The following is a 57,671-nucleotide window of genomic DNA, read 5'->3' on the forward strand; positions in this document are numbered from 1 at the left end:
AATCCTTGCAAATATCCGTTCCGATTCTCTTCAATTGAAAAATCTGTAAAAGGTTCATGTTTATATGGCTGTACCATTATTAATTCCTCCCTTTTTATTCTAAATACAAACATATCTCTCAAATGAAATAGATTTAGTGCAATCGTTTTAAAAAAACAAAATTACCTTACTGGTACAATCAATTGATCTAGTTTTTCCTTCAATTCCTCTTTTACTACAGTTGACGCGTCTAATAAAGGAACAGATACAGAACCTACAGGTATCCCAATCATATTCAAAGCTGCTTTTAATGGACCCGGATTGCCCTCAACGTAAAGTGCCTTCATTAAAGGGAAAAACTCTTTATGTAAAGCAACAGCTTGATCATATTCTTTCTTCTTTACCAGATCATAAATTTTGACCCACACATCTGGTATTAGGTTTGAACTTGCTGTAATCGCACCCGGTGCACCCGTTATAAAGGAAGAAACTGCTCGAAAGTCTTCTCCACAAAGGACAGAGATTTTATCCCCTACAGATTGAATTAATTCAATGATATCTCCCATATTATCTGAACAGACTTTCATTGCCACTATATTAGGAACTCTCTTAACTATTTTTTCTACTACATCATTCGTCATATGAATACCTGTTTTATAAGGAATGTTATATAGAATAATTGGCATGTCTAAGGCCTGATTTACAGATTCATAATACTCAACAAGGCCTTCTTTCGTTGGATTCACATAAAATGGTGTAACTACCATTACTGAATCCGCACCAGCTTGTTTTGCATATTTACCTAACTCTATATTGTCTCCTACCCCTGGAGAAAGTAAACCAACAACAACTGGTACTTTTCCGTTAACTTCATTAATTGCAACATCTATCGCTATTTTTCGTTGATCCATACTTAATGCTGTGTATTCACCAGTACCCCCTAATACAAGTAAAGAATGAATATCATTTTTCAATTGATCTTGAATAAGATTAACAAAAGTTTCTTTATCCACTAAGCCATTCTCATCCATGGGCGTGACTAATGCTGTCATAATTCCTTCATATTTCATTTTATTTAACTCCTTTTAAAATAGATTTTCGAGCTCGTGCGTTACCTAACACTTGGTTATTTACTAAATTTTTTGATATTTCACCCGATAGAACCTTACAGACTTCTTTAGATATTGATTCAGAACATCTGTCCTTGGCTTCTAAAGTGTCTCCACCAAAATGTGGTGACAATATAACATTGTCTAATTTAAACAATGGATTATCACGATTTGGAGGTTCTTCCTCTAATACATCTAATGCAGCTCCTCCAATTTTCTTCGAAACTAATGCGTCTAACAGTGCCTCTTCATTAATTAAAGAGCCTCTACCCAAGTTAATAATGAATGCTGTATTTCTCATTAATTCAAATTGTTTTGATGAAAACATATGATAAGTACTTTTGGTAAGAGGTGCATGTAATGATATAAAGTCACACTTCGGAAGATACTCTTCTAACTTTTCCACCTTTAAAACTCCATGTAGTTTCATCTCTGATTCTGATAAAAATGGATCAAATCCGAAAACATTCAAATTAAATGCTTTTGCTTTTTTAGTTAATTCTTGACCAATCTTCCCCATTCCAACGATAAGAAGATTTTTTGCATTTATCTCCATTGGATAAAACATATCTCTATAATTCCATTCACCGTTTCTCACTTTCTTGTCAATTAAGGGTAAATTCCTACTTAGTGCAAGGATTGACATGATAGAATGCTCTGCTACAGACGTATAATTACTAAAAGGAGCATTCAATACCATTACACCGTTTTCTGTCGCACTAGCAACATCAATATTATCTAACCCCACTCCATGCATCCCTATTACTTCTAAAGTAGGACAATTGTCTAAAATCCTTTTAGTGACTTTTTCTGTCCTAACTATAAGTGCATGGACATTAAATTTATTTATATATTCTATAATAGTTTCCTCTGAACCGTTAGGAGCCAACACTACATTATAATTGGTAGTTAAATATTCAACCCCGATTGGCCTTATAGTCGGTTCAATTAACAGAATAGTTTTAGTCATAATACTCCTCCTTACTCATAATACTTAGCATACTAAGCTGAATCAAAAAAATCTATTCCCATAATGGAAGCCTTCGTTTTTTCACATAATTAATTTGTTAAAAAAAGAAAGGCAACCATTAACATTATAAAACTTTGGATAAAAATGCTTTTGTTCTCTCATGAGTTGGGTTTGCAAATAATTCTCGTGGACTACCCTCTTCTACAATCCTTCCACCATCTATATATATTACACGATCTGCTACCTCACGAGCAAAGCCCATTTCATGTGTGACAATAACCATGGTCATTCCCTCTTTTGCTAACTGTTTCATTACCCTTAAAACCTCTCCAACCATTTCTGGATCTAACGCTGAAGTAGGTTCGTCAAATAACATAACATGAGGTTCCATAGCCAATGCTCTTGCAATAGCCACACGCTGCTGTTGTCCACCAGATAAATTACTTGGATAAGCATCTGCCTTTTCTGACAATCCTACCTTTTCTAATAGTTCCAATGCCTGTGTTTCCGCTTCTTTTTTTGACTTCTTTTTTAACTTAATTGGAGCCAAAGTGATGTTTTCAATTACTTTTTTTTGTGGGAATAAATTAAATTGTTGAAAAACCATCCCCATTTGTTGCCTAAGCTTATTAATATTTGTACTTTTATCTATTATATTTTTTTCTTCTATAAGAATATCACCACTTGTAGGTTCTTCTAATAAATTTAGACATCTCAAAAAGGTACTTTTCCCTGAACCTGAAGAGCCAATAATGCAAACCACTTCCTGAGGTGCAATAGAAGTACTAATATCTTTCAAGACTTCTATATCACCATAAGACTTTGTAAGATTCTTCACCATTATCATGATATTACGAACCTCCGCTCCAATCTAGTTGAAATTAGAGATACAGTATATATAGTTATAAAATACATTAATGCTACCATGGTTAATATTTCAAATGATTTAAAATTCATTGCATAGATAGATTGTCCAACCATTGTTAGTTCTGCTATACCTATAACTGATAACATAGAAGTATCCTTAATTGCATGAGTTAATTGATTAACAAATGAAGGAATCATTCGACGAACTGCCTGAGGTAAAACGATGTAAGCCATTGTTTGAGAATAGGTGAACCCTAATGATCTCCCTGCCTCCATTTGCCCTTTGCTAATAGATTCAATACCTCCTCGGAAAATTTCAGTATTATATGCCCCAATGTTTAAACTAATTGCTATTAAACCTGCTGTAAAAGCAGAAAGATGGATATCTAATACTGAAGGAGCTCCGAAATAAATGAATAATATTTGTATCAATATCGGCGTTCCCCTTATGATATTTACATAAATTGCTGCAGGGTAACGTAAAATTGTATACTTGGACATTCTCATAAAACAGGCAATCAATCCTATAACAAGAGATATAATAATTGATACAACAGATATTAATACTGTCATATACAGCCCTTGTAACAGGTACGGAAATGCGTCCTTTATAACATCTAGTGTAGTCCCCATGTAAACACCCCTTTTCTCTCGAAGTTTACTGTAATTAAAGAGTCATACATTCAATTCACAGTGTGATCATTTACCAAACCACTCTATATATATCTTTTCATATTCTCCATTCTCCTTAATAGTCTTCAATCCTGAATTAATTTTTCCTAATAACTCTATATTCCCTTTTTTTACTGCAAATGCGTGTTCATCAACGGTTAGATGTTCCCCTACTATTTTGAACTTAGTATCTTTTCCATCAAGTGTTAAACGGTAATCAACAGTTGGTGAGTTGAGAATGAGAGCATCGGAATTCCCATTCTCAACATCCAAATAAAGAGCATCAGTTTCCTTTAATGGCTTTGCTTCACCTCCATATTTCCCTGCCAATTCCTTTGCTTTCTCAAGCGTTGTAGAACCCTGTGTAGCAACAATTCTCTTTCCTTTTAAATCTTCTAATGATTGAATAGTAGAATCCACAGGAACTACTAATACTAGCCCTGATTCTAAAAATACTTCTGAAAAATCCACAACTTCTTTGCGTTCCTCACGAATTAATAAAGATGAAGCGATATCCACTTGGTTAGATTGTATTCCAGGGATAAATCCATCAAATTTCATTTCTTTAAATTCAGTATCTATATTTTCTTCTTTTCCAATAGCTTGTAAAATATCATACTCAAATCCAGTAAGTTGTCCGTTTTGTTTAAAGATCAAAGGCGGATAATTATTTAAAGCCGCAATACTAACATTTGTTGACCCACCGTTTTCCCCATTTCCACTAGTTTGACTTCCACATCCTACAAGGAAAAAAAATAAAACTCCTAATAAACCAGATAACATTACTAACCTATTCAAATTGAAGTCCCCTTTCTATTGCTGTAAAAAAATTATATAATCGAATTTATCAGAGTTTAATTTTTCTGATAAAAAAGAATAATTAAATAATAAATGATAACGTTATCATTTGTCAACAACTTATAATACTAAGTATTACTTTAAAACACAAAAAAGTAATGTCTAATTAGATGAAATAGTAGATTTCATCTAATTAGACATTACTTAGCTAACTTATTTAATATTGGTAATGAGAATGATACTTCCATGTTTTTGTGTTTATATGAAATATATTTAACTCTATTGGAACCTTATTTTGAGTGTAAGAAATCCTTGTCCCCTTTAATACTGCAGAAGAATCAGGAATCTGTAAAGCTCCTGCTATATAAGGATCTGCTTTTACCGCTTCAATTTCATCTTCAACACCTGTTATATCAACATTTGCTTTTTCCTTAAGCAATTGTTGAACAGATGAAAAAGTAAGATCTTCTTGATAAACTTCGATAGGGACAATAGAGCGAATGTAATGTTCTAAGTAGAACATTGGTTGATTATTTAAATACCTTATTCTCTTTAAATAAATGAGTTCATCACTTTCATCAACTTCAAGGATGCTAGAAAAATGAGCACTTTTCATTATTCTAGATTCAATTGTCCTCACTGATATTTTTTCCCAATCATTAGAATAATGATTTCGAAAACCAGACATACTTGTCCATGATTCTTTAGGCTGACGATTAGATACAAATGAACCCTTCCCCTGCACCCTATAAATAATCCGATCATTTTCTAGTTGCTTTAGAGCCTGTCTAACTGGTGTTCGACTTACATTAAACATTTTTTCTAACTCAACCTCAGAAGGCAAAACTTCACCTACATGAAATATACCTTCGTCAATCTTCTGTTTAATGGTGTTATATATAATTTGATAGGCTGGAATTGTTTGGATAGTCCTTCTTCCTCTCTTTTCCTTTTTTTATTATAATAACTTAAAATAATACTATGTCAACAACTCATAATACTAAGTATATTTACGTTACTAAATTTTTATATCATTACCTCTTAAATATTCATTAATATACTAGAAAACTAAAAAAAATCCTTTTATTGAGTTGTACTCTCAAAAAGGAAATATATAATCCGCATTCGACTCCTTAGAGTTCACTGTCAATATACCAGCTGTGATCCCCTTATCGGTAGCATCTTCAAAGGGCCTCTTTGCTTATCTTAAAATATCTTCTCTATGTAGGTTTATAGACTTTCACATCAAAACCAGACATAAAAGTTGTCCCGGTACCAATACAAGTAGCAGCAATCAAAATGCTTTATTTTCACAGTAACTCCTCAATCGATCTAAAACTATCAATTGCTTTATTTTGCATTGAATTTGATAATTTGTATTCCCTCTTATTTTCAAACTAAATTTATTAATATTTTTGATCGACTTGAGAAATCCTCATACTTTGGAATAGGAGTAGAATAGCTGATCCAGAGCTATTAATGGATGATTATAAGCCTTCAACACATCTTGTATAAAAGGTCCATATTCCTTAGCAACAATTTCTACATTCCACTCAATATTACTCTTCAATGCACTTTGTGTTTTAAGATCAATAATCACCTTAATAAAATCCAGATACTCAAAATTATACGGCTTAGTATGAAAGCCATCCTCTTTATCCGTTACAAAAACCTTTAACTCAACTTTCGTATACTCCTAATTTTTCCCCAAAGACTTTGTTTCCGTAGAATTCAAATAAGTAGAGCAATAATTTTCCCTTTTGCCCCCTTTCTTTTGCTTCCTTTAAACGGATTTTGCAATAACTGTAATCCACTAAAATTCTAAAATAATGACTAACACATTACTTTAATGACATTACTAACTCACTTGACAATTACAAGGTCTTGACTAGGAACTCCCTAAAAAAAGCGGTTGAATAATTAGAAATCCGCGTTATAATACTTGTATACAAGTATACTCAATAAGATAAGAAGGTGAATGGATGGCAGAATCAACGGAATTTCTGTATCCCGCAAAATGGCTTTCAAAAGCATCTGCTGGAGATCGTGTAATATCCGAGCTCAGAATGCAAATTATTTCTGGCAAGATTGAAAGCGGTACCATTATTTCAGAAAATAAAATAGCTTCAGATTTTGCTGTAAGTCGTTCACCTGTTCGTGAAGCGTTGAAAATACTTGCATCCGAAAATATGATTCAACCTAAAAGAATGGGTGCAGTTGTTATTGGTTTAACAGAAAAAAAAATAGAAGAAATTTATGATGTACGCATACTAATAGAAACATTTGTATATGAACGGCTTGTCCGTACGGACGTTGATGAGCTGGTAAAAGAACTAAGTAAAATCCTTGAAATCATGAAAGTCACTATAAAATATCGCGATGCAGATGAGTTTTCCAATCAAGATCTCTTATTCCATGAAACCATTATCGGTGCGATTGATCATTCATACATCCTAATGATTTGGAATAATTTAAAACCTGTTATGGAAAGCTTAATCCTGCTATCGATGCGCGAACGGTTCCAGGAAAACTACGATGACTTTACACGGATTGTGAAAAATCATGAGCTATATATAGAAGCAATAAAAACAAAAGATAGAGCGCTCATGATTCAATCCTTGCATCAAAACTTCGATGATGTACAAGGTAAGGTAGAAGACATGTGGGTTTCACAACAAATGCTTTCCAAAGGAGTAGAGCAAGAAAATGACTAACTATATGTTAGGTGTCGATATTGGCACAACAAGTACGAAAGCTGTTTTATTTAGTGAAAGCGGGAAGGTGATCCAGCAGGAAAATATCGGATACCCTCTTCATACACCAGATATGTCAACAGCGGAACAAGATCCTGATGAAATTTTTCAGGCTGTTTTAAAATCCATTAGAAATATTATGAAGCAGCATTCTCAAAAAAAACTATCGTTTATTTCATTTAGCAGTGCCATGCATAGTCTCATTGCCATTGATGAAAATGATCAGCCTCTGACGCCATGCATCACCTGGGCAGATAACCGAAGCGAGGCATGGGCACATAAAATAAAAAATAAATTGAATGGGCATGAAGTGTACAAACGAACAGGAACACCCATTCATCCAATGTCACCATTAAGCAAAATGGCTTGGATCACAAATGATCGTCCGGAAATCGCCGCTAAGGCTAAAAAGTACATTGGAATCAAAGAATATATCTTTAAAAAGTTCTTTGATCAATATGTGGTTGATTATTCCCTGGCATCAGCCATGGGCATGATGAATCTCAAAAACTTGGATTGGGATGAAGAAGCATTAAAAATTGCCGGTGTTACACGTGAGCAATTATCTGAACTCGTACCAACCACCAAGATTTTCAAAAACTGTCGCCTGGATTTAGCGAATAAAATTGGAATTGATCCGCAAACTCCCTTTGTTATAGGTGCAAGTGATGGCGTGCTTTCTAACCTAGGCGTGAATGCAATTAGAAAAGGCGAAATTGCAGTCACAATCGGAACAAGCGGTGCCATCCGAACCATTATAGACCAGCCAAAAACAGACGAAAAAGGCCGAATCTTTTGCTATGCATTAACTGAAAAGCATTGGGTAATTGGCGGTCCAGTTAATAATGGTGGAATGGTACTTCGCTGGATTAGGGATGAATTTGCCTCTTCTGAAGTAGAAACAGCGAAAAGACTTGGGATTGATCCATACGAAGTATTAACCAAAATTGCAGAACGAGTAAGACCAGGAGCAGATGGATTGTTGTTCCATCCGTACTTGGCTGGTGAACGTGCGCCACTATGGAATCCAGACGTGCGCGGCTCATTCTTCGGTTTAACGCTGTCTCATAAGAAAGAACATATGATTCGAGCAGCGTTGGAAGGCGTCATTTACAATTTATACACTGTATTTTTAGCATTAATGGAATGCATGGAAGGGCCAGTGACCCGAATCCAAGCAACAGGCGGCTTTGCAAGATCAGATGTTTGGCGACAAATGATGTCAGATATATTCGATTCTGAGGTGGTGGTTCCTGAGAGCTATGAAAGTTCGTGTCTAGGCGCATGTATTTTAGGATTATATGCTACAGGGAAAATTGAATCATTCGAAGTTGCTTCCGAAATGATTGGCAGTACTTACAAACACATACCTAATGAAGACGCAGCTAAAGAGTACAGGCAATTGCTGCCGATTTTTATAAACCTATCAAGAATTTTAGAAGATGAGTATTCACGGATTGCAAATTACCAAAGAAGCTTATTAAATACGAATCAATAATATTGGGGGGATTATCATGCCGTTAGTTATTGTAGCAATTGGAATTTTAGCATTACTTGTATTGATCATGGGTTTAAAACTAAATACCTTTATTTCATTAATCATTGTTTCATTCGGTGTTGCGCTCGCACTGGGCATGCCGATGACGGATATCGTTAAAACGATTGAAGGCGGACTGGGCGGAACATTGGGGCATATCGCCTTAATTTTTGGTCTTGGAGCGATGCTGGGTAAATTAATCGCCGATGCCGGTGGTGCTCAACGAATTGCCATGACGCTCGTAAACAAATTTGGAGAAAAAAATATCCAATGGGCCGTTGTTGTTTCTTCCTTTATCATTGGGATTGCTCTATTTTTCGAAGTAGGATTAGTACTATTAATTCCAATCGTCTTTGCTATATCTAGGGAACTTAAAGTTTCTATTTTATATCTCGGGATTCCGATGGCTGCCGCTTTATCTGTCACACACGGATTCTTGCCTCCTCACCCGGGGCCAACGGTCATTGCCGGTGAATATGGGGCAAACATTGGTGAAGTATTGCTTTACGGCTTTATTGTCGCCATTCCAACCGTTATCATAGCTGGACCGATATTTACTAAAATCGCAAAAAAAATTGTTCCAAATTCATTCACAAAAACAGGAAACATCGCATCTTTAGGAGACCAAAAACAATTTAAACTAGAAGACACGCCTGGCTTTGGCATTAGTGTATTTACAGCAATGCTGCCTGTCATTCTCATGTCTATCGCTACAATTATTACCTTGCTTCAAGACACACTTGGATTCGCAGATAATCAGGCGCTTTCTATCATCCGTTTCGTTGGAGACGCCTCTATTGCTATCCTGATTGCCCTGCTTGTTGCCATTTATACTATGGGATTGGGCAGAAATATACCAATTAAAACAGTCATGCAATCATGTACAACTGCGATCACGCAAATTGGTATGATGCTGTTAATCATTGGAGGCGGCGGTGCCTTCAAGCAAGTATTAATTGATGGCGGTGTCGGCGACTATGTGGCCGAGCTATTCCAAGGCACTACACTATCGCCGATTATACTTGCTTGGACGATCGCAGCAATCTTACGTATATCACTGGGCTCTGCCACAGTAGCAGCTTTGACTACAGCCGGTCTAGTTATACCGCTCTTAGGTCAAACAGACGTAAACCTTGCATTAGTCGTGCTTGCCACTGGCGCTGGAAGCTTAATCGCCTCCCACGTCAACGATGCTGGATTCTGGATGTTTAAAGAGTATTTTGGTTTAAGTATGAAAGAAACCTTTGCAACCTGGACATTGCTTGAGACGATTATTTCTGTCGCAGGATTGGGCTTTGTGCTATTATTAAGCTTGTTTGTATAATATGAGAAATCCCCCCCTTTCAATCGATTTCAAAGGGGGGGATTTGACTACTTGAAGCTTTCTCAGAATGGCTTCACTCTTTTATTCATGCTTTTCATATATTTGCACTTAATAGCTTTGCATAGCAGTCCGATAGATAAACATTTACTTGATTAAGATAAAATTCACCTTGATCGCATATTAACTTGCCATCAATTGCAGCAATTTCATCTAATCGCTGCGTACCTCTGCGGCTCTCTTTAGTAACATAGATCCTATACAATTCTTGGTCTACAGTCACTCTCAATGTATTTCCTTTAAATCGCAAATAAAAGAAATTAAATATCTCATTTTTATATTCAAGATCTTCATATTTCGCTTTCAAATCCAATTCCAAATGATAAAAGTAAATCGAGCTGTAACGCAAATCCTCAAAGCACTTCAAAATCAACTCTTTATCTTTATCCGCCACACTTTGCCTCATTTTTTCTGCTATATCTTCTCTATTCACACTTGATCACTCCCCCATTTAATATCAAATCCGTTGATAATCATGGCAGTTGTTCTCTAAGCTGCTCCACCCACACCATCTGTTCGCATCAGTTATGATGTCCTACATGTATGAGATTCTTGTACTTTATAATCTAAAAATAGAACGTTAATATCAGAACCCAGTATCTCTGTTAAAGCAAAGGCCATTCTTAATGTTGGACTCGATACGCCATTCTCCCAATTGCTGATGGTAGACTTATTGCATTTAAGGATGTTCGAGAGCTCAACTTGAGTATACCCTTTATTTTTTCTCGCCCTAATCAGATTATCATTCTTTATAGTAATCCCTCCCATCAATCCAAGTTATTTGTATTTTAATTTTAAATCCAAGTTTCTTGAATGTCAATCCATATTGTATGAATATTTTGGATAACATTTCAATCAAAATCGAATTAAGGTACAATATATTTGTACTTTCAAACTATAGAAAGAGTGATTCTGAATGATATCACAAAGACTGAAGGAAATTCGCAAACAGCGCGGTTTGACCCAAGATGCCTTAGCGCAAAAAGTAAATACGAAAAAAACAACCATTTCCAACTATGAAACAGGCTATAGCACACCATCTAATGAAATGCTGGTTGACCTGGCAAAGGTTTTAAATACATCAGTTGATTATTTATTAGGCATATCAAACACCGAGAATCACAGCAGTATCACCAACATCAATCTTACAGCTGAAGAGATTAAAGTATTCGAAGAGTTCAAGAAGTATCCGATGCTATTCAACGACATCAAGTCCAATCCTGAGAAAAAGATAAAGGAACTCATTAAACTGGAGAAAGCGAAAAAGCTTTTGCTGGATGAGGATGACGATTAATCCTTCGCTCAATTGAAAAAAGGAGTCTCTTTTCTAAGGACTCCTCGTTGAACAGAAGCAATTTAAACAAAGACTGCTTCATGAACTTTCCTCATATTATTCGCCCTTCATCACCCACACTGAAAATGCCTTTTCTCTGCCAACATTTACATACCGATGCGGCGTTGTACTTTGGAAGTGGATGCTATCTCCTTCACCAAGAAAGATTTCTTCCTCACCCAAAACAATTTTCATCTCCCCCTGAATCACATAGCCAAACTCCACACCAGTATGGCTGACAAGCTCCATTTCACTTTGTTCTCCAGGGAGAATTTCTACCAGAAGAATTTGATCGTCCCCCAGGTGGCTCGGGATGAGTTCATGATAAAGAACTTTGTCGTTTGAAAGCTGGAGAAGACGGTGTTCACCCTTCCTAATGACAATTTGGTCTTCTTTTGCACCCTCAAAAAAGTAATTGATTGGCGTGTTCAGGGCAGCGCAGATTTTCCAAAAGTTGCTGACAGTAGGGTCCACAAGACCCCTTTCAATTTGTGAAAGGAGGCCTTGGCTCAGTCCTGTTTTTTCTGATAAAGCTGATAGCGTTAATCCTTGTTTTTTGCGTATTTCGCGGACCTTGTATTCTCTTATCATCTCTTCAGGCTCCCTTTAATAATGGCATGCAACCATATGGTCTTTTCCTCTTAGTTCAAGTTCAGGACCTACTAAGCACTTCTCCGTCCGCTTAGGACATTTTTCGTAGAAGATGCAGCTGTTTTCAGTCTTGGACTGAGCCGTTTCGGCAAAGCCTTTCATCTTTTGTTCATTTTCTTCGATCAAGCTTGGCAAGGATGATAATAGAATTTCTGTATAAGGGTGCTGTGGATTATTGAACAGTTCTTCCGTTTCGCCCATTTCAACAATATTGCCTTTATAGAGCACTGCGACTTTGCTGCACATATATTTAATGACAGACATATTATGCGAGATAAATAGATAGGTTAACCCCCGCTCTTCTTTTATTTCTTTTAATAGATTCAGCACTTGCGCCTGAACAGAAACATCAAGTGCCGAGGTTGGTTCATCCAATATAATGAATGAAGGTTCTGTTATCAATGCTCGTGCAATCGCAATCCGCTGACGCTGGCCTCCGCTGAACTCATGAGGATAGCGATCAAGATACTCTTCTTTCAGCCCCACTCTTTTTATCAGCTTGATCAGATGATCATAGGAGCCTTTTTGCTTTCTTTCATTTTTGCTAAGAGCATAGAGTGGCTCTAAGATAATTTCTTTAATGGTCATTCTTGGGTCTAATGAAGATTGCGGATCCTGAAAAACGGTTTGCAATTCTCCCGGCTTTCTCCGAACATACTTGCTTTTCTTCCACAATGGATTTCCTTCGTAGAGGATTTCTCCTCCTGTTGGATGCTCCAGGCCAATTAATAGTTTGCCAAACGTACTTTTTCCTGAACCCGATTCTCCAACGAGACCTAAGACATCGCCTTCCAAGATTGAGAGGGTCGTATCGTTGAGAGCCTTAATCGTTACCTTTCCTTTTTGATAATACTTCTGCACCTGATCCATTTCGATGATCATTGTCATATCATCCATCCCTTTCCAGCCAGCAAGCGACATCGTGTTGATTTTGCCAATGAGTTAAATGCGGTTGCTTCATTTTACAAACTTCCATAACATGCTGACAGCGAGAGGCAAACGCACATCCTGCTGGCCGTTCCATTAAATTCGGCACCTCGCCGTGGATGGCCTTCAATGGTTCATTTGCGTCTTTTCCATCCGGTAACGCCTCAATTAAGGCCTTCGTGTATGGGTGCTGAGGCGCGTATAAGACTTCCTTCGTCACACCTGATTCAATGACCTCGCCTGCATACATGACAATCGTTCGATCGCAAACCTCTGAAACAACCCCTAAATCATGGGTGATGAACAGAATTGATGTTCCTTTTTTCTCATTTAATTCTTTCATAAGCTGCAATATTTCATGCTGAATCGTTACATCCAGGGCAGTAGTTGGTTCATCCGCAATCAGCAAATCTGGCGGTGCAGCCATTGCTAGTGCAATCACAATCCGCTGACGCATGCCTCCGCTTAACTCAAAAGGATATTGCTTGGCAACATACTCCGGGTTGTGAATATGTACGTCTTTTAAAGCATTGATCATTAATTGTTTTGCTTCTTTTTTAGATACCACCCTATGTCTGCGGATGACTTCTGATAATTGTTCCCCAACCTTCATGGTTGGATGAAGGGCAGTCATAGGCTCTTGGAAAACCATCGCAATTTTTTTGCCTCTAATCGTTTGTATTTCTTTTTTTGATAACGTTAATAGATTCTCACCTCGATAGGAAATTTCTCCATCGATAATGTCGGCATTCTTTTCTAACAGATTTAAAATAGATAGAGCGGTTATCGACTTTCCTGAGCCAGATTCTCCAACAATGCCCACTACTTCCTTTTCATCAACTGTCAAATTAATATTTTTTAATGCTTCAATTGTTCCTCTAAAGGTTTGAAAATTCACGTGCAAATTTTTTATTTCTAACATGTTGGGTTCGCTCCTATCTACTAGATCTCGGATCTAACACATCTCGTATTCCGTCTCCCATTAAATTCAACGCACCAGCGGATAAGAAAAGAAATAAGCATGGAAATGTCGGATACCACCAAAAATCAAGTAAATATTTCCAGCCGATACTGATCATCGCTCCCCATTCAGGTGCAGGCGGCTGCGCACCCAGTCCTAAGAATCCTAATGTGGCAATTAACAAAATCGCATCGCCAACGTCCAGTGTTCCTTGAATAATGACAGGTGAAACTGAATTCGGCATAATATGCTTCCGAATGATTCGGAAGGGATGAATGCCAAACGTTTGCGCCGATTTAACAAACAACGACTCTCGCAAGCTTAATGTCTCACTTCTAGCTAAACGAACATAGACCGGGATTTTGACAAAAGCAATCGCAATCATTGCATTTTGAATGCTTGGCCCTAACGCTGCAGCCAATGCCATTGCAAGTATCAATGTAGGAAATGCGAGAATCATATCCATTGTTCTCATTATGATTTGATCAATATATCCTCCAAAATATCCTGATACTGTGCCAATCATTAACCCGACTATCGCTGCGATCACAATCGCTACTATCGCTAACCCCAACGAAAGCCTGGCACCATATAAGATTCTCGTAAAAATATCGCGCCCAACTTCATCCGTACCAAACCAATGAGCCCATGATGGCCCTTGAAACTTGTTCGCTGCATCAATGACATTCGGGTTGTAGGGAGTCAACAATGGCGCGAATAGCGCAGCAAGAATGATTACGCCTAGAATGACCGCGCCTACCATTGTCAGCTTATTCTTCTTCAACTTATATAAAAGCGCACTCCTCTTAACAAAAGGTGCCTGCTGTACTTCTGTTTGCGTCTGAACTTCCATTTTCATCTCCTCCTCTCTATCATTCTTTTATTTGTGGATTGAGCACGTAATAAGAGAGATCGACAATTAGATTAATTAAGACATAGCCAATTGAAATAAATACTGTAAAACCCATCATCGCCGGAAAATCTAAATAAGCGATAGAATCAACGACATATTTCCCCATCCCTGGCCAGCCAAATACCGTTTCAGTCACGACCGCACCGCCGAGTAAGGCACCAAATGAGACGCCGATGACTGTAATGGTCGGAATTAATGCGTTTCTTAGGCCATATTTAATTAATAGATAAGGTCCATTGATTCCGTTGGCAATCGCAGTGCGAAAATATTCCTTCTCAAGCACCTCAAGCATGCTGGCTCTAACTTGACGAGTGATAATCGCCAATTGCGCAAACGATAGAACGATGGCAGGAAGCAGAATATGGCGCAGACTGCTTTGGAAGGCAACCCAGTCACCGCTTAATAAACTATCTAATAAGTACAAGCCAGTCACATGGGTAGGCGGATTGACCTGCATTTCAATACGTCCATTTGCCGGAAACCACCCTAGTACCCCGTAAAAAATAAAAATCACTAGCAAACCACTCCAAAAAACTGGTGTGGAGATCCCGCTAATTGTGAAAATACGGCTAGCATGATCCCAAAAAGTATTCTTCTTAACAGCTGCTAAAATACCTAGAGGAATCCCGATAATGATAGCGATGAAAAAGGCTAGTATCGCTAATTCCAATGTGGCAGGGAAAAAGATGATCAAATCATCTAAAACAGGCTTTTGCGTTCGTATGGATGTACCTAAATCACCTGTTAGCAACCCTTGCATATAATTGGCATATTGGGTCAAGATCGGCTGATCCAGTCCCAATTGCTCTCTCACTTGCTCTAATGTTTCCTGATTAGCCCTTTGACCGGCCATCATGCTGGCCGGATCCCCAGGAATAATATTTGAAAGGATAAAGGTAATCAATGTGACGCCAAATACAACAAAGACAAGTAACAATAGTCTTTTGAAAATCATCTTGGTCATAAAAATCCCCCGGTCTTATTGCTTCGTCATCTCTGCTAAATTATAGATGCCTTCGAGCATTGGATTATAGACAAAACCTTTTACCGAATGGCTTACTGGTAAGACAAAATCCTTTTGGAAGAGCAAAATATAAGGCGCTTCCTCAATCACAATATCCTGGATTTCATAATACAGTGCTTCTCGTTCTTCCTGATCGTTGGACGTTGCCGCTTGTCTTAACAATTTATCCACTTCTTCGTTTTGATAGAAGGCTCGGTTACCTGCCAATCCAAGATTCTCAGAGTCATACCAATAGTTCATAAACATATATGGATCACCAAAATCCGGGCTCCATACACCAAGGGATAAATCAAATTCCCCTTTTTCCATCATTTCTCGTGAAGTTGCATAAGCGACTTTATTTAATTTCACATCGACACCGATTTCTTTTAAGTTCGCTTGAATCGTTAACGCTTCTGTTTCCCACCAAGTTTTATTATCCGAATACAATAAAGTGAGCGTTAAATCCTTTGCACCCGCTTCTTCCAATAACGATTTTGCTTTATTGATATCAAGTTCATATTGAAAGGAGGCTGGATTATGCCCCCATAAGCCATCTGGTACAGGCCCTCTCATTGGAGTCGCATACCCCTGGTGAACGACATTAATCATTGACTCATAATCAATCCCATAACTCAATGCTTGTCTTACTTTCGGATTTTTCAGCGCTTCATTTCCCTTGCTGGAATTTACATATACATAATCAACAAGCAGACTTGGTTTTTGTAATAACTCGACTTGTTCCATCGATTTCACAGACTCAATTTGCTCGGTCGGAATGCCTTCAGCAATATCAATTTCACCTTTTTCTAATTGCATGCGCTGTGTTGCTCCATCAGCTACGATTCTGAAATAGACTTCAGGGATGCTCGGCTGTACCTTCGCTTCTTTATTGATAGAAAGCTTAATATATTCTCCCTGCTTCCATTCAGTTAATTCGTATGATCCGCTTCCCATCGTGTTCGTCGCTAAATAGTTTTGTCCTAAATCTCCGTCTTTCTCATGTTCCAATACCTTCGGATTTACAATTCCCCCGTAGTTGGCTGCTAACGTTGATAAGAACGGCGGGAAGTTTTCTCCCAACTCAAATGACACAACATAGTCAGACTCAACATTAATTTCTGAAATAACGCTATACACTTCAGCTGGTCCGTTCTCTATTGCCAATGTACGCTCAAAACTTGCCTTCACAGCTTCTGCATTCAACTCTGTTCCATCAGAAAATTTATGTCCTTCATTTAAAGTGAATGTCCATTTTTTTCCATCATCACTCACATTCCAATCTTTTGCTACACCTGGTTTTACTTCTGTTGACTCACCGTCATACTCTACTAATCTCTCATACGCTGGATATGTAATTTTCCATGCTGAATTATCCATTGTTACCGCAGGGTCCAACGTCCCTTGATCAGCCGTCATCGCTACCGTTAATATTTCTTTTTCTCCCCCTTGTCCATCAGCCGTCTCTGTTCCATCCCCTTTATCATCTGATGGTGCATTCGAATTTTGTACACAACCGGCTAAGACAAAAAACAATATACTAAACAAAACAAGCATTGATTTCTTCATCATTTTCAACCCTCTCTTATTCACTTTTCCACCTGAGAATCCCTTTATAATATTTCTGTCTGCCATTTTCCCGCGCCCAATATTTCGTGCCGTATTCAAAGTGCCACCACTCATCGGCATTTGAAATGAATCCGACATCCAGCATCACCGTTGTTAACAGCTTTCTGCTATTTGAAAATTCAATCTCTTCATTAGATAAATTGACCTTATTCTCAAACCAATCAGTCCGTGACCGTTCATTAAATTCATCGAATTCACTTCCCATCGGAAGCCAGCCATTTTGATTAGCTAATGTCAAATCAATAGCCCCACCGGTTAAATGTGGAGATGGATTTGATATATCCGTTGAAGGCGTAGCTACATATTTATACAATTCCTGCTCTAAATTCTGACCCGTGATACCTTTATTCATAAGTTCAAGTTTTGTCTGTTCATAAATTGCTGATTGCGTTTCATAGGACCGCCACCCGTCAAGGATTACAAAAGAGATTCCTTCTGGTAATCGTTGAGTCGCTTCAAGAAGCTTCTCCAAAACCTCTTCCCTCAAATAACATTCGTTCTCTGCACCCGGCAGCCCCATATGATAATAGTATGGATAGGCTTGTATTTTTTCAGATGACTTGGATACTGGTATTAACAAACTTTTCACCTCTTATAATCTATTATCTTGATCGTTTCCTAACATTGATCACCTCTTTTTCATTATATTAAAATTAATTTTAATATTTTAAATATTATATCACATTGTGATTATTTTACTAGATAAAATTCGCTATTTGTGAAAAAACCGTGTAAACAAATCTTACATAACTATATTTATTTATGGACAACATTTGTCAGATGAATGGTCTGAAAGAATAACTGGAAGTGATTTTATTACTGGTGGAGGTTTCTAGCTAGGAAAAAGGGAGATTATATCATTGCTCACCAAAGAAAACTTCGCAAAGAATACATAAATAAATCCGACTCAACTTAGAGCCGGATTTACTTATGTATTCTTTACTTCCAATCTTCTCGACAGAATCGAAAGAGCATAGTTGACGACAAAATACATCATAACGATCAATAATAATATTGGAACAAGGTAAGCCTGCTTTTGTCCATAGATTATCTGGCCCGAATGAAGCAGCTCTGGAACCGATACTACAACAGCCAGCGATGTATCTTTCAGCAATGAAATAAATTGGCTTACGATAGGCGGCACCATTCGTCTCAAAGCCTGAGGAAGAATGATATGCCAAAGGGTTTGAATATAATTCAAGCCTGAGGAACGAGCGGCTTCAATCTGTCCTTTATCGATGGAGTTTAACCCGCTTCGAATAATCTCGGAAAGCATAGCTGCTTCAAATATAGTTAATGCAATAATAGCTGCTGGAATCGGATTGAATTTAATCCCAATGTCAGGTAAAGCTAAATAAGTGAAAAAGATCAATAGAAGGAGCGGCAAGTTTCTGATAATCTCTACAATCACTGCTAATATTTGAGAAATGACAGGTACTTTAGCATAGCGAATAATTGCTATTACAGCCCCGATGATAAAACTGCAGATAATCGCAATGACTGCCATATAGAGCGTGAGACCAAACCCTTCTAATAGAAACTTCAGATGATCAATTGAGTATGCACCGGCAAAATCCAAATTAATCCCCCCTTCAATTACTCTTAGCCAGGCGTTTCTCCAGATAACCTACGCCAAGACTTAAAGGAATGGTTAGCACTAAATAAAACATAGCTACAAAAATATAAGTATCCATTGTGGCAAACGTTCTTGCCGAAATTAAATCAGCTTGATACATTAAGTCTCCTCCAGCAATCGCAGCCAGCAATGCCGAGTTCTTTACGAGATTAATAAACTGATTGCCCAACGGAGGAATAACGATCTTGATTGCCTGGGGCAGAATGACTATCCTCATCGCTTGACTATATGTAAGTCCTGACGAACGGGCAGCTTCAAGCTGTCCTTTCGGTATGGATAGTATACCTGCACGGATGGCCTCAGCAATAAATGCCGTTGTATAAATAATCAGCCCTATCGTTCCTGCTGTAATCCCCTTTAACGGAAAAATAAGATAGACGCTCAGCATGATCACCAATAGCGGTATATTGCGGAAAAACTCAACATAGGCGGTCCCAAACCAGTTCAATGGCTTATATGGAGCGATTCTTAGTACTGCAATAAAAGCTCCAAGCAAAAGACTGGCAATTAGAGCAATTACACTTGAAATGAGCGTGATTTTAAACCCTTCAAGAAACAAATCCATATTTTCAGTTAATATTGCAAAGTTCACTTTAAAAACACCCCCAGTAACTAATCAGGATGAGCATGCGCCCATCCTGATTATGACTGCTAGAATTATTTATTGCTTAATCCACTTGCTGTGAATTTCTTCATATTCCCCTGAATCCTTCAAGGCTTTTAATGCTTCATTTAATTTATCCACCAAATCTTCATTGCCTTTTTTAACAGCAATACCGTATGGCTCTTCAGTAAAAGTTCCTCCAACTAGCTCGTAATTTGGATCTTCATCAGCCATACCATATAAAATCGAATCGTCTGTAGTCAGTGCATCGCCTTTATTTTGTTTAAGGGCTGTGAATGCTTCTGCATAGTTTTCATATTCTAGCACATCTGCTTCTGGTGCTTTCTCACGGATATTGATGGCCGAAGTTGATCCTTTAACCGCAAGAACCGTTTTTCCGTCCAAGCTATCAATCCCGGTAACATCGCTTCCTTTTTTCACAAGAAGCGATTGGCCGGCATCGAAATAGACATCGGTGAAATCTACTTCTTTTTTGCGTTCATCAGTAATTGTCATCGTAGCGACAATCGCATCGATATCTCCATTTTGCAATAGCTGCATCCGTGTTTTAGACGTAACTTCTTTGAATTCTACCTTTGATTCGTCCCCAAGAATTTCTTTCGCCAAGGCTTTGGCAATATCGATATCAAAGCCCTCGACATCACCCGTGCTTGGGTTTTTCAAACCGAACAGGCGCGTATCATTCTTTACACCGAAAACAATCTTGTCATCTTTTTCAATTTTTTCTAATACATTGGCATCCTTGCTGCCACCAGCATTTCCATCGTCATTTCCGCTTCCGCAGCCTGCCAGCATAATCACAGCTGCAAGCGGCAGCGCTGCCATCTTCATCCATTTCTTCAATTTCATTTGAGCTCCCCCTTTATATTGATTAATGATTTAATATACGGCTGAGAAATAGCTTTGCACGTTCTTCCTTAGGCTCCGCATAAAACTCCGCCGGTATTGCCTCTTCCAAGATTTGACCTTGATCCATGAAAACAATGCGATCGGCCACTTCACGTGCAAATCCCATCTCATGGGTGACAACGACCATCGTCATCCCCTCATGAGCCAAAGCTTTCATTACGTCTAATACCTCGCCGATCATCTCTGGGTCAAGCGCTGATGTCGGTTCATCAAAAAGCATGATTTCCGGATTCATCGCAAGTCCTCTTGCAATTGCTACACGCTGCTGCTGACCGCCGGAAAGCTGTGAAGGTAAGGCATTTGCTTTTTCCGCAATCCCAACCTTTTCTAAATATTTCATAGCTATTTTCTTAGCTTCCTCATCGGATTGCCCCAATACCTTCATTGGTGCTAATGTTATGTTTTGAAGAACCGTTTTATGAGGATACAGGTGAAAATGCTGAAACACCATTCCAATTTCCTTGCGAAGCTTGTTGATATCTGTTTTCTTATCGCTAACTGACACCTCGTTAACCGTAAGCGTCCCGTTAGATATAGATTCTAAATGGTTAATGCATCTCAGCAACGTACTTTTACCTGAACCGGACGGACCGATTACAACAACTACCTCACCCTTGTTAATTGTGAGATTTATATCTTTTAAAACTTGAAAATCCCCATAAAACTTATTGACTTGACTAAAAACTATCATCGAATCACCCCTGACATCACGAGAATATATGTATTATTCAGATATAAAAGACTACAAAAATAATTCTGAAATAATCTAATATACAAATTATATAGGTTTGTTTTAATATTCGTCAAACATTAAATAACAAATTAGGGGAAATTAGGTCTAAAAATTTACTAAAAAAACTATTTAATCCTAAATTATCCATACATTTGTCATAGGTCATGCATATCGTTAAAATATTTTTTTTTATGAATACCTTGAAAGTATCATGAACATTTATCTACTTACATGCAGCTCTTTTAACATTATTTCGTATATGATTCCTTCTTGAATAAAATTTCAAAACAGTTATCACCATTTTTTGGTGCAATCTACAAATTATTTCATTTGAGATAATCCTCTTAATAATTGGCCCCAATTTTAACTAACAGTAAATTACTTTACTGAAAAGTAAATCTCTCAATCATTACTTCATAGAGCTGAAGATCTATGAAGTAATGATGTTCAGCTAAAATCATCTGACTTGCATCAATTTCCCCTTTCAGAAATAGGTAGTAGTACTTAATAAAATGCTGATAAATGATGCTAAACTACGCATTTCGATCGTATTTGTTCTGTTTTACAAATTATTTACCTCCTCTTTAATGTGAATTAACGCTCTTCATCTATATTTAGAATGTAAATTACATAAGGAGGCAAAAAAATGTCTAATAAATCTATTAAAAAGAAGCTTCTCTCTTTCGCTCTTGTATCTACTATTGCCATTGGAGGAATCTCCAGCAGCTTTTCTGTTCCTGAAGCTGAAGCAAAATCAAACAACAATAAGGGAAAAGCCAAGAATGTAATTTTTATGGTTCCGGATGGCTATTCTGCTTCCTATGCAACGAACTATCGCTGGTATAAAGGGGAAGAAACTGTATTGGACTCCATGTTGGTCGGAATGCAGCGCACATACTCAGCCAACTCAAAGGTAACCGACTCAGCTGCCGCTGGCACTGCGCTGGCAACAGGAGTTAAAACGAATAACGGCATGATCAGCACTTCGCCTGATGGCAAAGAATTAAAAACCATTCTTGAAGCAGCTGAGAAAAAGGGGAAATCTTCAGGATTGGTGGCAACCTCTACTATTACCCATGCAACCCCTGCGGTTTTTGCTTCACATGTGGCATCACGCGCAGATGAATCGGAAATCGCTCCGCAATTAATAGATAATGATGTGGATGTCATTCTCGGCGGCGGCAAAAAATACTTCCCGAATTCCTTATTAAAAGAGGCAAAAAAAGACGGCTATAAACTAGTGTCTAATAAGAATGAGTTGAAAAATGTGAATAAGAAAACAGACAAGCTGATCGGCCTTTTTGCTGAAGATGGCATGGCACCAGAATTAGATAGAGACACGACAAAACAACCAAGTCTTGCAGAGATGACTGGTTCAGCATTGGATGTGCTTAAGAAAGATAAAGACGGTTTCTTCTTAATGGTTGAGGGCAGCCAAATTGATTGGGCAGGCCATGATAATGATGCGGCTTGGGCAATGAAGGATAGCGAAGCATTCGAAAAAGCGGTTGCTAAAGTAATGGAATTTGCGAAGAAAGATGGCAATACACTCGTAGTCGTTACTGGCGACCATGATACCGGCGGAATGTCAGTTGGCGGATATGGCAAAGGCGATGCAGATGTTGAGTTGCTCCGCAATGTAACAGCAACTGGCGACTTTATGGAAAACAAACTGAATGCTGACCGCAGCAACGTAAAAGAGATTGTTAAACAATATACTACGCTTGACTTGACAGATGCTGAAGCTGAAAAAATTATATCTGCGAAGACTCCATCCATGGCAATCAATCAGGTTGTATCTGAGCGGGCAATCATCGGTTGGTCAAGCACTGGACACACCGGCACGGATGTTCCTTTATATGCATACGGACCAGGATCTGAGTTATTTAGTGGATTACATGAAAACACGGACTTACCTGTATTGATGGCTGAAGCGATGAAGATTAAGTTTAACCCAGAGAAATAGAATTATAGAATAAGGATATTTGGAGGGGCGTCTTTTTTAAGAACGCTCCTCTTTTTAAATTATGATTTTCCAGAAAAAAAAACTATCTGTCCGCCCTGATTGAAGATGATGATATTTAATTCATATTTTCCGCAATGCGTTTTAATTCTTTCGCCCGAGAGATAATAAACGCTCTCATATACTTCTCCAGGAACAGCTTGTCAGCGAACACGCCAATCGATCCAAAAGGGGAAATATATTCGAATCTATCAATCATCCATGTTCCTTTGGTTTCTTCGATGAATTGATGCTTATGCTCGAAGGAATTGAAAGCACCCCTTACCATCCTATCTACAAACATTTGAGGCTTCTCCATTTCAGTTACTTGAGCAGTCAGCCTTTGTTTAATACCAAAGTGGATTGCCTCCCACGTAACTAAATCACCTTCCTCCAATAATCCATTCATCACCCCGCCTACCACTCTTTCTTTTGTTTTAGCCGTGGTTTCAGTATGAATATCTACATTTCTTGCAAGGTCGAAGCAAATTTCTACAGGTGCTTGAATATATTGCTTATGCTTGATTATTGGCATTTGCTTTCTCCTTTTTTAGTTTGGCCAACTAGTTACCCCCATCGCTTCTTTTTCATCTTTTCGGGCACTAGTTTGACCAACTAGTTACCCTGGTCGCTTCTTTTTCATCTTTTCGGGCACTAGTTTGGCCAACTAGTTACCCCGATCGCTTCTTTTTCAGCTTTTCGGGCACTAGTTTAGCCAACTAGTTACCCCGTTCGCTTCGATTTCAGCTTTTCGGGCACTAGTTTGGCCAACTAGTTACCCTGGTCGCTTCTTTTTCAGCTTTTCGGGCACTAGTTTGGTCAACTAGTTACCCCAATCGCTTCATTTTCAGCTTTTCGGGCACTAGTTTGGCCAACTAAGTACCCTGGTCACTTCTTTTTCAGCTTTTCGGGCACTAGTTTGGCCAACTAGTTACCCTGGTCGCTTCGATTTCAGATTTTCGGGCACTAGTTTGGTCAACTAGTTACCCCAATCGCTTCGATTTCAGCTTTTCGAGCACTAGTTTAGCCAACTAGTTACCCTGGTCGCTTCTTTTTCATCTTTTCGGGCACTAGTTTGGCCAACTAGTTACCCCGATCGCTTCATTTTCAGCTTTTCGGGCACTAGTTTGACCAACTAGTTACCCTGGTCGCTTCTCTTTCAGATTTTCGGGCACTAGTTTAGCCAACTAGTTACCCTGGTCGCTTCTTTTTCAGCTTTTCGGGCACTAGTTTGGCCAACTAGTTACCCTGGTCGCTTCTTTTTCATCTTTTCGGGCATTAGTTTGGCCAACTAGTTACCCTGGTCGCTTCTTTTTCAGCTTTTCGGGCACTAGTTTGGCCAACTAAGTTACCCCGATCGCTTCATTTTCTGCTTTTCGGGCACTAGTTTGACCAACTAGTTACCCCAATCGCCTCGATTTCAGCTTTTCCGGCACTAGTTTGGCCAACTAGTTACCCCGATCGCTTCTTTTTCAGATTTTCGGACACTAGTTTGACCAACTAGTTACCCTGGTCGCTTCTTTTTCAGCTTTTCGGGCACTAGTTTAGCCAACTAGTTACCCCAATCGCTTCTTTTTCAGCTTTTCGGGCACTAGTTTAGTCAACTAGTTACCCCAATGGCCTCGATTTCAGATTTTCGGGCACTAGTTTAGCCAACTAGTTACCCCAATCGCCTCGATTTCAGCTTTTCGGGCACTAGTTTAGCCAACTAGTTACCCCAATGGCCTCGATTTCATCTTTTCCGGCACTAGTTTGGCCAACTAGTTACCCCAATCGCCTCGATTTCAGCTTTTCGGGCACTAGTTTGACCAACTAGTTACCCCGGTCGTTGACTAAATATATTCTAAAACCAAATTATTTTTTCCAGTATATTCAAATAAACTAAAGTTATCATATGTCTCATTGGATTCCGATAGAATAAACACCCAAGTCACATTCGGAAGGAGTAAATTATGTTTCGATTTATATATGGAATAAGCTTGTTTTTGTCTACCTATCTTTTTTATTTATGCAATAGCTTCACGCAATCTATTAATCCAAATAGTGAACTAGTCTTCGCCAATGGCAATCCTGGACTATCTCCATGGCTATTCTTACATCCCTTTTTCATTATATTTGTTTTTGGAACTGCGAGTAATAAGACATTTATCGTTAAAATCTAAACTTGCGTTAATGCTGTGTGCTCTTTTATTATCGCTGGTATTTATCTGTATTTTTATAATGTAGCAGCAATATTGCGAGAATAAATAGTAAAGCTTAGCGCTTCCTACACCCATATCAATGAGATCGGGTTATTAAATCCTTGGTCTAATTCATTATTCTTTAATCCTTAAACATTTATTCTAATCATTGCACTCATTTTCCTGAGTAGCGGTTTTATATCTATTTTAAAAAAAGGGAAGTGATGATCCTGAAAAATAGCAATTTACCCCAAAGGATTGTCACCGTACTTTTCCCACAATACAGGAAATTTGCTGCTCAAAATGGCCTCCTCATCTTCGTCCCAATCAAATTCTATTTGCGGCTGTACATATTGATCATTTGAGAGTTGTTGGTATAAATGATGATAGTCCGTATCTTCCTGCCCTGTTTTCTCCTCATATGCCATTGTAGAAATATATAAAAGATCTTCAAATTCTGGAACATCTTCTTCTTCCTCTAACATTTTGAGGTGAGTAATAACTCCTTCTGGATCATTTATGACTGATTCATATGTATCCTTTCCTTGATAAAGCAGCCATGCTCTAAAATAATCAAAGGAATCATCAGAACATCCCCCCATAATAATATAAGCTGCTGCCCATAGATCAGATGTGTAAGACTTGTAGTAATATTGATTGAAGATATAATCAAACATCACAATATCTTTTACCGGTCTTTTGGATAAATGGTTAATTAACCACTCAAGCTGTTCATCTGGATATTCACCTTTTTTCTTAGCCGTCTCAAGCAACTCCCAAAAAATAGGTCTGTTATTGAGCTTTCTTTTATCAGATGTTCGGATGAATCAACCAGAACATATCCCTTTTTCAACTTGGATTGAATCAGCTTATTTGCTTCCTTTTGACAAGCTTCTTCTGATTCAAATTCTTTTGTTTTCACCGCTCCAACGGTCCCCACTTTTCCGTATGTAACTGTATATGAGCTTCCTGTCATGTTCATTTTCCAGAACTTATCTGATATATTGTCTTTATATTTAAGTAACGTCTCCATAAATAAGGGTCTCCTCGACATTTTGATAAGAAAAGAATAAGCTCTATTTCAAGATTTGTAAATTCAGAAATTAAACCCAAAACTAAATAATCCGACTTGAGGTTTGCCTGTGACACTACGTAACAAGATACAATATTGGCTATAAGGAGGGATTTTCTTTGGGTGAAACAATTGGAGAGTTTGCGAAAAGGATGAATGTCACAGTTCGCACATTGCGCTATTATGACGAAATTGGATTGCTGCAACCGCAGAATGTGAACGAGCAAGGCCACAAAGTATATGAATCGCAAGAGGTAAATATACTTCAGCGTATTCAAGCATGGAAATTTCTCGGAATTCCATTAGAGGAAATAAAACCATTAATTGAAGAATCAACGAATAATCTATCTGCCACGCTATCTCATCAAAAAAATCTATTAATCCAGCAAAGAAAACGCCTAAATGCCATGATTGAAGCCGTGGAAGATACAGAGCAAATAATGACCCATAGTAAAGATCAGTCAGCTGAGTCCATCGACATACTTTATATTGCACTCAATATGTATCGCATGGAAGAGGAGCAAGAAAAGTTTTTTCAAGCGCATCTCCCTGAAGAACTGACCACAAAGCTATTTCACCGGTCTGAGGAAGAACGAGGAAAATTAATTGCGCAAAATACCCGTTATCTGCACCACATGTTACAAGCAATGAAAAACGGGACTGACCCCGCAAGTGATGAGGTGCAAATGATTCTAACTGAAGTACTCAAGAACTCCCAGAACTTCACTGATCCAGAAATCGTTAAGAAAATTGCCGACAATATCGAGCTTTTCGAAGCAAATGAACATCTATTCACCTCAATGCTGCCGCAAGCATTGAAAGAATATAGCGATAGTGCTATGCAGTATTATTATTTAAATCAGTGAACGATTTTAAGAGGTTAACTTAAATGAAACCATCACTTGATACGGAGTGATGGTTTTTTACGTTGTCTAATCGTCTTTTAACATTACTCCAATCGTCAGGGTTCCTTTATAACCTTGACCTTTCCGCCTGATTTTAGGCCAGGCTCCTTGGACTCCATGAGAGTCACGAAGGACAAAATCATCCTCATTGATAACAGGGCTAAAGTATCTCTTATAGTAAGGAGGCTTAGATTGAATCATATAGTTGAAGCCCTGTGGAAAGAATATTTGTGTAGTAAGCACTTCTTTTTCTTTTACGAAAACCTTCATAAGAATGTGGATTGTCCTCGTTTCGTACCAACCCGGAAATTTCGTTAGGAACTCTACCATTCCCTCTGCATCTGCCGTCTGACGGCAACGCAAAAAGGTTTCGTTATTTGTCGGTTTAATATGTTCAGGATTGTCTTCATTTTCAAGGACTGAATTGTCATAGCCAGAATAATCGCCAAAAGCATTACTATGCCAAAGGTGAACTTCTGCTCCTGAAATGGCTGTGCATCCTTTTACATTTACTACTTTTAAACGTAGCAAAAGATCCTCACCTGTCTGATTCTCTCGAATATCCCTGCAATAAGGTGTATTCTCTAAATAGAACGGCCCTTCTTCTGCCTGGCTGCTCAGTATACATTGATTTGTATCTTCAAAACTATAGCTTAGCGTTAAAAATGTGTGGGTATTGCTGGTGAAGTACAAACCTTTGATTTGCTGCGTTTGTGGATGATGAAGTATCAGCTGGTTGTTCAGACTTTGGTTTAGTTGCTCATATTTCGGCAGTTGCCGAGTTTGAGCGTGTGGATGATACTCCGGATTCCAAGAATTATATTGTTTATTAAACAAAGCATTGACGCTCCCTTAAACAGCCCATTTTTAACATCTTTTGACGGTTTTTTCATCTTAGAAGATGAAGGGGTAGAATCAATTATTCAATAAGGAAAAAGACACTTCAATCAAGTCTTTCAATGAAAAGGTTTGAAAAAGCCTCCCACCCATTACAGGTAAGAGGCTCTGACTTTAGATTATCTTACTCCAGGCTGCATTGGTTCACTCGGTTCCCCTGGTGGCTTGCCGGGATTTTCGGTTCTTGGTGTTACTTTGAAATACATTGGTGTTTCACTGCGAGCTGTACCAATCACATTGACAGCTTCCGCGTCAATTTCATAGGATCCTTCTGCTAAATCTAACTTTGCTGTGAAAATGCCGTTTTTATCTGCTGTTGTCTCTGTGAGCACTTCCTCTTGTTCTAGTATTCTCACAGTGGCTCCAGGATCGGCTTTCCCTGTCACCATCACCTGACCGACAGGGAACTCTGCATTTTCCTGTTTCCAGACAGGGACGCTTGGAAATTTGCCTTCTGCTTCTTTTGCCCATTCAATTGCTTGGACGAAAAGCTGTTTACCATCATCGGTCCAGCCCCGCTCAGGTCCAACCATATTATTAGCGGAGAAGGCTGACAGCAATACATGTACATGCTGTTCACTGCGGAAATCATAGCCGATGGAGGCTCCCTTCTCTTTTTCCCCAGCTTTAAGACCTGCGATGACATTCCCTTCATACTCTTTAAATGTTGCATATGGACTCTTATCGGCTAAGATTTGAATCGTATCCGAATTGAACCCTGTAAAGATTGGATGTTCGATATCGTCTAGTTCAAGGTAAATTGCACCTTCATTATAGCCTTGCTGATTTAACGCTGGCTGCCCCAGTGCTTTTTCCAACAATGTAATGGAACCACTTTCAACACCCCATGTATCAAGGAATATCAGGCTGATTTGCTTCTCATCACTTTGTGAGATGAGTGCTTCCATTTGTTCTTTGCTTCCCTTACTTGTATTGACGACTATTACTTCATAAGTGTCTAGGTGGTCAAGAGCTTTCCAATCTGTTGGTTCTGCTGCCAGACCGCCTTCATTCAATACTGAACTTAGCTCTCCTTTATAATCGCCTAGTACCGCAATATTAAAGGCGCTCATTGCGATATTCAGCTCTGCATCCTGTCCTTCTTCCATCATTACTTCTTTAGACACTGGATGGTAGCCTTCTTTTTTGAAGGTGACTTTATACGAACCGTCGATCAGTCCGGCAATCTCGTAGTTTCCATCTGCATCCGTTTGACCCTTCCATTCTTTGTCATGTTCTTTACTTGAAACTGTAACAGCCACATCAGCTAACCTTGCGTCTGACGATTGTTCCTTCACCTGGCCAAACAAGGTCATTTGCTCGGAGCGTTCTAGCGTGAAGTTTAATTCAACAGCCTCACCAATCGCTCCGACCTCTACCGTCTGTTCCGCTGGCTCATAACCGACTGCCCTTACCGATACTGTATACTCACCTGTACCAATACCAATTGAATAGCGTCCCTGATCATTTGTCCATACGGAGATATCCTCTGATTCTACCGTAACTGTCGCACGTTCAATCGGATCTCCATTTTCATCCTGAACCGTTCCTGCTATTTCGCCTTGAGAGGCATTCATTGCCCAATCAAGAGCATTCATATAGATAATACGTGCGTTGTTAGTCCAGCGACTCTCAGGACTTCCATAGGAACCTGATGCCAAACTGCCTAGCAATACGTGCACATGTCCACTAGAACGGAATTCATAGGCTAAACCGCTGCCTATGCGGCCACGGTCATCATGAACAATATCAGCAAGAGTTGTACCGCTATAATTCTCAAATACGCCATATTGCTGATTGCCGCCGCTATTGGCTAAGATGGTTACTTTATCTCCCACTCCATATCCTCTAAAAATGGGGTGTTCCTCTTTTATTTCGTATTTGATGCTATTTGGAACATAGCCTGTTGAAGTGGAAGCCGGGTTGCCCAAATAGTCTCTCAAATCATTCATTGCCCCGCCGCCATATTGACCTGTAAAAACCATGCTGACCTGGGCAGTATCTGATGCCTCTATCAGCTCTCCGAATTCCGCTGAACTGATATTCGTGAAGGAATCATTGACTAAAACGAGAGCAAAGTCTTCTATACTTTCTTTCACTTCTGCATGTTGATTCCGTTCAAAAGCAGTGACTTCATAGCCGTTATTCTCTAAGAATGGTATTAAGCGATTTTGATTGGATGGGGTGGCTATGAGCGCAATCGCTTCAGATGGCTGCAGTGAAAACTTCGTAGCTGTTGTTTCCCCTTTTGCAATGGAGATTGCAGATGTCTGCGGCTGGTAGCCTGAAGCAGTAATTCTGACCTCATATTCCCCTTCTGGAACAGTGATTTCAAATGCACCGTTTTTGGCGGTTTCAGAGGTAAGAGGCGTGCCAATGATTTCTGCATGAGCGCCTTCAATCAAGTCTCCAGTTGCAGCCGCCCGAACTTCTCCTTTTAACACCCCTGCATGATTTGATTGGAGTACAAATGCTTCTTCCAGGATTTCTCCATTCACAACCTCCACTTCAACCGAATCACTCTCATGACCAAAAGCTTCCAGCTGAAGCTCATAGCTGCCTTCCGCCAAACTTAGGAAGAAGTTTCCTTCATGATCCGTGCGCACTGTTTGTCCGGTTTCTGTTACTGTTACTTGCCCCTGAATAGCTGTATCCATGTTGTTACGAAGCTTTCCTCTGATCTCGCCTGCATAACTTTCCTCATGATCAATCGCCCAAAGGATGCTATTCAATAGTATTTTTTCACGATTCTTATCAAAACTACGATCACCTGAGTGAAAGCCGTTTCCAATCGTCATATTACCCAGCAATAGTTCCACGCTGTTAATAGTACGTCCTTTATAAGCAAATACTGGACGCGGTTCTTCGAGTGTGGAGTTGCTTATGTTAGCGAGAACCGTCCCTGAGTAGCCATCAAACCCGTAATAGTAACCATTCGTGGGAGTGATTTCAAATGTATCGTCCACACCTTCAAAAATGGGATGCTCCGCTCGTTTTGAAATCGTTGAAGTGCTGCTGCTTCCTTTATATTCCACAGCTGGATCACCATAGTAATCCATCAGATAGCGAATGCTTCCTCTCCCACCATTTTGCCCCGTCCAGATTACTGAGGTTTCGGTGCGATCCAATTCCTCCACGAAGCGTTTAAAGGTCTGTTCATTTGGAATAAGACTATTATTATAATCAGAATTGGCATAGACAACATCCACCTCTTCCAATAATTCCAAATCATCATACATCATTGAAATCGTATGGAATCCTCGACCCTCCAGATACTCTGCCAGTTTCACTGATGAAGCATACTGGGAATCTACGATAATCCCAACCGTTGGCGATGGCCTCAGCTCAAGATCCAATATTTTCACTTCACTAGGCTCGATTGTGACCGTTCGTGTTTCTTGCAGAAAATCTTCTTTAGAGAATTTCACTTCATACGTCCCCGGCTCCAATGTATCAATGCGATAGTATCCTTGTGTGTTCGTATTAGCTTCACGCGGGTAGCCGACGATTTCGATATGAACATTGTCCAAACTTCCAACTGCCAGACTATTTGCCACATTTCCTTCAAGGCCGCCAACATCAGCTTTTTCGACCATCACAATTTCAAAGGGCTCCAGACTGTCTCCAATATTCACTGAAAAGGTTTGAGTCTCATACCCATAAGATGTGATTTCTACCACCGCTTCTCCATCCACAGAAGCAATGCTGAACTGATCATCCTTAGCTGTTGTTCGATCCTTAAAGGTTGTACCCTCAATTTCCAATGTGATGTCTGCAACAAGTGCTTTTCCTTCTGAATCTATAACGGTTCCCTCAACCAAGTTAAAGTTTTCATAAGCTGCCCAAATAATGGCATCGGTAAACATTTTCAAGCCTTCATTTGTATAGTCCTGGCCATAATGCTCGAGACCAATACTATGGCCGCTCATGAGGAGCTCGAGACTTTCTCCCGTTCTCGGTTTAAAAGCAACTCCTGTACCATGCCGCTCATCCAATTCCTCATGCTTAATCCCAGCCAGTTCAATACCGGAATACTCATCGAATGCCGCTGCCCGGCTGCCATTTGCGGTTAATATCTCTACCGTATCACCCGCCTGTCTATCTCCAAAAATCGGATGCTCCTTTTCTATTACATATTGTGCGGGACTTGTACGGATGTTGAGCCTCTCTCTTTCTGCAGGATCCTTGCGATGTTGATTTAATTGATAGATTCCGCTTCCGCTAAAATACATATCCCCATAGATAATGCTTACTCCATGTGCATCGGCGGCTTTTTCAAAGGCTGAAAAAGCCCCTGCACTCAAACTGTTCTGTTCATTGAAGAACACAACATCGTATGAACCTATTTCGTCTGTCAACGCGGCTGTGGACGTATAATTTTCGGCAGATATATTATTCTCCGCAAGAATCTGCCTTAATGTACCATCCCCAGATACACGATCACCAATCACTGCCACTTTCGGCGCTGGATATAATGCCTGGTTGATCGTTTGCGCCTGACCTTTCATATCTATTGCAACTTTCTCAACGACATAATCCTCATGATGGAAGGTCATCACATACTCCGAAGCATTCAAATCTGAGAATTCATAGTGTCCATTCCCTGTTGTGACCGTGTCCGCCACAACCTCTCCATTAAGATCAGCTAATTTTACTTCCACTTGATCTATCGGACTGGCTGAGAGCGCATTAGTAACAACCCCGGATAGTTGTCCTTCATTAGAGAGCTGAAGAGTAATAGTTTCAGACAAGATCTCTCCATGCTCAAACTCTACTTTCACTTTCTTTGTTTCATAACCGGAGGAACGCACTTCCAGTTCATAAGAGCCTTCATCATGGTAGACCTCAAACTGGCCATTTTCATCTGTTTCCACCGTTACGCCTGTCCCCAGAACCTCTACCTTAGTCTTTAGTGGATTGCCATCTGTATCCTGCACCTTGCCTTGCAATTGTCCAAACTGAGGATCATCCATCAAATACTTTAGACTATTGATCAGGATTTGATGCTGCCCTTGCAGCCAATTTTGGGTGGGCTGATTCCAGGATGATGTCGCAAAGGTAGACAGAAGCAAATGGGCACTGTTTTGCGAAACGGCCTTATAAGCTACTCCTGTACCCATGTCTCCATCACGTTGGCTTATTACTGATGCTAAGTTTCTTCCAGAAAACCCACTAAAGGCTGAAGCTGAAGCGTTATTAAGCGTTGGAATCCGTTTCCCCGCTTCGATTCCTGCAAAAATAGGATGCTCTTGTTTAATCGCGAGCGTGACATTGGTTCTATTATTCTCACTTTTGATAGATGCAGGATCGTTATACAGCCTTGTTAAATCCTTGATCGATCCATAGCTCGGCCCCCAAGTATCAGCAAAGACTACACTGACGCCATGATTACGTGCTTCCTCAAGCAAAGCATCCATTTCTGCTTTCCCTGGCTTCCAACCACCAGACAAATACGCGCCATTTAAATATAGAACTTGGTATCTGCCCACATCACCAGCAATTTCCTCCCATGTTCTTTCTTCAGCAGAGATCCCATTCGTTTGAATCAGGTTTGTAATGGTCTCTTGATAATCATTCAAGACAGCTACATCAATTGGGCTCATCTCTCCTGACGCTTTGGCCGCTTCCCCCTCCTTAACTTGTAGGGAGAGAGATGTACTCACATAACCACCCGCCGTGAGAGTCAAGTCATAGGCCCCTTCATAAATAGAGTCAAAGCGGAAGTTTCCTTCTTCATCAGTTGCTGCCTCAAGCGGCGTATCTTGCACTTTAACCGTTACTCCCGCAATCCCTTTTCCGTTGCGGCTGTCTGTAATGTTGCCGGTTACCTCTCCTTCACCTACTTCATCAAGGGAATACTCTTCTTCATGGACGATACCTGATCGAAATTCAAATGTTTCCTCTTCCTGACTAAATCCATAATTTCCGATGCGAATCTTATATTCACCTGGCAAAGCAGTCAGTTCAAATTTGCCCTCTGCATTCGCCTCTGCTTTTACATCCGTACCCATTATTCTTGCATAGCCTTCAAGCGGGTCCCCTTTACCATTCTTTACCGAACCCCGGAGAACACCTGGAGCAGAAAAAATATGAACTCCTGACTGTGTGCCTGTAATAACCTGACCAGACACAATCGCAGGTGTGGAAGAACTTGATCCACCCAATGCCCATTGGTTCATGAGCTTACCTGTAAAGACATCGACCGCTTTTAATGTACCAGTGCTATCATTGATTAAAAAGACTCCGTTGCTCGCTGCGGCACCATTATTTACAGCGGTATTGACTTGCTTATTTTCCCAAAGCAATTTTCCAGTTTGACGATCAAAGCCTTTAAGGGAAGGATTTGATGCTGAACTCACAATAATGATGTCATCAAACACTACAGGCGATGCAGCCTGTGTATCGCCAATGCCATTCTGGTGCCAGCGTTCTTCTCCTGTTGACAGATCAATCGCCCATAAGGTCCCCGCGCTGACGAAGTTTGTACTAAAGGCATACACCGTATCCTCCACAATGACCGGATGAGAAGCGAACCCTTGTCCTGCACCTATAGCTTTAAATGTCCAACCCTTGCTCCCATCCAGCTTGGATAAAGCATGCAATGTTCCACCTTCAAAGCTGCCAAGAATCAGACTATCTCCTGCTAGAGCTGCACCAAAATAGGTGCCGCCAGCAACAGCCGTTGTCCATTTTACCTCGCCAGTCTTTGCCTCCAAGGCACTAACTGTGGTTTGCCCTGCAGTATTGGAACTGATATACAGTGTGCCATCCTCATATAAAGGCGTTTCATAAATTGGCATTGTCTCCAATGACTTTTGCCAGCGAATAACACCACTGTTCACATCCAGTGCATACAACCGTTTATCAGAACCGCCGGTTACAAAAACAAGCCCTTCTGCAATGGTTGGCGTAGAACGGTTAATGCTGCCTGTGTTAAATACCCACTTTTCTTCGCCCGAGTCCAGATTGTATGCCTGCACTCGCCCTTGGTCCGTTGCAGTAACAATGGTATTACCATCCACAACGGGTGAGGAAAAGATGACATTCCCTGAAGTTTTGATTGTTTTAGTGAGTTTCAATTGTTCTAGCGCAATATCTTCTTCCGAAATGGCATTTCTTGCTTGATTATTATTGGCTGTTTGCCAATTCGGGACTGTATCCCGCGAGCTTGCCTCCACGTCTATATCTGTGTGAACATCTTTGTCAACCTTCACCTCTGTTACTTTTCCAGCCATGTTTTTTCCCGTAACAGCCATAAGATAATCACCCACCGGCACACCACTCAAAGAAAATTCTCCGTCTTTATTCGTGCGCACCCTATCCAAGGGTGTATCTTGGAGACTTACATACGCATACGGGACAGCTTTGCCACTCTTCTTCACCGTACCAGTCACTCGATATTGTGCCGATGACTGCAGCTGCCAAGCCACTTCCACCGTTTCCCCGCGCTTTATGGAAATCTCAGTTCGTTCTGGCGAATAGCCAAATGCCTCTACAACAACATCATGTGTACCCTCTCTTAATTTAAAATGAAAGGATCCATCTGCCGGTACTGCCACATCAATATTCTCTTTCTCAATAATAACTCGTGCGGCGATGCCTTTCCCCTTCTCATCTGTCACCGTACCAGCCACTTCACCGGCAAAGGCTGCTTCTGTCACCGCCTGATAGGCATTCACAATTCCATTCCCATAAATATCATTCGGCAATACGCCCATATGGCTCTCCGCTCTTGCCGTATTCATCAGCAATTGCTTCACGTCATCGATGCTCAGTTCAGGATTGGATTGCAAGATTAATGCAATCACCCCTGCCACATGCGGAGTTGCCATCGAGGTGCCGCTAATTGTATGATAACCATTTCCTGGCCATGCCGAGTAAATGCCTTGTCCAGGTGCAGCCACTTCCGGTTTTACATAACGGACGCCATCCCACACAACCGGGCCGCGACTTGAGAAACCAGCTATTTGATCATTTGAATCTGTGGCGCCAATGGCAAAGGATTCTGGAAAGCTTCCAGGTGAGCCAATCGTACTTGTACCAGGTCCATCATTGCCTGCAGCAAACAAAGGAAATATCCCCGCTGCTGCCCATGCTTCCACATCTTCTTTGAAACTCGTGTTGTATGTATTCGCGTTGCCCCAGGAATTATTGACGACATGTGGTGCCATTTCCGGATCTCCGCCAGGTGCCATGAACCATTGAAACGCCTGGTGAATGCCGGAAGTAGTCGCTGAACCGCTATCATTAAATATCTTTACAGCTATCCATTCCGCTCCAGGCGCAACACCAACCGGTTCGCCGCTGCCACCGCCGACAGCTGTGCCTGCCACATGTGTCCCATGACCATTTCCATCACGAGGGGAAGCATATTGATTTCCTGAAAAGTCAGCCCATGAATACGTATGGTCGCCACCTTTTCCACGGTAATTATCCTGGAGCGCTTCATGCTCCATTTCTACGCCCGTATCCATAATACCGACAACGATTCCCTCGCCATTCACCCCATATGTGCCCCATACATCAGGCGCATGAATCTTCTCCAGTCCCCATTCAGGTAAACGAGGAGCCGACTCTGCCTTTTCCACTTCAGGCACTTTATATATTTCGTCAAAGAGTATTTTATCAATATCCTCTCGCGCTTCTATTTTCTTCAACGCTTCTTCTGTTACCGTCGCAGCAATACCATTGATGATCCATAAAGGCTGGATGTTCTTCACCTCTGCGTTTTTTTCCAGCTCCTTCAGCACCTTCTCCTGTCCCTTTTCCGCAACGGATTTCAGCTGTTCTTGCACGAGCTCCAGCCGTTTTGTCCGATCCTTTATCTTGTCTGCCTTACTATAGATTGCTGTCTTATCGACTTTGTCCTTCATATGAATAATGACATCGACCTGGTCTTTTTTCTCTAAGGAGCTGATAATCCGTTTGTCTATTTTTCCCTTGAGGTCAACCGAATCTTCCTGCCTCTTACTTTCTTCCACAGGTTCGTTTGATGCCTGTGGATCTTTATCTATGTCTAACCCATCTTGAAGACGCGGCAAACCGTCCTCACCCGAAAAGGTCTGCTCTGCTTCTTCATCGTTGGCTTCACTCTCTGCTTCCATTTCCTTTTCCAGCTTGAGCTCTGCTTCAAGTGTCGTCTGATTCGCACCTGAATCCTCCGCAAAAGCAATCTGAGGTGCAAATAATGTAAAAACAAGTAGAAAACACATGAAAATAGCAAAAATCCGCTGATGCTTCATGTCACTTTTACCCCCTTTTATAATATTCATAATATTCTTAATCAAATGAATATTACCATCTACTATTTGGTAAAACAATGTAGTTTTAAAGAAGTGAGCGGAATTCACTAGATAAATAGGTGAATTGAATTGGGAGTTAATTAGGAGGGGGGATAAATAGTTCTATTGTGGGACTGGAAAGGTATTCGGCAGATTTTGTCGAGGGACGAAAGCTGTTGGACTAGAAAATACATTACCCTCTACAACAGCCCGCTCCTGTTCATCGTCATTATTTTCGCAAATCCATCTCTCCACTAAGCATAAAGTCCCTCAATAGAAATAGTTCTTCTTTTCCATTTATTCAAATGAATTATCTTTTTCACAATTCAAAATTTCCAAATCCAAGAAGTAAGACCTACAAATCAATTGATAAAGAGAGCTACTCAATGCCTCTACTAACCTACCATGACCATTATACCAATATACCCATTTATTCCTTTTTAAGGTTTAATGCAGTGGTTAAAAAGTGTATAATTACAATTAGTATGATACTAAGTCACCAGAGTGAGGTGAGCATATTGCAGGAAAACCAATTGTTAATTGCTAGCTTAAAAAGTGATAGAATCGCCCTTCAAAATAATATTCAAGCGAATCTTGAAAAAATACAGCGATTAAGACAATCAAAAAACAACATCACACATGAGCAAGGAGAACTTTGGGCGCACAAAAGACTGATTTCTGAGCCTGAACTTTCCTCATCTACATGGGATGGGAAACATGCAGCTGAATTTATGAACATTCGTGCGAATATTGAGCAATCCTATACGTCCATTAATTCTCAACAAGTTGAGGACATTTTCTCAGACATTGAACAAAAAATAGCTCAATTAGAAAGTATGAACAATGGCTATTCCAACAGCATCGCATCGATAAACTTGCGAATAAGCCAATTATAAAGTTCAGGACGGAGGTTGACTTTATATGACAGAAATTAAGATTCAACAAAGTGCAGCGGAAACGGCTTTCAATGAACTTGCATCTACAACCGGAGAACTAAATACCACAAAGCCTACTGTAAACTTCAATCAATCCACCCTTGATTTCCTTCAAAAATTAGATGAAATCGAAGTGACTTATTATCAAACCATCAATCAATACACAAACCTTCTATTAAAAGCGGAAGCCAATGCTTCATCAAGCGTCTCAGAATTCATCGAATTTGAAAAAAGCTTAGGGAGCAATATGATGAAAGGAATAGTAAAATGAAAGTATTAAAAGTATCCGAGGTTACTAGTGGAATTGATACAATCATAAACAAAAAGAAGGAAGAAAAGGATCACCTTCTTTCCATCCGTGATGCAATGAAAAAAGTAATTGATTTGGAGGATGCCTTAAAAGGTGAAGGCGGTGCAGCCATTCGGGAGAACTTTATGATCGTACATATCCCTGCCCTTCTTTCCTTTGAAAGATTCATAGATACCTATATTCAAAATCTGCAGGAAATCAAAGGCATCGTTCAAAACTATGAATCAGCAGCTGGAATGGTGCGCGAAGATTTCATCGAACAAGATGTCAAAAACGGCATCAACAAAGTAGAACAACTAACACATGAGATCGCACAAAATATCAATAGACATGTAAACACCGTAAATGACCTAATTAGTCCCATTCCAATCAATCTTTCACAATTCGATAATAGTATTAGCGACTCCAAACAACATCTGCAAAAAACTCTGGAAGGCTTAAAGCAACTCGACGCAAACAGCCAAACCAGCCTGGAACCCGCTGCTAATGACTTGCAGAAAACCCAGCAGTTAACTGGGAAAATTGATGGGTGGTCGAAGAATGGAGTTTTACTGAGTAAAAAGGAAATTCAGGAAGTGGCAAGATCTATTGATGAAAATACGCTCGGTAAAATTATTGAAGAATATGGACTGTTAAACTTACTTAGGAACACTACGATAAGCTTCGGTGCGGCTATTATGAATTCTGGGAAACTATTAAAAATGGGTGAACTCAGCTTTAAAATGTTTGATAAGGATGGGAAAGTTTTTATTAAAATCAAAAATAAAAATAAGGAATTGATCAACCTCCGTGAGTACGAAAAATACCGGAAGTTACTTCAAGAAAACATCGGCGGCAGATGGAAATGGAATCGCAACTTTGTAAACGAACTTGTTAATAAAGGTGTCCCTCTATATGATAATGATTTATTAAAAAGGTTTAAAAGCAATAGCAACAAGTTTATTAATAGCCAATTTAATGATTTAAGTAATTACGTTAAACGCCTAGACGATTCCTTTATGAAAGTTGCTGGTACGACCTTCAAAAATGAAATGAAAATATGGGAAAGTTTTAAAGGATGGAAAGATGCTTCAAAATTAACTAAATTAGGTAAAGGTGCTGGAGTAGCAGGAATTGGCATCACAATATTTAATAATTTCGGAAGCAATTTTTATAATGAAGACACAGCTAAGTGGGACTACACTGGTGGAAGTCAGGTTAAGAAGTTTACAGTTGATACGACAGTGGATTTAGGAGCAGGAGCGGCAGCTATGGGAGTAGGAGCTGCCGCTGGATCTGCCTTCTTACCTCCAGCAGGCACTGTAGTTGGCGCCATCGTTGGAGCTGGAACCTATGCAGCAATAAATGTAAAAATACCTTTCCTTGACCCACCACAAAGTGTTGTCGATGTCACTAAGAATGTGGCTAACAAAGCGGTAGATAAAGTCGGAGAATACGCTAGTAAAGCGGCTGATGAAATAGGGGATGCCATCTCGAGTGTTGGGAAAAAACTAGATAAGATATTTTGGTAGTTTCAGGAGGCTAATATGTTAAAGCAATGTAATGAAGAAGATTTCTATCAGCTAAGATCAGTTGCAAGGGGCCGGTTACGCCCACCAAAGGTTTTGTCATTTTCTTGGGGTGCGTTCTTTTTTAGTGGAGCAATGACAAGTGTAGTTGCCTTGGGTGTTTATGGCTCTGATTATCGTCTATTATCTTCTTGGCTTCTTCTTGCTAATATCTGTATTGCAATTTTAATTGTACAATTTATCATTACACTTTTTTTTACAAAGGAATCTAACGCTTATAGGTTTCAAAAAGTACAATCAGTATTCTTAAGTATAATAGCATTCAAACTATCACTGGATATGTATGTAAGCTTTATAGTCTTTAGCGAAGCAGAATACATACCAGATTATCTTCGACCAGCTGCGTTTATTTTATGTATGGGCGGATTGATATATTTAGTTTTATCAACAATTAGAGGAATTAAAAGAGTCCAACAAGGTGAATTCCGTCAAGACGGTAAAGGACTATACAATATTAAACAATCAAAGACTTTTTATAGCCTCCCTATCATATTCGGTGCCACTATGATGGCTGGAGTGATTGCGAGAACACTTTCAGAATCATCCAGCACATTGGGACAGTCAGCTGCAGTATTTTTTATTCTCTTCCTTGCTGTTGTTCTTCAATACGCGTTGGCATTCGCCTTACCAGAGTTTTTTCTGCTGACCTACTGTAAATTCAGGTTTGAATCATTTCATGTTCCCATGCCTAGTCGGCCATTAAAAGAAACACCAAGAGAAACACTCATGGCCAAAAAGCAGGCGCAACAAGTGAAGACAAGCAAAAAAGGTAATCAAAAAAAGAAGGCAAGGGGGAAAAAATGAAAATCAAAAGAGCTCCCATTGTATTCCATAATGTAATTAGTACAAAGTCGAGATGCAAAACAGATGAATGGTTCCATATAGCCAGAGATTTTAGAAATGCAATCATCAAAAATGACCTGTATAATACTGGTCCGTTAATCTACAAAGTTTCAAATTTTGATAAATCAGTGCACGAAGCTGATTATACATTCTACGTGCCAGTAAATATGACATTAGAACTAGATACAAACGACAAATATCAATTCTATAAAGAGTGGAAGTTTGACGATGGTTTAACCCTTAGACATGCGGATTTAGATGATGACATCGAAGAGTCATATGAATTAATTCGAGCTAGTGCTAAAGCCTATAACCTCGAATTAGAAGAACCCTTCTACAACATCTTTTTGGACGTCTATGGGGAAGGAATTATTGATATCTACTCTCCAATTATGAAGGAGGGTTAAGATGATCAACCCAAACGATTCAATCCGCTATACGAATGTTGTATCAAAAAAATATCGATTTCACTATAAAAATATTGATGCCATCATAAAGGAATTTCTAGCAGAAGTTGTACAAAAAAATATAAACATAAAAGGGCCATTATTCTATTCTATCAACAATGTACCAATGGATGAGATGGTAAATGCTGAGTTTTTTATGCCTATAGTGCAAGACCATATAATCCAAAATAATGACCTATACCTACATAGCTATTACGCAGTAGAAGAGATGATTTCAATCTGTATTTATAACCAGATTGAAAAAACAACAGAAATTGCCTACCACATGCTGTTAGACTACATGAATCAACATCAATTAAATCAAGTGACCCCCTTCTATCATGTTATTTCTGGGGATGAAACCTTGCAATACGTATTCATCAAAGTAGGAGTATCAAAAATAGAATAATACTATCTCATGAGTTAATTAATCAATCAGCAGGATACATGCTCATTTAGAGGATATATCCTGCTTTTTTAATATGATAAATAATGTCTTCAGGAGGTTATATGTTTAAGGATTGTAAGGAAGAGGATTTTTACCAAATAGAATCAAATATGGGATCGTTTGCATCCCACTGCCATTTTCGTCTTTTTTTGGAGCACAACTTTTATAAGTGGAATTGCTACTCTTATGGTTGCATTATCTGTTTATAATACTGAATATCAAAATAATCCATATTGGTTTCTTTTTACTAAACTTTATATATCCGCATTAGCTATTCAATTTTTTATTTCCTTGTTTTTTACTTTTGAAAAAACGCCTATCAATATCAAAAAATACAATCTGTTTTCTTGAGTATCATTGCTTTTAAAGTTTCCTTGGATTTTTACAGTGTATTTTTTGTATATACTGTTGCAGATTACTTTCCAAACTATCTGCTATCAATTTCTATTATCTTGCTCATCGGTGGACTAATCTATTTGGCACTTTCTACAATTAGAGCAATAAAACGGGTAAAAAAAGGTGCTTTTAGAGAAGAAGGAACTGGTTTGTATGGTTTCTCTCAATCTAAATCCTATGTTAGTCTTCCTATCATATTTGGTGCAACCATGATGGGTGGAGCAATCGCGAGAACATTAGGAGAATCTTCAAATACATTGGCACAATCTGCAACTTTATATAAAATGCTTTTCTTTACTGTTTTAATTCAATTTGCAATTGCCTTCGCATTACCAGAATTCCAATTGGTCACTTATTGCAAATATAGATTTGAGTCTTATAATTTAAAGAAACCTAAGGGACCTTTAAAAGAAACGCCAAGAGAAAGGCTTATGGCCAAAAAAAACGACCAACAAGTAAAAGCTAGTAACACTGCAAAGCAAAAAAAAAGCAAGGAGTAAGAAAAAGTGAAGATAAAAAGAGCCCTTTTGTAACGTAATCAGTACAGCTTCAAGATGTAAAACTGATGAATGGCACCTTTTAGCAAAGGAATTTAGAAACTCAATTATCAAAAATGATCAAAGGATTATATCCCTGAACTGGCCGCAGGTGCTTGCTGCCCTACTATTACATAACGCAAAGATATAATTTTCTCCAGCCTTTAACTATAAGACAATATTCAATCTTCCATTCAAAAAGACGGGTTCCCTTTCCAAACTATCAAAAGGAAAAATAAATGTCCAAGGCATTGTTGTCCTTGGCTCAATATCCAATGATTCAATTGAAAAAGTATGCTCAGCTACTTTTTCATGCTCTTCTTCGGTATAACGAATTTTTATATGATCAAACGCAGCAGGCTGCTTTGATAAATTATGGACGAGCACTGTCACTAACAGTTCCCCTTTATAATTCCTTGCTTCCCATAGTGACGTAAATTCGAATTGACTATTTTCAGAAATATTCGCCTCCCTGAATCCTTCTTCAATGCGCTTGCGATCTTTTGGTGATATACTCTTATCCCATTTATCATGGAAAGTAAGCTTTTGCATCTCTATACCTCCTTATTTTTTATTATCGATCTTTCCCACGCTTTAAAATCCCTTCATACAAAATTCTATTTGCCTTCTCCATCCACACTTAATATATTTCCATAACTTATTTAAGCTTGTTGAATAGACGATATTTGCTCTCTGATTTGCGAATAGAAGGTTCTATTGAAATTGTCCAGCCATTTATTAAATTGCAGCTTTTCTAACCTGTAGTTCAATAGATTTAAGCACTTCGTCTTTATACTGTTTAGGTTATTGGACGGCTGGGTGGTAGAGCTGCCCTCAACTTCTAAAGTAAATTCATTCTTGACCACTTCATTCAAACGAATAATACGACCCTCTTCAAAATAATTCCGACCACGTTCTAAAATCGTATCCGAAAAAGCCTTTTCGAACTCATTGATATTCATACACGGTCCCCCTCTTCATTATCGTACAAGCAGTCTCTTGTTTTTAAGGTAACATGTGTGGATGGGGGAATTCTATAGTGGGATTTATTCTATTTCTTAAATAGGATTAAATTACAATAGTAATTTTCTGTAGTAACAAGGTAGATGATCTTTAACCACTTCTTTCGTATAACGAGAACAATATTCATTTTTTAATTATTGTTTTCAATAAACCTTTATGTCAAAGCAAAAAGCCGATTTTTCTTTTCTCAGAAAAGTTCGGCTTTCAAAACTATTACGATAAAGGATTATAATTTATTGTTGACTCTCAGTACTAATTTGAAAGGTTACACCGAACTTGTCTTTTACACTCCCATAAGCAGGGCTAAAGAAAGTTTCCTGAAGCGGCATTTTTACTTGTCCGTCTACCTGCAAGGATTCAAATATCTGTTTTGCCTCTTCAATTTCGCTAGTTGAAATACAGATTGTAACATGATTTCCAATTTGACTTGTTTGACCTGGAAAATTATCTGAAAACATAAGGTCCGTTTCACCAATCTTTATCATCGCGTGTGATACAAGTTCCTTTGCTTCTTCTGGTAAAGGAAATTCTGGATTTTCTGGCATTTCTCCAAACGTTTGTTTAAAAAGAACAGTACCACCCAATGCTTCCTCGTAAAATTGAATCGCTTCCTTTGCATTTCCGTTCATCATTAAATAAGGGGACAATCGCAATGTCATAATAAAACAGCTCCTTGGTTATATTTTTTTTATACAAAATGGAGTAATCACGAAATATCCTGCTTGACCTTGTCAGTGGCAGGAGCCACCATCCCATTATTACCCATAATTATATTTTATAATACAGAACACACGTTCGTCAATAAATAATTTCAATTCTATCTATTTCATGACTGTCACGTTCAAATAGTAATCAAACTGGATATTACACCTGTTTTTCCCAGAGCTCTATCCTTCTTCCTGCTGGATCTTCAATCCAAATGAACTTTCCAAATTCACTATTCTCTTGTTCCTTAACAAGAGGTACATCCATTTGTTCGAGATGCTTTATGCTGTCCTCTATATTTTCAACTTGAAAGTTCAACATCACCTGCTGATCGATCGGAAAATAGCCGTCACTTTCTGTAAAGAATGAAAAAATTGTTGCATTGTCTGTATGAGGCGTAATAACCGTTCCATTCCAGTCTTCCATTTCGATTTTCAACACTTCTTTATACCAATTTTTCAATACATCAATGTTTCTGGTTCTCCAGAAAATGCCTCCAAAACCTTTGATAATCATCAGATTCACCTCGCTATTTATTTTCTAACAGAAAAACGGATTACTTGGTAAAGAGTAGACCTAAGTTGAATAAAGGAACCTTGAACTACTATTTCGACAACTTATAAGAAACCCCTCTTTTCCATTTTCCGTACCTTCACAAAAAGAAGGAGCACAATCTATTCTAGAATTGTGCCCAATTGATGACAAATAATTTCCCCATGATAAATCAAATTCTTCTTATCTTCACAACCAAGATTGCGCCTATTATTGTAAAATTTACGATATGTTATCCTGCGTTAATAAAAAACAATTTTAATAATGTCCCTTCAAAGCAGTATTTTATTCCATTACAGCTGTAGCCAAAAAAACATGCCATAAATCTTGATGAAGCACCAACCAAAGCATAAAGGTTGTTATTAGAGAATGTATAAACGGTGCTCTCCAATATAAAGAGATCACCTCTTTTTCAAATCTACCCTACAGATTTCTTATTAATATTTTTATTTCCCTTTATCTTCTCCTCCCAAAAATCCGCTCCCTTTATCCCCAATTTAACTGGATCAAAAATAGGATCGATTCCTGCTTTTTTCAGTGTATCGTAATCCTTCAATACTTTCAGTGCAGGCTTAGTTAATAATAGGATGGCTACGAGGTTTAGCCAAGCCATACTGCCTATTCCCAAATCACCTAGTGTCCATAATAGAGACGCTGACTCGACACTGCCAATATAGACCATTACTAAGAACAATACTTTCCACACAGAATTCATCCATTTAAATTTCAACTTTCTATTTAAAAACATCAATGTGGTTTCAGATATATAGTAATAAGCCATAAGAGTTGTAAATGCGAAGAAGAACAGAGCAATCGAAACAAATCCATTTCACACCCCCTCCAAAGCCTCATTGTATAAATTTAAACATCCATATCTCCCGCTTTTACCGTAATTAGTTGTTTCACGAGACATGGCATTTTTTCTAGACGCTTTAGAAATAAATAGGAATTTTTCATTATTAGTAGGAAAAGCAAACGCTACATTTTCATTCTTGGAATACACCGCTGAGTATGAGATAGCATTCCATACAGAGATTGTATCCTCTTACTGCTTATCATTGTTTCCAAAATAAGATTTTAAGAGTTCGGTTCGGCAATTATTGATAATCATGACTATATTTCTTTTATTTTTTAAGCAAAAGAACGATTTTTACAATTAAACAACTGTTTATGTATGATTCTAGAATAATATGCTTTTTTAAGAGAATTCACTGATTTAATAATTTTCCATACCTTAAAACAACTTTTAATAACCCTATTATTCTATTCTAAAAAAACCATTACACTCTAATTGAATATTTCGAAATAATTTCCTATTCCGTTATTTCCCTATTCATGTTACACTTATTTTCATAATATTGTCCGTCTGTACAATACATTTGTATATTATACTAAAATACCTTACTACCAACTTCGGAGGAATATCATGAAAAACATCTTGCTTAAGTGGAATCAAATTAGTCTAGTTAAACGAATTCTTATTGGTATCATTGTCGGTATTCTGCTAGCTGTTACCATTCCTGGGGCAGCGAGTTGGGTTTCGATTTTTGGAACTTTATTTGTAGGGGCTTTGAAAGCTGTGGCGCCGATTCTCGTTTTATTCTTGGTGATGCATGCCATTTCCAGTCATAAAAGCGGCAAGCAGACAAATATGAAGTCGATTCTTATCCTTTATGGATTAGGTACTTTGTTAGCCGGGGCGGTTGGGGTAATAGCGAGTTTTATTTTTCCTATTAATCTTTCGCTTACAACAGGTACAGAGGACATTGCACCTCCGGGCGGAATTTTAGAAGTGCTTGAAACATTGCTGTTTAATATCGTGGACAATCCTGTCAATGCATTGATGAATGCGAATTATATTGGAATTTTGACGTGGGCCATCCTTCTTGGATTGGTGCTTAAAAAGGCTGCTGATTCAACTAAAACAATGATTGCCAATTTTTCGGATGCCATTACTAAGATCGTAAAATGGGTCATTGATTTAGCTCCATTAGGAATCATGGGTCTCGTTTTTGATGCGATTGCTACAAGCGGGCTTTCTTCATTATTAGAATATGGACAGCTGCTTGTTCTGCTGCTTGGCTGCATGTTCTTTGTCGCGCTGGTGATGAATCCTCTTATCGTTTTCATCTATACGCGCCAAAATCCATATCCGCTTGTGTTTAAAGTGTTAAGGGAAAGTGGTATCACTGCGTTCTTTACACGCAGCTCAGCCGCGAATATTCCTGTGAATTTATCATTATGCAAAAAGTTAGGATTAGATGAAGATACTTATTCCGTTTCTATTCCATTAGGAGCTACTATTAATATGGCAGGTGCCGCTGTGACGATTTCTGTCTTAACCCTTGCAACTGCAAATACGCTTGGCATTAACGTGGATATTTGGACGGCGGTTATTCTGATGGTTATCGCTGCTATCTCTGCTGCAGGTGCTTCAGGTGTTGCCGGTGGGTCTCTCTTGCTTATTCCACTCGCTTGCGGCTTATTGGGTATTCCTAATGAAATTGCCATGCAGGTCGTAGCTATCGGCTTCATTATCGGCGTGCTGCAGGACTCTTGTGAAACTGCCCTAAATTCTTCTACTGACGTATTGTTTACAGCAGCTGCTGAAATGGCTAAAGAGCGTCAAGTAAGTAAGGCAGCTTAAATTTTTATTTTGTAAAAAAAGATTACCCCCTTACAGTTAAGTAAGGGGGTTTTTATTTGCAATTACGTCTTCTATTTATCTAGCATAAAATCTGTATAATACATCAATGTATTAGCAGCTCGCTCAGAAATCATTTTATCTGCTTGGTATTTGCTAAGCAACACTTTAAACCCATCCAGATGCTTCTTCACTTTTTCCTTTTCTCCTTGCTTTTCAAAAAGGGCCACTGCCGTTAAGTGTTTGTCTAAAGCATTGACAACGCTGCTGCCAGCAAATTCTTCCTCTGCATTAAAATGTGCCACTAGCGCTTTTAGACCTGCTGCGTTTACATCATTGAGTAAAGTATAATTTGTCGCTGCTGTTTGTTCAGAGTCCGTTTCTGACGTTGCTGTGAAGGCAACATTGGTAATCGTTTGTTCTCCTTCAGGTATTTCCACGTAAACAGGTACATCCACCGTTTCCCCAGCAGCTACTTCAACTAGGTTGTTTAACAGCCTTACATCCCATCCAGCTTGGGTGGAAGCATCCAGACGGAAGATATCTGTTTCTTCACCTGTGTTGGTCACACTAAAGCTGTATTTTCCTATTTTCCCTGGAACAGCATGCTCGATTGAACCAGTGTCTACAGAAACACCCCGTTCATACGGGCCAGCGCCATCTAAGTGACGGACTGCCACACGATAGGAAAGTGCTCCGTCCTCAGCAACAATCTTGTCAAGGATATAGAAGTGAATACGATTATGCTCATCGATATATTCATTGACGATTCCGTCTGCAGTTCCTGCTTTAAATGTGGCATCAACCAATTGTTCTAATGACCCCTTGGAACTGTTCACTTTTGTTCCATCCGGTCGAGTAAAGTCGACCACATCAATATCTTCTGGGTGGGAATCAATAACCCAGATATTCGGCGCTTCCTCCGTGTTTCTCGTTTTTGCCAGCAGTACGCCGTCGTCGTGGGTAAAGGAGTCATAGCCTACTCGGTCGACGACCTCCAGCGTATAGTTGTTATACCATCTTTCACCGCGATGCATATCCGCGCGCCAGTCATCGTCGATATAATTGATTGGTGTATGATCCACCATTTCAATATTGATGCCATACAGCCCCTCACGGCCAAATGCTTCTCCAGTTGGGACGGCGCGTGTTAGGATATCAGCGAATATCGGCCCAGATTCTTCAAGATCATCGCGATTCACGTTAATATACTGATCCTCTTCTAAGAAGCCTTGCTTAATTTTATTTCGCAGCATATGATGAGGCGGCACCGATCCGCCTTGAGTGGCTGGAATCAGCCAGCGCGTATGGCTTCCGCCAGGACCGTTGAAACTGCCGCTGCTCATTAATTCCCATGAACCCGCGAATGTCCGAAGCGGCGGATTTGCTTGCGGGTTATTGTAGTTGTCGCGAAGGCCCATTAAATGTCCAAATTCATGGGCATACGTAGCCATTCCGTTGCTTGACCCCTGAATGGAAGTGCTGCCGCTCGCACTGGACCAGATAGATTTTGCCGCAAACCATGATGTCCATGGCACATAACGGGTGATCGCCCAATTCTTATCCATGCCATATTTAGCCGGCGGTCCAAATTCAGCAGGGATGGACTCAGGATTCATAAACATCATTTCACCAAACTCTTGCCATACACCCGTTTCAGCATAGCCGGAATGCAAGATGAAGATGAAGTCATAATCTTCTCCGGAGGCATTCAAATCTGGCTGCGCCTTGGCAACCGCCTCAGGCCGCAAGCTTTTCGGACTGAACCCTTCAGGAATGAATGACTGCTGATTGAACTCATTCATGCCATATTGGAATTCATTGTGATCCATATGGTACACACCGTATCCATCAAGCTCCACACCCCATTTCCCATATGAATTTTCTCTCCAGAAATCGCTAATCGTACGGTAGTTATTAAGTTCTTGTGGTGTATTCAAATAGTCCAACCAAAAATCTACGAGTTCCTCTTCAGGGACATTGCCAATTTGCGGATTGCCAACCGGATCTGTTCCAGGATCATTCAGTACTTGAAACGGCAGGTCTGGGAAATCAACAAGAACCAATGCGCCTCGCAATCTCCTTTCCGGTTCCACCTCCACATCCCCCCAGCTCGTTCCTGGAAGCTCATTAAAGTCATCCCATGTTTGATCACGCGGCAGAACCCATGATTCTTTATCAATTGGTTCTGGGAAATCAGCTAAACCTGGCTGCTGAGCAAAGGCCGTGGCTGAAGAAAATAGAATAAGAGAGCCAAGTACTACGCCAGTCAGCTTTTTGAATATTTTCATAGAGCATCCCCCTTTTAATAGTGCTTTTTTTAATTCTTGTAGATTCGTTAGGTGTGTAAAGAAGAAAATCGCGTTTTATTATGTAAATCGCTTTAACCTTCATCGCAAGTAGATTGACTGCCGATATTCATTCATAAGGGACTGGAGAGGATATTTAGGATATACATACAAAACATAAAGTGTGCTCCCATTTCTTTCTGAGCTTCGGGAACAGATAACGAACTAAAAATAATGACTATGAACCTATTAATCAAAATAATTAACTAGACTAAACCTCCTTCCTATTTATATCTCGAAGGGGCTAGAAGAGAATATGATAGATTTCACCCCCTTTTTTAAAAATAACACAAAAATTCTAAATTATTTGATAAAAAGAGAAACTTTTTAAAAATAAGGAAAAGGTCATATATATGGATATTTTTACATTTTTATACATTTTGTAAGTACTAATTTGGAGGGAAAATAAGGAGAGAGTCAAATAAAATGAGTATAATGACTGAGAATCTGTTTTTGCATAACACTAAGTTCGCGGTCATACAAACAACATTTTACTAGAAGCATTTCTGCATATAAAAAGGCAACGCACTCTTTTCAGAGGAGTAATTATATCTGGAAGAAACACTTTCTATCTATTAAAGACTTCTCTTCAACTTTTTTCAGATGATTAGTGACCCATCCCATCCTGTTTTCAATTATTCAAGAATAAAACCTCTATTAAAGACGAAACCCTTTTGGTTTTTTTTCGTATAGTTATTAAACATTTTATAGAGGTGGTGCCGTTCAACAGAGTAGTTCCGAAGAAATTGTAGGATTTTTTTAGTAGAAAAGATTTGATTCAGATTAAAGAACTAACTCCACAGGCATTACATTCTTTAGTCAATAAAGTCACATGTACCGAAGACGGTAAGCTTTATATTCAATACAATTTTGTAAACACTTTTCAAGAAACAAAAAAAGACAGCGCCCCCATACTCGAGGGCAAATTGCCTTATTTTAAAATGAGCTGTGCTACACACTCCACATGGCTTGGGTGGTGATGGTAGATTAATATAGATGTAGTAGTGTTTACCTTAAACTAGTTTTTCGTACCTCCATATTTTCAAATTCGATTATTAATTCAGGTACTCATATCGTTCATGTTATTCCAACGAAATCTTTACGCCATCCTCCAAATATTTCGTTGTAGTATATCCAAATATATATAAACTTTTAGGAATCACTTTGTTACCGTGTATTCGAATGCTTTGAACTGTAGAGAAATGGCGGGGCTGCTCGATTTCTTCATATGAGTAAGGGAATTCATTCATATCGTATACTACCCCGTTTTTATCAACAAGTACACCCTCAGCATTATTCATCTCCATTGAAATTGAACCAAGATCATTTTCATTCTCACCCAAAACATCGAAGTGTAGTGACTCATATGCCCGATTCTCAATTTCATGATTACTGATGACAATATTGGTAGGTTGTCCAACTTCAAACTTGTCGATGGAGATTGTACTGCCTGCATATTCAAATGTTTGAGGATATTCCTCATTAGCATCCAGTTCGATGTTTTTTTTGTCTTCAACCGTTAAATAAACTGATTCGAATTGAATGTTAACCTCTTTTGGTTTTTCTCCAAAAAGAGGGTCATACTGTGTTTGAAAGGCAGTCCAATTCATGTCTGGTTGTGAATTCATATAAGAGCTGCCATACAGATCTGCTTTCATTTCTTTATTATTCACTTGTAGATTGTCAAAATTAAGAACGTCTATCCGCTTCTCTGTCTGTTCATGATTAATAGAAAATTGCAGAACCGTCGCTGTTGGAGCAATCGTTAGTTTGTCAAATCGAACCGGGATCCCCTCGATTTCTGTTTCTTTATCCAATGCATATTCGATGGAGGGCTTTTTTGTTACTGGGATCTCGAAGCTCCACTCCCCTGTTTGAAATTCCAGATTCTCATAAGACCTAAAATCATTCTGATTAGAGGAATCACGAATTAATTTCTGAAGTTTTGTAATATTGAGTTCGATTGTCCCTTTATCTGTTGTGAGTGGCAGCAGACTAATCTTCCCATGATACACGTTCTTTTCCTTGTTATTTACAACCGATTCAAGGTCAGGAGGAATGTAACTTGGATAGGTTTCACGACTCATGATTTCATGTTCGTTCCCCACAACAACCCCCTCATGATAATCTATCACATATTGATTGTCTTCATTTGTATCTTCTATTTCATAAAAAACAAGCGTCTGAGTATCATCCGCAATCGCGCCCTTGATCTTGATTTTCACCCCATCGCTTTCCGCATCTAGGTTCAGCCTTTTACCCAGTTCCTGTTGCAAAAAGGCACGTAATTGCTGATCTTCTTCTGTCCATGTATAGTAGAGGTTGCTAAACGCCCCTGTAAAAAAGCCTATCCCCATTACTAATGCGAAAACACTAGCAGAAACGAATCCCATTCTTTTACGTTTCTTGTTCTTCAGTTGTCTGTGCTTTTCCTTTTCTGCCAGCCGATCTTTGACGTTCTCCATGAAGCCAGCTGGCACATGGAAATCCTCTTCAGTAAGCTTTAACATGGTTAACATGACATCCTGAAAGGTTGCCAAATCCTCCTGACAGTCTTGACAATGATAAATATGTACCTCAAAATCAATCTTTCTCGACCGGTCCATGGTTCTTTCTAAGTAATCGAGGTAATTCTTATGATATTCTTTACAGCCATTAAAGTGCGACCCGTACCCCATCCCTTTCCTAATTGACTCGATTCCAGCAAACAAATGCTCTTTAATCTTTTCCACTGAAACTTGCAGAAGGTGGGCTGTCTCTTCATGAGAAATTCCTTTTATGTATGTAAGCACCACTGCTTCTTTCTCATCCTGTTTCAACTGATCAAGTGCTTTAAATAAATCCTGACGTGGTTCACTTTCCTCTGAAGCTTGTAATCTTCTATTATCAGAAAGCTCCCGGCAGATATGTATGAAAATGGATGTAACCCACATTTCGAATGATGTTTCTCTTTTAAATTGAGGTAACTCCTTGTGGACTTTTATAATGGACCGATAAAAAAGCTCTTCCATTTGCTGCTGATTCCTAAGATAGGACCAACCTATTTTATAAAACGATTGTTTATACTGATCGAACCAATCGAAGATAGATTCCACACCTTTTTCTCTTATGGTTGCAATTGTAATGGTATCTATTTTTGCTGGAATCATAAATGTGTTCCCCCCCTTTATTCAATAACAAATTGATAAAACCTTCAAACAGATTGTTGTACTCAAGACCAAAGTAACTGCAAAAAATTCAAAGCATACAAATACAACTCCCTTCTTTCTGAAGTACGTATATATTTCATTAATCCTATCCTCTCTCTTACTTAAAAGATGTTACATCATTCCTAAAAAATGGTCGCATATCAAAAAGATAATTATAGTTAATACCATTAATACAAAAGCATACAAAACGAGTAATAATCTGGAATTAAACCAATTAAAACGTTTATAAACGTGACTTGCTACAAGCTCCGTTAAACCAAAAAATGGAGAAGCTAAAATCATTAAAAATTCCGTATCATATACAATCCAACGATATAGCCCTTTTCCTGCTGACTTGCTAAGTATGTATAAGAAAGAAAATAACAGGTTGATAGTTAATAAAAGACCTACTAAACCAAACACAACTGCAATAAATTTGATCACAAATATAACAACCTTTACACCAGCTTTTCTTTATGTAATTCCACCTTCTATATCTAAATAACTATTTATTTACATCAATTTAACAAAAGTGTTATTTTATATTTTACCATTTAAAACCAATGGTTAGAATAGATGGAATCTATAGCGATACTATTATCCTATGTAATTAAAGGACATGAACTATATAAATTAAGTTTTGAATAAATTAATTGTAAATAAGTTAACTCTCAATGAATTTAATACTATCCAAGGAAGTAGGAGTAATCACGACCTACTTCCTTTGGAAAAACCCAAGTTGATATTCTTAACCAGAAATATTTATTTAGAAATTTAGAAAATTATTATATTAAGTTAGGATGAAAAATACAGTATAAATAAAGGATTGTGTTATTTCTTGAATGGATTTTTGAATAGAAAAAAATCCCGGATTCCTATTGAAAAGAATCCGGGATAATATTGGATATAACCATATAGCCGTGATATTTATTTTAACAAAAACCGAGTCTGGATCAGAAAAGTTTATTTTAGTTAGACAGTTCCAAAATCAAATGCGCCACACACTCCACATATGTCGACCTTATTATTAGAACACAATTCGTTAACCTCGTTTCGAGTATGGGAACACAATTCATTAGAAAATTCTTTTTTTTTATTTTTTGCATTTTTTCTTGGGGGTTTAAAATTACTTCCGTCTAATGAATGACTAGAACCTATTTTATAAATAAATGTTATATCATAAGGTCTGCTATTTCCATCTTTGTCTACACCGCCAACTATCACTTTTTCTATTAAACTTTCAAAAACATGCCGATCAAAAGTGTCTAAACCTTTATCCTGTTCTAATAACTTTCTAAAACCTGATAGACGTTTTTTAATACCCTTTTCTTCTTGAATATTTTCTCTTAAATAGGATTTCCTTTGCTCTTTTTCATCCAATTTTTGTATGATTTCGTTGTATTTCTCTTCATACGTATTTCTATCTAAATTATCCTCTAATCTCAGATCAATCAACTTCTTTTTTCTCATTTCTAGCCTTTCAATCTCTTTTTCTACTTTAGAAACTTCATTATACATAACATCTGGACTTAAATTTTCTTCCATTCTTTGCAAAAACTCTTCTAAGACATCTTGATTATTATTACACATAATACGATAACTTTCTAAAAATGTATTTTCAATCACTTCCTCCGGTATTCCTTTACTATCTGGACAGTGTTTTTTCCCTTGCTTTGTACTAGTAACACTTTGCCATATTGCCTTATTAAACAACGGTTTTTAGGTTGTATAAAACCCTTTACACCCTTCCCTTTTTGTTAAAGTAAGTCATTAGTTTATAAATCTTATCAAATGCTCCAGCTACGCTTTTGGAATTTGATAACTCATTATCTAGTACATCTTCCAACGCATTCAGTACCCTTTCGCAATCATCGACGTTAACACCAGAGTTTTCTGATACCTTTTTAATTAATTCTTCATTATTCATTTATACCTCTCCTTTAATAATCCGTTTTTCAGGTACATCTAATAGTTCATTTCTGCGCGCTTTATAACTTATATAATTATCTTTCAATCGCATAGACTGACTGTCGGTCTATAAAGACGATAACCCAAGATAAAGATATAGTCAAGATATTCCACTTCAAAATTGCATGTAAATTTATTAGAAGTCTGGCCCTTAGTTAAGCTTAGTGAAAAAGATGTTGGAGGGAACATGGAGTCCGACTTACTTATTTCTTGAGAACCCAGTTTTATTGGCCTATTGTAAAGTCATTTATTTATCTTGAAAATATATATCAATTAGGGTCTCCATTACCGTCTAGTTAACCTATTAAGAACTTTTTAATGTTTATTGTTCTGTGTAGATAGTACATATCTACACAGAATGTATTATTCAACACTTTTTAAAGATTCCACCATATCAATTTTATTTATTTTCCTCTGCAACATAAGGTTTGCTAGAATGGTGAATAAATATGTTAATACAATAGAAAGTAAAATCATACTAAAGGAAACATTATAAGGAATGTACATTTCCTCGCTTTCTGCTGAGGCCAATACAAACTTAAATAATATAGCTCCAAAAATAACGCCAATGAAACAACCAAATGTTGTAATGAAAAAATTCTCCGTATTGACTAGACTTCTAATCTCACCTTTATGGTATCCAAGGACTTTTAATGTCGCCATATCCCTTTTTCGTTCAAAAATATTAATGGAGCTTATGTTAAAAATAACCGCTAAGGCAAGACATGCTGACAAAATAATCATAATATATACTGTCGTTTTCGTTGTTTCATAAAGTGAGTCCATTTCTTCTCTCAATTGTGATTTAACAGCAACAGATTGAATATTTTCTGTGCTCTCTAAATCAGTTATTAAATCATCTGAAACGGTTTGATCTCCCATTGTTAAATAGTAACCATTAACAAATGGATCAATTTCAAACTCCTGTAAATATTCGTAGGAAGTATAAAAGTCTTGTGAAACATAAAGTTCACTGATGGCTGTTACATTCACATCAATTCTTTTTTCGTCATAAAGCTCGGAATCTATTTTTATCGAAATCGTGTCTCCTTCATTAATATCATGATCCTGAGCCAATTTATAAGGAACGACAACCCCATCGTTTGGCAGTTCAATTTCTTGCTTATCACTATCAAATAATTGAATGGAGTTATTAGCAGCAGATAAAGCATATAGTGATGATGAAAATTCATCATCTGTTTCCACTTTATCTTGAATCAAGTGGATTATCACAGACACCTGCAGCAAATTCGGTATTTTCTAGGGCATTAAGATTAGCAATTAGATTATAGAATTGGAATACAAAACCGATTTTTATTCTTCGATAATCTGTTAGTTTTTTGTCGTTAAACTTTGTTATATTTGATTTATCTACGATGATTTCCCCAGAAGAAGCATAATCCATACCACCTAATAGGTTTAGTACAGTTGTTTTTCCCGCACCACTGGCCCCTAATATAACAACAAGTTCTCCCTTATCTATGGTCATATTCGTTTTCTTAAGTGCTTCCACTGTTACTTCTCCCATTTGATATGTTTTTGTAACATCTTTAAATTCAATAATCGTTTCCATACAATTCTCCTTCATTGTCTAATATTTCATTTTAAAACTTTTTATAGACTGACTGTCGGTCTATAAAAAGAATAACTCACTCTAATGATATAGTCAAGACATCTCGAATTTGTATTGTGTGAGAAATTATTTGAAATTAGCTATTAGAATATACTTAATAAGAAAAGAAGGCAGAGGTGATAAAAGACTTGGAGTTAACTTATTTAGTTTTCAAAGAAAAAAAAACTGATTTTGAATAAGTTGGGAATAGTAAGTATTGTTAATTTCATCATCTTTTCCATTCGATGATTTATTTGGCTTAAAAAATGAAAAACTCACTGCTTGTCTACTTGAACAAGTGGTGAGTTTTCATGTTTGTATATCCATTTATTATTTAACTTTATAACTTAAGAATTGTTCTTATTTATGATTTTTACATGTTATCCTCTTGTACCAGAATCGTGACCGATTGCTGAATAATAGTTT

The 57,671-nt window shown here is 38.5% G+C and carries 47 protein-coding genes and 3 pseudogenes; 14 read left to right on the forward strand and 36 right to left on the reverse strand.

The genetic code is table 11. From position 1 onward, the window contains the following. Window positions 1-161 precede the first annotated feature (161 nt). The 7 genes from dapA to J2S17_RS22185 form a co-directional block, all read right to left on the reverse strand. A complete protein-coding gene (dapA, locus tag J2S17_RS22155; RefSeq protein WP_307478123.1) occupies window positions 162-1,049 on the reverse strand; it encodes a 4-hydroxy-tetrahydrodipicolinate synthase in 888 nt (295 codons plus the stop codon). 1 nt (window position 1,050) lies between these two features. After that, window positions 1,051-2,058 carry a hydroxyacid dehydrogenase gene (locus J2S17_RS22160; RefSeq protein WP_307478125.1) on the reverse strand — a complete coding sequence of 336 codons (1,008 nt, stop codon included), beginning with the start codon at window positions 2,056-2,058 and terminating at the stop codon, window positions 1,051-1,053. A 124-nt stretch (window positions 2,059-2,182) separates the two neighbouring features. Then, window positions 2,183-2,905, reverse strand: a complete 723-nt coding sequence (locus J2S17_RS22165) for an amino acid ABC transporter ATP-binding protein (RefSeq protein ID WP_307478127.1) — start codon at window positions 2,903-2,905, stop codon at window positions 2,183-2,185. Then, window positions 2,902-3,558, reverse strand: coding sequence for an amino acid ABC transporter permease (locus J2S17_RS22170; protein ID WP_307478129.1), 657 nt, complete (start codon window positions 3,556-3,558; stop codon window positions 2,902-2,904). Before J2S17_RS22170 ends, J2S17_RS22165 begins: the two co-directional genes overlap by 4 nt. 66 nt (window positions 3,559-3,624) lie before the next feature. Beyond that, window positions 3,625-4,395 (reverse strand): transporter substrate-binding domain-containing protein, encoded by a 771-nt coding sequence (locus J2S17_RS22175; protein WP_307478131.1) that lies wholly within the window; start codon window positions 4,393-4,395, stop codon window positions 3,625-3,627. A 217-nt stretch (window positions 4,396-4,612) separates the two neighbouring features. After that, complete coding sequence (locus J2S17_RS22180) at window positions 4,613-5,323, reverse strand: GntR family transcriptional regulator (protein ID WP_307478199.1); 711 nt, start codon at window positions 5,321-5,323, stop codon at window positions 4,613-4,615. A gap of 507 nt (window positions 5,324-5,830) precedes the next feature. Continuing rightward, window positions 5,831-5,995 (reverse strand): phospholipase D-like domain-containing protein, encoded by a 165-nt coding sequence (locus J2S17_RS22185; RefSeq protein ID WP_307478133.1) that lies wholly within the window; start codon window positions 5,993-5,995, stop codon window positions 5,831-5,833. A gap of 382 nt (window positions 5,996-6,377) precedes the next feature. Here J2S17_RS22185 and J2S17_RS22190 point away from each other — a divergent pair, with 382 nt between their 5' ends. Genes J2S17_RS22190 through J2S17_RS22200 form a run of 3 tightly spaced genes read left to right on the forward strand, consistent with a single transcriptional unit; the run spans window position 6,378 to window position 10,009 of the window. Then, window positions 6,378-7,109, forward strand: a complete 732-nt coding sequence (locus J2S17_RS22190; protein ID WP_307478134.1) for a GntR family transcriptional regulator — start codon at window positions 6,378-6,380, stop codon at window positions 7,107-7,109. Continuing rightward, window positions 7,102-8,646 (forward strand): gluconokinase, encoded by a 1,545-nt coding sequence (gene gntK / locus J2S17_RS22195; RefSeq protein WP_307478136.1) that lies wholly within the window; start codon window positions 7,102-7,104, stop codon window positions 8,644-8,646. The genes J2S17_RS22190 and gntK overlap by 8 nt, the downstream gene beginning before the upstream one ends. Before the next feature lie 16 nt (window positions 8,647-8,662). Next, on the forward strand, window positions 8,663-10,009 hold the full coding sequence (locus J2S17_RS22200; protein WP_307478137.1) for a GntP family permease: 1,347 nt from the start codon (window positions 8,663-8,665) through the stop codon (window positions 10,007-10,009). A gap of 94 nt (window positions 10,010-10,103) precedes the next feature. Here J2S17_RS22200 and J2S17_RS22205 read toward each other — a convergent pair whose 3' ends face one another. Both J2S17_RS22205 and J2S17_RS22210 read right to left on the reverse strand, forming a co-directional pair. After that, complete coding sequence (locus J2S17_RS22205) at window positions 10,104-10,499, reverse strand: hypothetical protein (RefSeq protein WP_307478138.1); 396 nt, start codon at window positions 10,497-10,499, stop codon at window positions 10,104-10,106. Between the two features lie 92 nt (window positions 10,500-10,591). After that, a complete protein-coding gene (locus tag J2S17_RS22210) occupies window positions 10,592-10,834 on the reverse strand; it encodes a helix-turn-helix transcriptional regulator (protein WP_307478140.1) in 243 nt (80 codons plus the stop codon). A gap of 148 nt (window positions 10,835-10,982) precedes the next feature. Between J2S17_RS22210 and J2S17_RS22215 the strand changes: the two genes are divergently transcribed. Further along, window positions 10,983-11,360 carry a helix-turn-helix domain-containing protein gene (locus J2S17_RS22215; RefSeq protein ID WP_307478141.1) on the forward strand — a complete coding sequence of 126 codons (378 nt, stop codon included), beginning with the start codon at window positions 10,983-10,985 and terminating at the stop codon, window positions 11,358-11,360. Between the two features lie 96 nt (window positions 11,361-11,456). On the opposite strand, the gene J2S17_RS22220 is transcribed toward J2S17_RS22215, so the two are convergent. The 11 genes from J2S17_RS22220 to J2S17_RS22270 all read right to left on the reverse strand — a co-directional run bounded on the left by J2S17_RS22220 (window position 11,457) and on the right by J2S17_RS22270 (window position 21,344). Next, window positions 11,457-11,990 carry a helix-turn-helix domain-containing protein gene (locus J2S17_RS22220; protein ID WP_307478143.1) on the reverse strand — a complete coding sequence of 178 codons (534 nt, stop codon included), beginning with the start codon at window positions 11,988-11,990 and terminating at the stop codon, window positions 11,457-11,459. 15 nt (window positions 11,991-12,005) lie between these two features. Continuing rightward, window positions 12,006-12,938, reverse strand: coding sequence for an ABC transporter ATP-binding protein (locus J2S17_RS22225; protein ID WP_307478145.1), 933 nt, complete (start codon window positions 12,936-12,938; stop codon window positions 12,006-12,008). Between the two features lies 1 nt (window position 12,939). Beyond that, window positions 12,940-13,899 (reverse strand): ABC transporter ATP-binding protein, encoded by a 960-nt coding sequence (locus J2S17_RS22230; protein ID WP_307478146.1) that lies wholly within the window; start codon window positions 13,897-13,899, stop codon window positions 12,940-12,942. Window positions 13,900-13,912: 13 nt separating this feature from the next. Continuing rightward, complete coding sequence (locus tag J2S17_RS22235; RefSeq protein WP_307478148.1) at window positions 13,913-14,791, reverse strand: ABC transporter permease; 879 nt, start codon at window positions 14,789-14,791, stop codon at window positions 13,913-13,915. A gap of 19 nt (window positions 14,792-14,810) precedes the next feature. Continuing rightward, window positions 14,811-15,815: an ABC transporter permease gene (locus J2S17_RS22240; protein WP_307478150.1), complete on the reverse strand. Its 1,005-nt coding sequence runs from the start codon at window positions 15,813-15,815 to the stop codon at window positions 14,811-14,813. Between the two features lie 15 nt (window positions 15,816-15,830). Beyond that, complete coding sequence (locus tag J2S17_RS22245; protein WP_307478152.1) at window positions 15,831-17,426, reverse strand: ABC transporter substrate-binding protein; 1,596 nt, start codon at window positions 17,424-17,426, stop codon at window positions 15,831-15,833. 13 nt (window positions 17,427-17,439) lie between these two features. Then, on the reverse strand, window positions 17,440-18,063 hold the full coding sequence (locus J2S17_RS22250; protein ID WP_307478153.1) for a M15 family metallopeptidase: 624 nt from the start codon (window positions 18,061-18,063) through the stop codon (window positions 17,440-17,442). A 348-nt stretch (window positions 18,064-18,411) separates the two neighbouring features. After that, on the reverse strand, window positions 18,412-19,062 hold the full coding sequence (locus J2S17_RS22255) for an amino acid ABC transporter permease (protein ID WP_307478155.1): 651 nt from the start codon (window positions 19,060-19,062) through the stop codon (window positions 18,412-18,414). A gap of 13 nt (window positions 19,063-19,075) precedes the next feature. Beyond that, on the reverse strand, window positions 19,076-19,684 hold the full coding sequence (locus J2S17_RS22260) for an amino acid ABC transporter permease (protein WP_307478201.1): 609 nt from the start codon (window positions 19,682-19,684) through the stop codon (window positions 19,076-19,078). A 96-nt stretch (window positions 19,685-19,780) separates the two neighbouring features. Further along, a complete protein-coding gene (locus J2S17_RS22265) occupies window positions 19,781-20,593 on the reverse strand; it encodes a transporter substrate-binding domain-containing protein (protein ID WP_370875102.1) in 813 nt (270 codons plus the stop codon). 22 nt (window positions 20,594-20,615) lie between these two features. After that, window positions 20,616-21,344, reverse strand: coding sequence for an amino acid ABC transporter ATP-binding protein (locus J2S17_RS22270; protein ID WP_307478156.1), 729 nt, complete (start codon window positions 21,342-21,344; stop codon window positions 20,616-20,618). A 688-nt stretch (window positions 21,345-22,032) separates the two neighbouring features. Between J2S17_RS22270 and J2S17_RS22275 the strand changes: the two genes are divergently transcribed. Continuing rightward, window positions 22,033-23,352, forward strand: coding sequence for an alkaline phosphatase (locus J2S17_RS22275; RefSeq protein ID WP_307478157.1), 1,320 nt, complete (start codon window positions 22,033-22,035; stop codon window positions 23,350-23,352). Window positions 23,353-23,467: 115 nt separating this feature from the next. Here J2S17_RS22275 and J2S17_RS22280 read toward each other — a convergent pair whose 3' ends face one another. Then, window positions 23,468-23,923: an SRPBCC family protein gene (locus J2S17_RS22280; RefSeq protein ID WP_307478158.1), complete on the reverse strand. Its 456-nt coding sequence runs from the start codon at window positions 23,921-23,923 to the stop codon at window positions 23,468-23,470. 1,890 nt (window positions 23,924-25,813) lie between these two features. Next, window positions 25,814-26,601, reverse strand: a pseudogene (locus J2S17_RS22285) (DUF4240 domain-containing protein). Window positions 26,602-26,759: 158 nt separating this feature from the next. On the opposite strand from J2S17_RS22285, the gene J2S17_RS22290 reads away from it, so the two are divergent. After that, window positions 26,760-27,506: a MerR family transcriptional regulator gene (locus J2S17_RS22290; protein ID WP_307478159.1), complete on the forward strand. Its 747-nt coding sequence runs from the start codon at window positions 26,760-26,762 to the stop codon at window positions 27,504-27,506. Between the two features lie 66 nt (window positions 27,507-27,572). Here J2S17_RS22290 and J2S17_RS22295 read toward each other — a convergent pair whose 3' ends face one another. Both J2S17_RS22295 and J2S17_RS22300 read right to left on the reverse strand, forming a co-directional pair. Further along, on the reverse strand, window positions 27,573-28,382 hold the full coding sequence (locus tag J2S17_RS22295) for a dioxygenase family protein (RefSeq protein ID WP_307478160.1): 810 nt from the start codon (window positions 28,380-28,382) through the stop codon (window positions 27,573-27,575). A 179-nt stretch (window positions 28,383-28,561) separates the two neighbouring features. After that, window positions 28,562-37,684: a carboxypeptidase regulatory-like domain-containing protein gene (locus J2S17_RS22300; RefSeq protein ID WP_307478161.1), complete on the reverse strand. Its 9,123-nt coding sequence runs from the start codon at window positions 37,682-37,684 to the stop codon at window positions 28,562-28,564. 557 nt (window positions 37,685-38,241) lie between these two features. Between J2S17_RS22300 and J2S17_RS22305 the strand changes: the two genes are divergently transcribed. From J2S17_RS22305 to J2S17_RS22335, 7 genes are all read left to right on the forward strand, one after another. After that, window positions 38,242-38,619, forward strand: a complete 378-nt coding sequence (locus tag J2S17_RS22305) for a YwqH-like family protein (RefSeq protein ID WP_307478162.1) — start codon at window positions 38,242-38,244, stop codon at window positions 38,617-38,619. Window positions 38,620-38,644: 25 nt separating this feature from the next. Beyond that, window positions 38,645-38,929, forward strand: a complete 285-nt coding sequence (locus J2S17_RS22310; RefSeq protein ID WP_307478164.1) for a DUF5344 family protein — start codon at window positions 38,645-38,647, stop codon at window positions 38,927-38,929. Continuing rightward, the gene (locus J2S17_RS22315) at window positions 38,926-40,479 is read left to right on the forward strand and encodes a T7SS effector LXG polymorphic toxin (protein WP_307478165.1); all 1,554 of its coding nucleotides are present in this window, start codon (window positions 38,926-38,928) and stop codon (window positions 40,477-40,479) included. The genes J2S17_RS22310 and J2S17_RS22315 overlap by 4 nt, the downstream gene beginning before the upstream one ends. A 15-nt stretch (window positions 40,480-40,494) precedes the next feature. After that, the gene (locus J2S17_RS22320) at window positions 40,495-41,340 is read left to right on the forward strand and encodes a hypothetical protein (RefSeq protein ID WP_307478166.1); all 846 of its coding nucleotides are present in this window, start codon (window positions 40,495-40,497) and stop codon (window positions 41,338-41,340) included. Then, window positions 41,337-41,786: a DUF5085 family protein gene (locus J2S17_RS22325; RefSeq protein ID WP_307478167.1), complete on the forward strand. Its 450-nt coding sequence runs from the start codon at window positions 41,337-41,339 to the stop codon at window positions 41,784-41,786. The genes J2S17_RS22320 and J2S17_RS22325 overlap by 4 nt, the downstream gene beginning before the upstream one ends. Window position 41,787: 1 nt before the next feature. Next, window positions 41,788-42,234: a DUF5085 family protein gene (locus J2S17_RS22330; protein ID WP_307478168.1), complete on the forward strand. Its 447-nt coding sequence runs from the start codon at window positions 41,788-41,790 to the stop codon at window positions 42,232-42,234. 386 nt (window positions 42,235-42,620) lie between these two features. Then, the gene (locus J2S17_RS22335) at window positions 42,621-43,169 is read left to right on the forward strand and encodes a hypothetical protein (protein WP_307478170.1); all 549 of its coding nucleotides are present in this window, start codon (window positions 42,621-42,623) and stop codon (window positions 43,167-43,169) included. Window positions 43,170-43,373: 204 nt separating this feature from the next. Here the strand turns inward: J2S17_RS22335 and J2S17_RS22340 are convergent, their stop codons facing one another. From J2S17_RS22340 to J2S17_RS22360, 5 genes and pseudogenes are all read right to left on the reverse strand, one after another. Beyond that, a complete protein-coding gene (locus J2S17_RS22340; protein WP_307478173.1) occupies window positions 43,374-43,757 on the reverse strand; it encodes an SLAP domain-containing protein in 384 nt (127 codons plus the stop codon). A gap of 110 nt (window positions 43,758-43,867) precedes the next feature. Next, window positions 43,868-44,167: a hypothetical protein gene (locus J2S17_RS22345; protein WP_307478175.1), complete on the reverse strand. Its 300-nt coding sequence runs from the start codon at window positions 44,165-44,167 to the stop codon at window positions 43,868-43,870. Between the two features lie 294 nt (window positions 44,168-44,461). Further along, window positions 44,462-44,887, reverse strand: coding sequence for a VOC family protein (locus tag J2S17_RS22350; RefSeq protein ID WP_307478177.1), 426 nt, complete (start codon window positions 44,885-44,887; stop codon window positions 44,462-44,464). Between the two features lie 205 nt (window positions 44,888-45,092). Then, a complete protein-coding gene (locus J2S17_RS22355) occupies window positions 45,093-45,446 on the reverse strand; it encodes a VOC family protein (protein WP_307478205.1) in 354 nt (117 codons plus the stop codon). 457 nt (window positions 45,447-45,903) lie between these two features. Continuing rightward, window positions 45,904-46,308 (reverse strand): annotated as a pseudogene (locus J2S17_RS22360) (alanine:cation symporter family protein); the annotation flags it as partial. A gap of 603 nt (window positions 46,309-46,911) precedes the next feature. Here J2S17_RS22360 and sstT point away from each other — a divergent pair. After that, entirely contained in the window at window positions 46,912-48,132 is a 1,221-nt protein-coding gene (sstT, locus tag J2S17_RS22365) for a serine/threonine transporter SstT (RefSeq protein ID WP_307478178.1), read from the forward strand. A 71-nt stretch (window positions 48,133-48,203) separates the two neighbouring features. On the opposite strand, the gene J2S17_RS22370 is transcribed toward sstT, so the two are convergent. The 7 genes and pseudogenes from J2S17_RS22370 to J2S17_RS22400 all read right to left on the reverse strand — a co-directional run. After that, window positions 48,204-50,420 (reverse strand): FIMAH domain-containing protein, encoded by a 2,217-nt coding sequence (locus J2S17_RS22370; protein ID WP_307478180.1) that lies wholly within the window; start codon window positions 50,418-50,420, stop codon window positions 48,204-48,206. 1,139 nt (window positions 50,421-51,559) lie between these two features. Continuing rightward, window positions 51,560-53,626, reverse strand: coding sequence for a DUF4179 domain-containing protein (locus J2S17_RS22375; RefSeq protein WP_307478182.1), 2,067 nt, complete (start codon window positions 53,624-53,626; stop codon window positions 51,560-51,562). Between the two features lie 171 nt (window positions 53,627-53,797). Beyond that, window positions 53,798-54,109 (reverse strand): hypothetical protein, encoded by a 312-nt coding sequence (locus J2S17_RS22380; RefSeq protein ID WP_307478183.1) that lies wholly within the window; start codon window positions 54,107-54,109, stop codon window positions 53,798-53,800. A 528-nt stretch (window positions 54,110-54,637) separates the two neighbouring features. Then, window positions 54,638-55,378: a hypothetical protein gene (locus J2S17_RS22385; RefSeq protein WP_307478184.1), complete on the reverse strand. Its 741-nt coding sequence runs from the start codon at window positions 55,376-55,378 to the stop codon at window positions 54,638-54,640. Between the two features lie 25 nt (window positions 55,379-55,403). Continuing rightward, complete coding sequence (locus tag J2S17_RS22390; protein ID WP_307478186.1) at window positions 55,404-55,592, reverse strand: HU family DNA-binding protein; 189 nt, start codon at window positions 55,590-55,592, stop codon at window positions 55,404-55,406. Between the two features lie 404 nt (window positions 55,593-55,996). Beyond that, window positions 55,997-56,515 carry an ABC transporter permease gene (locus J2S17_RS22395; RefSeq protein ID WP_307478207.1) on the reverse strand — a complete coding sequence of 173 codons (519 nt, stop codon included), beginning with the start codon at window positions 56,513-56,515 and terminating at the stop codon, window positions 55,997-55,999. A gap of 328 nt (window positions 56,516-56,843) precedes the next feature. Continuing rightward, window positions 56,844-57,206: pseudogene (locus J2S17_RS22400) on the reverse strand (ABC transporter ATP-binding protein); the annotation flags it as partial. Between the last annotated feature and the right edge of the window lie 465 nt (window positions 57,207-57,671).

It is taken from the genome of Cytobacillus purgationiresistens, assembly GCF_030813235.1.
GTDB classification, from domain to species: domain Bacteria; phylum Bacillota; class Bacilli; order Bacillales; family Cytobacillaceae; genus Cytobacillus; species Cytobacillus purgationiresistens.

Coding starts and splice junctions, on each gene's coding strand:
- dapA (WP_307478123.1), bottom strand. CDS start 1,049: ATGAAATATGAAGGAATTATGACAGCATTAGTCACGCCCATGGATGAG.
- J2S17_RS22160 (WP_307478125.1), bottom strand. CDS start 2,058: ATGACTAAAACTATTCTGTTAATTGAACCGACTATAAGGCCAATCGGG.
- J2S17_RS22165 (WP_307478127.1), bottom strand. CDS start 2,905: ATGATAATGGTGAAGAATCTTACAAAGTCTTATGGTGATATAGAAGTC.
- J2S17_RS22170 (WP_307478129.1), bottom strand. CDS start 3,558: ATGGGGACTACACTAGATGTTATAAAGGACGCATTTCCGTACCTGTTA.
- J2S17_RS22190 (WP_307478134.1), top strand. CDS start 6,378: ATGGCAGAATCAACGGAATTTCTGTATCCCGCAAAATGGCTTTCAAAA.
- gntK (WP_307478136.1), top strand. CDS start 7,102: ATGACTAACTATATGTTAGGTGTCGATATTGGCACAACAAGTACGAAA.
- J2S17_RS22200 (WP_307478137.1), top strand. CDS start 8,663: ATGCCGTTAGTTATTGTAGCAATTGGAATTTTAGCATTACTTGTATTG.
- J2S17_RS22210 (WP_307478140.1), bottom strand. CDS start 10,834: ATGGGAGGGATTACTATAAAGAATGATAATCTGATTAGGGCGAGAAAA.
- J2S17_RS22215 (WP_307478141.1), top strand. CDS start 10,983: ATGATATCACAAAGACTGAAGGAAATTCGCAAACAGCGCGGTTTGACC.
- J2S17_RS22220 (WP_307478143.1), bottom strand. CDS start 11,990: ATGATAAGAGAATACAAGGTCCGCGAAATACGCAAAAAACAAGGATTA.
- J2S17_RS22225 (WP_307478145.1), bottom strand. CDS start 12,938: ATGACAATGATCATCGAAATGGATCAGGTGCAGAAGTATTATCAAAAA.
- J2S17_RS22230 (WP_307478146.1), bottom strand. CDS start 13,899: ATGTTAGAAATAAAAAATTTGCACGTGAATTTTCAAACCTTTAGAGGA.
- J2S17_RS22235 (WP_307478148.1), bottom strand. CDS start 14,791: ATGGAAGTTCAGACGCAAACAGAAGTACAGCAGGCACCTTTTGTTAAG.
- J2S17_RS22240 (WP_307478150.1), bottom strand. CDS start 15,815: ATGACCAAGATGATTTTCAAAAGACTATTGTTACTTGTCTTTGTTGTA.
- J2S17_RS22245 (WP_307478152.1), bottom strand. CDS start 17,426: ATGATGAAGAAATCAATGCTTGTTTTGTTTAGTATATTGTTTTTTGTC.
- J2S17_RS22260 (WP_307478201.1), bottom strand. CDS start 19,684: ATGGATTTGTTTCTTGAAGGGTTTAAAATCACGCTCATTTCAAGTGTA.
- J2S17_RS22265 (WP_370875102.1), bottom strand. CDS start 20,593: ATGAAATTGAAGAAATGGATGAAGATGGCAGCGCTGCCGCTTGCAGCT.
- J2S17_RS22270 (WP_307478156.1), bottom strand. CDS start 21,344: ATGATAGTTTTTAGTCAAGTCAATAAGTTTTATGGGGATTTTCAAGTT.
- J2S17_RS22275 (WP_307478157.1), top strand. CDS start 22,033: ATGTCTAATAAATCTATTAAAAAGAAGCTTCTCTCTTTCGCTCTTGTA.
- J2S17_RS22280 (WP_307478158.1), bottom strand. CDS start 23,923: ATGCCAATAATCAAGCATAAGCAATATATTCAAGCACCTGTAGAAATT.
- J2S17_RS22300 (WP_307478161.1), bottom strand. CDS start 37,684: ATGAAGCATCAGCGGATTTTTGCTATTTTCATGTGTTTTCTACTTGTT.
- J2S17_RS22310 (WP_307478164.1), top strand. CDS start 38,645: ATGACAGAAATTAAGATTCAACAAAGTGCAGCGGAAACGGCTTTCAAT.
- J2S17_RS22315 (WP_307478165.1), top strand. CDS start 38,926: ATGAAAGTATTAAAAGTATCCGAGGTTACTAGTGGAATTGATACAATC.
- J2S17_RS22320 (WP_307478166.1), top strand. CDS start 40,495: ATGTTAAAGCAATGTAATGAAGAAGATTTCTATCAGCTAAGATCAGTT.
- J2S17_RS22325 (WP_307478167.1), top strand. CDS start 41,337: ATGAAAATCAAAAGAGCTCCCATTGTATTCCATAATGTAATTAGTACA.
- J2S17_RS22330 (WP_307478168.1), top strand. CDS start 41,788: ATGATCAACCCAAACGATTCAATCCGCTATACGAATGTTGTATCAAAA.
- J2S17_RS22340 (WP_307478173.1), bottom strand. CDS start 43,757: ATGCAAAAGCTTACTTTCCATGATAAATGGGATAAGAGTATATCACCA.
- J2S17_RS22345 (WP_307478175.1), bottom strand. CDS start 44,167: ATGAATATCAATGAGTTCGAAAAGGCTTTTTCGGATACGATTTTAGAA.
- J2S17_RS22350 (WP_307478177.1), bottom strand. CDS start 44,887: ATGACATTGCGATTGTCCCCTTATTTAATGATGAACGGAAATGCAAAG.
- sstT (WP_307478178.1), top strand. CDS start 46,912: ATGAAAAACATCTTGCTTAAGTGGAATCAAATTAGTCTAGTTAAACGA.
- J2S17_RS22370 (WP_307478180.1), bottom strand. CDS start 50,420: ATGAAAATATTCAAAAAGCTGACTGGCGTAGTACTTGGCTCTCTTATT.
- J2S17_RS22375 (WP_307478182.1), bottom strand. CDS start 53,626: ATGATTCCAGCAAAAATAGATACCATTACAATTGCAACCATAAGAGAA.
- J2S17_RS22390 (WP_307478186.1), bottom strand. CDS start 55,592: ATGAATAATGAAGAATTAATTAAAAAGGTATCAGAAAACTCTGGTGTT.
- J2S17_RS22395 (WP_307478207.1), bottom strand. CDS start 56,515: ATGGGAGATCAAACCGTTTCAGATGATTTAATAACTGATTTAGAGAGC.